We start from the raw sequence: 57,671 nt of genomic DNA, 5'->3' as shown, positions 1-57,671 counted from the left end.
TCGATGGCCCGAAGGCCCCGTGGAACGCCATATCCACTCTTGGCGATGTCATGCCAGCAGCCGCGCGGACCAGGCAAGGGCTCGTCGGGGAGGGGCATGCCGGTACGGCCGCCGCGCAGGCGCAAATGGTGGATCGCGCGCGGGCCGACGCTGACGCCCTGGCAGCAGTCGTGGTAACGAGCCCGCGATGACAGCCATGACCTCGACTTCGATCCCCGGCGTGCTGCTCGCCGGCGGTCGCGCGCAGCGGATGGGCGGCGGCGACAAGCCGTTGCGCATGGTCGACGGCCGCACCATCCTGGAGCGCGTGATCGCGCGGCTGGCGCCGCAGTGCAGCCGGCTGATCCTCAATGCCAACGGCGACCCCGCGCGCTTCGCGGGCAACGGCCTGGCCGTCGTGCCGGATGGCGTCGCCGGCTTCCCGGGCCCGCTCGCCGGCATTCTCGCCGGGCTCGACTGGGTTGCGGCGCATATGCCGGAGGCACGTTGGATGCTGAGCGCCGCCGGCGACTGCCCCTTCCTGCCGCGCGATCTGGTCGCGCGGCTGGCGACAGCGCGGGCGGCGGAGCAGGCCGAACTGGCGGTGGCGGCGTCCGGCGGACAGACCCATCCGGTGATCGGGCTGTGGCCGGTCGGGCTGCGCGAGGATCTCCGGCACGCCCTGGTCGCGGAGGACATCCGGAAGGTCACCCGCTTCACGGCGCGCTACAAGGTCGCGACCGTGAGCTGGCCGTCGGTTCCGCTGGATCCGTTCTTCAATGCCAATACCGCGCTCGACCTCGCCGAGGCGGAGCGGCTCGCGGCTCTCGATGATTGAGGACGCCTGATGGACGCGACAACCATCGTTCGCCGCGCCGTGCTTGCCGTTGCCGCGCTCAATCTCGGCTATTTCGGCATCGAGTTCGCCGTGGCGCTGGCGATCGGCTCGGTGTCGCTGTTTGCCGACAGCGTCGACTTTCTGGAGGATGCCTCGGTCAACATCCTGATTGCGCTGGCGCTGCGCTGGAGCGCGCCGCAGCGGGCGCTGCTCGGCAAGGCGCTGGCGCTGATCCTGCTGGCGCCCGCGGTCGCCGGACTGTGGACCGCCGGCGAGAAGTTCTTCACGCCGATCGCACCCGCACCGCTGCCGCTCACCGTGACCGGCCTCGGCGCGCTGATCGTCAATCTCGGCTGCGCGTTGATCCTGGCGCGGGTCAGGGACCACCAGGGCAGCCTCACCCGCGCCGCCTTCCTGTCCGCACGCAACGACGCCTTCGCCAACATCGCGATCATCGCGGTCGGTCTCGTGACCGCCTTTGTGTGGCCCTCGATCTGGCCGGACCTGATCGTGGGTGTCGGTATCGCGCTCATGAATGCGGACGCCGCGCGCGAGGTGTGGGAGGCTGCGCACGAGGAGCAAAAGACCGCCAAGGCCTGAACGGCCGAGCATCCCGCGCGCGTGCGCGACGACCTCACTCCTTGCGGCATTGCAGCGCACAGGACCGCTCCACCGCTCCGCCGTCCGGCATGATTGACGGCCGCCCTGGATTGATTGCAGATAGGCGGACCGGCCGGCAGAGCCGGAACAAACAACGGCGTCACGCCGGTACCGGTGGAGGACTGATTGCAACTCAGCTATTTGAAGCGGGCGGCGTGGGCCGCAGCCGCGCTGCTGGTCACGACCGCCGCGCAGGCCGAAATCTCCGACAACGTCGTCAAGATCGGCGTGCTCAGCGACATGAACGGCCCGGCCTCGACGCCGACCGGCCAGGGCTCCGTCACCGCGGCGCAGATGGCGGTCGATGATTTCGGCGGCAAGGTGCTGGACAAGCCGATCAGCGTCATCGTCGGCGATCATCAGCTCAAGCCCGACATCGGCGCCGCGATCGCGCGCCGCTGGTACGACACCGAGCAGGTCGATCTCATCGTCGACGTGCCGGTCTCCGCGGTGGGCCTCGCCGTGCAGACCATCGCCACCGAGAAGAAGAAGCTGTTCATCACCCAGTCGACCGGCGCCGCCGATTTCCACGGCAAGTTCTGCTCGCCCTACGCGATGCAGTGGGTGTTCGACACCCGCGCGCTCGCCACCGGCACGGCGAAGGAGGTCGTCAAGCGCGGCGGCGACAGCTGGTTCTTCATCACCGACGACTACGCCTTCGGCCATTCGCTGGAGCGCGACGCCTCGAGCGTCGTCACCGCCAATGGCGGCAAGGTCGTCGGCGCGGTGCGGCCGCCATTCGCGACGCCCGATCTGTCGTCCTTCATCCTGCAGGCGCAGGCCTCCAAGGCCAAGATCATCGGCATCGCCGCCGGCCCGCCCAACAACATGAACGAGATCAAGACCGCATCCGAGTTCGGCCTGCTCAAGGGCGGACAGCAGATGGCGGCGCTGCTCGCGCTGGTCACCGACATCCATTCGCTCGGCCTGCCGGCCGCGCAAGGGCTCCTGCTCACCACCTCGTTCTACTGGGACATGGACGACAAGACGCGCGAATGGTCGAAGCGCTATTTCGCCAAGATGAACCGGATGCCGACGATGTGGCAGGCCGGCGTCTATTCCGCCGTCATGCACTATCTCAACGCCATCAAGGCGGCGGGCAGCGACGATCCGCTCGCGGTCGCCGCGAAGATGCGTGAGACGCCGGTCGAGGACTTCTTCGCCCGCAACGGCAAGCTGCGCGCCGACAATCTGATGGTGCATGATCTCGTGCTGGCGCAGGTCAAATCGCCGGAGGAGAGCAAATATCCCTGGGACTACTACAAGATCCTCGCGACCATCAAAGGCGATGACGCGTTCGGCCCGCCCGATCCCGCGTGCCCGCTGATCAAGAAGTGACGGCGCACTGAACGATCGGCGGCCGGGGCGACCGGGCCGCCGCATGCGAGCTGAACGACAACAATCAATGGGGGAAGACGGGCATGAAGCTGGCGCGCGCGCTGCTGTTCGGGCTGATCGTCGCGGCGGGCCTCGCCGCCAAACCGGGACCGGCGCTCGCCGCCTATCCGGACCGTCCCATCCGCTGGCTGATCGGCTTCGCCCCCGGCGGGCCGGTCGACATCGTCGCCCGCATCATGGCGCAGTGGCTGTCCGACCACCTGGGCCAGCAGGTCGTGGTCGAGAACCGCACCGGCTCGGGCGGCAACATCGCGGCCGCGGCCGCGATCAACTCCCCGCCCGACGGCTACACGCTGCTGTTCGTCGCGCCCAACAACGCGATCAGCACCTCGCTCTACAAGAAGCTGCCTTATGACTTCATCCGCGACACCGTGCCGGTCGCCAGCATCATGCAGCTCACCAACATGCTGGTGGTGAGCAACGACGTGCCGGCCAAGACCGTCAAGGAGTTCATCGACTACTGCAAGGCCAACCCGGGCAAGATCGCCTTCGCCTCCTCGGGCAACGGCACCTCGGTGCACATGGCGGCCGAGCTGTTCAAGGCGATGACCAAATGCGACATGCTGCATGTGCCCTATCGCGGCTCGGCGCCGGCCTTTCCCGACATCATCTCCAACAAGGTGCAGTTGATCTTCGACAACCTCCCGACGGCGCTGGAACAGTCGCGCGGCGGCAGCGTCCGCGCGCTCGGCGTCACCTCGCCGCAGCGCTGGCCGACGGTGCCGGACGTGCCCGCGATCGCCGAGACCGTGCCCGGCTACGAATCGGTCGGCTTCTACGGCATCTCGGCGCCCAAGGGCACGCCGCCCGAGATCGTCGAGATCCTCAACAAGGCCGTCGGCGAGGCGCTGAAGGACCCCAAGCTGGTGGCGCGGCTCACCGAGACCGGCGGCATCCCGCGCGCGATGACACCGGCGGAGTTCGGCAAGCTGGTCGTCGACGAGACCGAGAAGTGGCGCAAGGTGGTGGAATTCGCCGGGGTTTCGGTGGACTAGCGTCGCGGCGGGCCTGAACGGACCGTGCGACGGAGCCGCGCCAAAACAATCGGGCAGCGGCATTGCCGGATTGCTGGCCAGGCTGTAAACGGAGCCCGAGCCGTCGTTGGGGTTCCGATGCCGCGCCGGACAGGCCCGCTCCTGCCCGCCGCCGGCAAGACCTCGGCGTCGCGGGGGCCTGTAGCTCAATGGTTAGAGCCGACCGCTCATAACGGTCTGGTTGCAGGTTCGAGTCCTGCCGGGCCCACCAGCAAAGTCAAAGACTTGCTGGCTTTCAGTTCGGCGCTTCTGCGTCTCCGCACCAGAAACCGCACCAGATACGTCCACTTTTCGTTCGTTTGGAAGCCGCACGGCTCAGCCTCTGCTGACTCACGCCAGCAGCGGGAAGGTTCGACGGTGTAGGAGAACACTTGGCCGCAGGGACGCTGCCCTGCCCCAGCGACAGCATCGCCGACCCAGCAGATGAGAGCCACGATCTGGCAAGCCACGCCGCTCAGGCGCATGGCCAGCATCACACAGCAAATGTCCACGCGATATCGGCGGATCGCGGCGCTATAAACCGCGAGGCGTTCATTCCGACTTCGGCCGGTGCAACGCAATCACCGATCCGGCCGCCGTCACCGCTTGCCTAGGTGCGGAATCGCGCTTCGCAATCTTCTCGACAGCGTCTGAGAGATAGTCCGGATGATGGTGACCATAGGTATTCAGCAGGACCTCGAGCGACATGCCGAGATAGCCCGCGGCCTGCCAGGGGTCCGCACCGCGCTGCATCAGCCACGTAGCCGCAGTGTGCCTGAGCGTATGGGGCGATATTCCAGGACCGAGCTCGGCAAACCTTACAGCGCTCTTGAAGGCGGTTTTGACCGACGCCACCGGCTTGCCATTGAACTCGACGAAATGCTTGGCCTCCGGATCGATCCGGTGCCAGCGCCGCAAGTGGGCGAGCAAGCGCGAAGGGATCGGAACCGTCGGCTGTCGCTTGTTCGTCTTCGCTACGCCCCGCTTCTGGCGATAGTACCGCCCCCGCTCCAGATCCACATAAGAGCGCCCTACCGCCGGCATGGGGGAGGCTGATGCGATGGCTCCTGCGCGCGTCCCGCTATAGATCCCAATCAGGATGAAGCGAGACAGATGTCTCAGCGGACGTTTCGCCGTTGGAGCCTTGACTTCGTCCCCAGAGCGGCGCGACGCCTTTTGCCTTTCGCGATAGCGCCAGCACGTCCAGATCAGCTTTGCAGCCTCACTGCGCGTGAGCCACCTGTCCCGAGGCTGCCCCTTCTCCGGCAATGAGACCTTGACGATCTCTCGATGAAATCCCTCCGATGCATGATAGCCAATGGCGGCGCGCAAATCCTCCAGATCGCGTCGCGCGCCACCCCGATTGCAGCGCTTCTTCCTGTAGGCTCGGCATTCCTCGCCGTTGACCTCACCAAGGGTTTTGGCGCCCCACCAATCGTTCAATCGCTCGATCCGCTTTTTGAACTTTCGGATCGCCGGCACGGTGTCTTCAACCTCGCCGTCCACCACGAAACGATCCCGAAGTTTTTGGAGCTGAGCATCGGTGTAAATCGAGAGGACGTCCGCGATCGGGATGTCGTCGATGTGCCTTACGCGCCGCTTCGGTGTATATTTGGACGCTATGTATTCCTTTAGCTTCTTCTCGGCTGCTGCAACCTCATCCGCAGCGCAGCCTGTGCTGACATCCCGACCGTTGTCTCTGATAATCCAGGTTGCTCGGTGGGTGATCCTCCCGCGCTCGTCCCGACGGGCGGCCTTGAGCTGGAGTCGAGCTCCCTTGCTTCGTCGCGGCATAGCTCTCGCATCCGTTGAATGTGAGCCAGCGTCGTAAATTCCTTGCCGGCAATTCTCTCGATGACCAGCCGATTACGGTCGCGTTCCCGTCGCAGACCTGCAACTGTCATTCCTCCCAGAGGAAACGCGATTTTCACAGCATCGGCAAGACGAAGCGGCGTGTCAGGCGCAATTTTTGGTTGCTGACAGTCTGGCATCAGGGTTCATCAGAGCTAGAACGCGGGTAGCATCAAACTAGCTGGAGCGGGACGCTGAAGGAATTGGCGAGCCCAGGCTAGCGCACAACGAAGTGTGTACGCGCGCAATCGGAAAGAGCAGGAAAGGCGAAAGACCTCCGCCTCAGACCTGTTTCACTGCAAACGGGAAAATAGAGGCCCTAACCTCCATCCATCGGAGTAGAAGGGCGCTCCCGCCTGTCGAAATGCTGCGGGATTGCGGCCTTCCGAGTTGCCGCAGCAGAGTACCCCGCGGCACGCTCATCACCTCAGCTATGCTTGCTCTCTTGAAACAATTCAGCCACGGTCGCATCCAGGGCGAGGGCAACTCGGCTCAACGTGTCGAGCCGAACATCGAGCTTTCCTGCCTCCAGCTCGCTGATCAGCGCCTGCCGGAGACCAGCTGCATTAGCCAGTTCCTCTTGGGTCAAGCCCTTATCAAGCCGAAAACGTCGCAAATTGCGCGCCAAAATCTGCCGCGCGGCATGAATGTCCCGCCGAACCATGAGGCAAGAGACACATTTGAAGCGCTTGCCATCTATACGTAATAACGTATATTACGATCGATATCCTCAGGCCGGAAGACTTCTGGGGTGAGTGGATGCAGCCCTTCAGGCGTGCAACGCCGCCCCCCAAGCTGAATGCGACGGAGAAGTGCGATGCCAGGAAGTCCTTCCGACCGGACCGTTGCGGTAACAGCAATCGAACACAACAACATTGTCATCACTGTCGCCAGCTTAATTCATGAAGCCCGGAGCTCGAAGCCTCCCGCAGCCTCCGCGACCTTCGTGACGATGATCTTGGGAGGACCACTTGCCGGCCAAAGGTGGGAGGATCCGTCTTGGAGCATGATGATCCGCAACCACGCAAGTGCGGTAGGTCGAGTTGCAGATATGGTCGCTGAACAAGCAGGCCGATGAGCGGATTCTCACTCGGGAATTCAATGGGCTGGAGCTTCACCGCCTTCCCCCACACTAACCGAACATACGAGGTCGTGTCCCCAGTGATGGTGTAGCTCGGTAGAGCAAAGCCGCCCGGACGCGCGCTCCCAGACAGCGCCGTAGCGGGCGGGCGGCTTTGCGGCGGTGACCGGCAGTTCTCCGGTAGGATCGGGTTGCGACACGCCAACGCAACCGAGGAACCACCGATGACCGACGACATGATGAACCTGCGCACGCTCGTGGAGAAGACCCCTGATGCCGATCTGTTGCGCGAGATAATCGGCTTTGCCGCCAGCGCCTGATGGAGCTGGAAGTTGAAGGCCAGACCGGCGCGGCCGACGGCGAGAAGAGCCCCGAGCGTCTGGCCCAGCGCAACGGTTACCGCGCCGGACCTGGAAGACCCGCGCGGGCACGGTCGAGTTGCGCATTCCCAAGCTGCGCAAGGGCTCCTACTTCCCGGGCTTCTTGGAGCCGCGCCGGATGGCCGAGAAGGCGCTCACCGCCGTGGTGCAGGAAGCCTATGTGCAGGGCGTCTCGACCCGTTCGGTCGACGATCTGATCCAGGCCATGGGCATGACCGGGATCTCCAAGAGCCAGGTGAGCCGGCTGTGCGCGGAGATCGACGACAAGGTGAAAGCGTTCCTCGCCCGTCCGATCGAGGGCGACTGGCCGTATCTGTGGATCGACGCCACCTACGTGAAGGTGCGCCAGAATGGCCGCATCGTCTCAGTCGCGGTGATTGTCCCGGTCGGCGTCAACAGCGGCGGCCGGCGCGAGGCTCTCGGCATGGACGTCGGCCCCTCCGAGGCAGAGACGTTCTGGACCGCGTTCCTGCGCAAGCTCGCCCGTCGCGGCCTGCGCGGCGTCAAGCTGGTCGTCTCCGACGCCCATGAGGGCATCAAGGCGACCGTCGCCAAGGTGCTCACGCCTCGTGCCAGCGGTACCGCGTGCACTTCATGCGCAATGCCCTGGCCCATGCCGGCAAGAGCGGACGCCGCGTCGTCTCCGCCTTCATCGCCACCGCACTTGCTCAGGACGACGCCGACGCTGCACGAGCGCAGTGGCGGAAGGTTGCCGACCAGCTTCGCCCCAAGCTGCCCAAACTTGCCGACTTCCTCGGCGAGGCCGAGACCGATGTGCTGGCCTACATGACCTTCCCGCCACCGCATCGGACCAAGCTACACTCCACCAATCCGATCGAGCGCCTCAACGGCGAGATCAAGCGACGCACTGAGGTGGTTGGCATCTTCCCCAACGAAGACGCCATCGTCCGCCTCGTCGGCACGATACTGCTCGAGCAGAACGATGAATGGGCCGTCCAGCGTGCCCGTTACATGACGCTGGAAACCATCGCCCTGTTGAGCGATGATCCGACCGTCAGCGTTCCGGCTATCGCCAGCTGACCGGCCCGGCTCTTGCCGGTGAACGCGGTGCCCCGCCGCCAATTACACCACGCCCGGGGACACGATCACATACGACATTTCATCCAGTCCTTCGCCTAACACGTCCGGGACCAAAGGCCACTCCGCGGCACAAGGTCAGCATCTCGGATAGCCTGCTCGCAGGCACTCCCTAGGAGAGCGGGACAACAGCACATTCAATGGTTACGGTTTATTTGGGCAAGGAACGCCTCATTTGTATTTCAAGGCGTTTCAGAAGCTCCCCAACTGGAACGAGGAGGAGCTCCGATTATCTGTATGGCTGTAGCGCCAATCGTGCACGTCTCTTGGCTCGCACCCCTTAGCTGCTAGCGGCAAGCCAAGCGTCAATCTCCGGGATACGCTTTTCTCGAACCGAGAGCCGGAATGCCATTCCCGTGTAGAACCTTTCCACCTGCGCCTTGTTTGCTTCAGGTACGTTGACGTCAATGAACTCCCGAAGTTGCTTCAAGATGCTCGCATCGAGGCCCAGCGCGCCGATCGATGGAACGAACGTCACCCGCTGCATCGCATCGAGCTTGGCGTTCAATTCCTTGAGGTGAGACAGAACAAAGGTCCAGGCGAGCGGAGCATTTTCCCCGGCGACACGCGAAATCATCGTCGGTCCGGTCGCTGTCGCCGGATCCTTTCCAAGCGCAATGTCAAGGCTGCGTGCAGCCAGGTCTGTGTTGCGTGCGCCTGCGAGAGCCATGAAATACTGGTCCTTGGCCACAGGATCGACTGTTGCCTTGGCAAGTTCGTAGAGCCGATCATAAACGCTTAGATCGGAACGTAATCCCACGACCCTCAGAACTGGCTGCCTGATCGAAGATGGCAAACTGCCGGGATCGTCCGGATGCGCCAGGGAGCCGGCAAACCGCGTCTGGGCCTCATCAATTACCGCCCGATCTCCCAATCGGCCGAGCGCTCCGATCAGTTGCTCCCGCAAGACAGCAACATTGTCAGCCTCCCCGGACCGCCGGTCCCAGCCTATCCGGGCAAAAGCAGGCTTGAGGATGCCAATCGCAAACTCGTCGAAGCGCTGTCTTCCGCCGAGGCCCCAATAGAGGCCGTCAATCGACAGGAGGGTCTCGATCACCTGGCTCCAGATCACGGTATGGGCATCAACCTTGATCTGGCGCGTCAGGTCGAGATAGGCTGCGATCGGCGACTCTCCGGCCTCTCCCAAACTCCAGACGTCATAAAGCAAGCCCAACTGGTCGCCAGGCGCCAGTTGATCAAATGCGCCGGCCAATTGCTGGAAGGACTCCCCGGAATATTTGCTCCGGTAGTACGCCCCCTGACCATAGTTTATCTTGATGGGCAAGGTGCCAGCCACGTCGGCCTGCATCGATTCCAGACTGGAAGTGATTATGCTGGTGGCCGGCTTGTCACCGCGCACCGATGCCACGATCACCGGAACATGCCAGACCAGGGGCTTGCGGGACTCGACATCCAGTCCGAAACGACTCTGTCTCACCGACAGCTTGACAGCATCTCCAACGTTCGCAGCGCCTTCCACGCTGATCAATGGCACCCCCGCCTGCAGCGTGAAATCATCGGCGATTGTCTTGATGTCCTTTGCCCCGGCGGCCGTTAGCTCGGCCCATAGGTCGTCGGTCACTGTATTCTTGTATGCGTACCGCTTCATGTAGGTGCGAACGCCCTGCCGGAAGACATCTTCTCCGACGTAATTTTCGAGCATGCGAATGACCGCCTGCCCCTTCTGATAGGTAATGTCGTCAAAGGCCTGGTCTGCCTGCTCCCCGCTCTCGATTTCTTGCACCACCGGATGGGTCGTCGCCCTCGAGTCCTGCTTCATTGCCCTTTGCCGCGCCGACTCCGATTGCAGCCACATCATCCACTGCGGATAGAACTTGTCCGTGGCCTTGTTCTCCATCCACGACGCAAATCCCTCATTGAGCCAAAGATTGTCCCACCATTGCATGGTCACCAGGTTCCCGAACCATTGGTGCGCCATCTCGTGCGCCACGACTACGAAAACGCGCTGCCGATCCGACTCGGTCGAGAGCATGGGATCGATCAGTAGGGATGTTTCGAAGTAAAGGATAGCTCCCCAATTCTCCATCGCAGAGAAACCGCCACCGCCGGGGGCGGCCAGCAGATCAAGCTTGGGCAATGGGTACGGGGTGCCGAAATAGTCGTTGTAATATTCGAGCAGCTTGACGGCGCTCTCCAGAGCGAACTGGCCCTTATGGGAGCTCCCCGCTCTCGACAACACGGACACGGCAACACCGCCGGCATTGGTTTCCAGACGGTCCAGCTCGCCGACGCATAGAAACAGTAGGTAGCAGGACATCACCGGGGTCCGCTGAAATCGCACCAAGCGGAACCCGGACTCTGACGCTTCTGTTCGCTCGATCGGCATGTTCGACAAGACCGTCTCGTTCGCGGAGGCCGCAACGCTGACGGTGAATGTTGCCTTGTGCGCGGGCTCATCCCAGCACGGCATGAAGCGACGCGCCGCCACGGCCTCGAACTGGGTCAGCAGCATGTGCCTTGGGCCTGCGGCGGTGTCGTATCTGGTAATGAAAAGCCCCTCGGCACTTTCATTGATCTTCCCGAGATAGTTGATAGCCAGGTCGTAAATTCCTGGCTCAACCAGTTCGTCGAAATGGAGGTTGACCCGCTGGCTTCCCGCATCCATCGCGGGCGTTCCTGTGCGGACGCCGTGGCTGCTTCTCAACTCGGTCGCCTCGAATTCGAGCTCGACACTATTGAGGGTGATGATCGACGTTGGCTCCAATACCTTGATCGTTATGGTCGATCGTCCCTTGAAAGCCAAGGCGCTCACGCGAGGCACGATTTCAACGTCATAATGAATTGGCACCACGTTCGACGGCAGCAGAATTCGCGTCATGAGTTCCTCCGTGGCAAGATCCTGAGAAATATTTCGCAAAAGCTGAACGAATTTCAGAGACCAATCCCGCGTCGCGCGGGAGAGGGATCTGAGCGCTCCTTGATGTGTCTTCGTGTCCAGAACGGGCTATCGGGCCATTGTCGCTCCAGCGCATAGAAATGTCGTCGCATGTTCAAATGATCTTCAGTGTTCGCCGCGATACGCGCGGCGTAATCGGCCGACCGATCCTGACCGTGGCGAAGCGATGCGTGGATCACCTCGGCAGCCCGGATGCCGTCCTCGAGCGCCTTGTAGATGCCCTCGGACCCGAGCGGATCGAAGATCGAAGCAGCGTCGCCCACACCGGTCCATCGTGCACCGCAGGGCCTCTGGCGCTGGGTTACCGGCGCTGCGCGCACGATCAGCGGCCCTAGGTCGAATGGCGTGTTGGCAAGACGCGGAGCGATATGACGGGTCCCGGCCAGCGCGTTGAGCCACTCCGTCGGGTGGTCGAGGCGCCTAGTCCGGGAAATCTCCGGATCGGTCGCAAAGGCAAGCGACAGGCGGTTTCCGGGCAGCCCCGCGGCGTACCACCATCCTGCTTCGGCAGTTTCAGTCATGGTCAGACGTGAAGGCCATGCTCCTGGAGCGAGCGCGGCCGTAGCGGTGATGAAGACCAACAGATCATGCTGGATCGATGAAGATCCGATGCAGCGGGCAAAGGCGGCGCGCGGACCGGTGGCATCAACGACGTGCCTGGCAACGATCGGAATTTCGGCGCAGTGGGTGCGCAAGTGCAGCCGGAAGCCGCTATCCAGGATCAACGCTTCGGCGCCGGCGAGCCGATGACCGGGGCGGATCGGGATGCCGCGTTGGGCTACAGCCTCGCGGAACGATGCATCGAAGCGCGGACGATGGATGTGCCATCCGCAACCGCTAATGTTGGTGAGGAAGTCATTATATCCTAGAAGCGGGCTGCCCCAGGAGGCACAACTGCCCAGACAGGGTTCGTGGCCTGCGGCCCGAAATCGATCCCACATGTCCAACGCCTTCAGCAGCTCCGAGACATCCGGCGGCAGGGACTCACCGACCCAATCGTTCCGGGCCGATGAAGCCGCTTCAACAACGGCGATATCGGTAATTCCGGCAGCATGGAGCGCCAAGGCGGTAGCGCAACCTGCCACGCCGGCGCCGAGGATCACGACATCGAAAGCATCAGGCTTCAATGGATTGTGCCCATTCCACGCACCACACCGCTGGGGTGCAGGTTTTGTTTGCGCACCGGCGTACTCATGCGCAGCGAAGTCACTAACATTGACGCTACCGGGCACTTATCCTGGATCCAGCGGAACAAGACGTTGCGGCGCGTGCCACCTCCTGATGCCGGCTGATCGAAGACTGGGCCCATCGGGCCGGCCGGAGCAGCCAGCCTGGTGAACAGCACGCTGAGCTCCGGATGACCTGGCACGACATAGCCATTGCGCGGCTCGGCAAGCGCCCGCAAGAAGTCGGTCGTCGGCTGCTCGAACCACCATGCGAGGCTGTGAGTGACACCGGTGGCATCGGCCAGAATCGTTCCCTCGTGACCGAGCGCCCCGCGCTGCGCGACGCGGAGGCTGTCTACCAGATCAGCCATTTCTCGCGCCGGCGAAGGCTCCGGTGGTGACGGCGGCGGTTGAGGATGACCGAGGCTGTCGGTGTATTCCTCCCAGAGGGCAATCTCGGCGTCGGTGAAGACGCGGTACATCGGACCTGTCTGGAAATCGAGCAACTGGCGCATCCGGCTGTTCCGCCAGTCTCCGGGCGTGAGATAGCCATGTTCGACCATGGCATCCAAAAAGCCAGGAGGATTCTCGAACCATTGGTCGAGCCGTGTCGGCCCCAGCATGTAACGCTGGTGGTTTCGGCTGCCAAACTTGGCCTTATCGCTGATCAGCGCGATCATCCTGTCGCGCAGGGTCGGTCGGTTGCGCAGATGTTTCTTGAAGTCTTCGAAGAAGGTGCCAACCGACCCGAAAGCGACGTAGCCATTCCAGATTCGTCGCCACGCCTGCTGCGCCGCGCCCTCTCCGCCGGCTTCGCGAATTTGGCCAAGATAGAGCCGAACCGCCTCGGCGGCTCGCTGTCCATGCCCGTTGACTGCATTATCAATCCCGATATGCATGACGTAGAAGTGCGGATTGATACCGAAGAACTCCATGATATCGCGCGTCGGCTTCAACTCCAGTACGCACCACTCAAGCTGCAACGTCATCCCGATGATCTCAGGGATGTACTCTTCGGTGAATTGGGAGATGGCCAACTCGAAGGCTGGCACCTGGAACGCGCTGTCCAAGAAGGTCGGATCGAAGGCGAACTCCTGACTATTGATCGGCGGCGGTGCGTAGCCCACGCTGCGGCAGAGATCGCGGTAGATATTGCAGTGATGCATCGAGACGTCGCCGTCTCCGAGCTCATCCATCCACACCGAAAACAGCAGGGCGCGCACCTCATCCTGCGGGCCGGCCCGGCCGATATAGCGAAGCCATGCGCCGTCAAGCAGGTTGAAGGGTGCAAGCTGCTTGATGCGCTCGACCGCGTCAGCACGTGATCGCACAGTATTGCCGGGATCTCCCGGATCGCTTTTGTCCGCATTCTCGGCGAGGTCGTTGTAGATCAGGTCGAGCCGGTCCGCGAATGCCTGGTCCGAATACTCGAAGAACCGAATGTCCTGCTCGGCCTTGTCGGGATCGTTGGAGAGACGCTCGGCCTGGTCGAGCCAGTAATCCACGAAGGCACGCGCGGGCCGCAGCACACCTGGATAACTCGAGATGTTGAGGAGCCTGTGGTACAGCATCCTTGGATCGAGTTCGCTCGCCGCGAGCCTGGGATCACTGACCTGCTCAAGGTAGGTCGCGTTATTTGGGAATGGAACAACGGGTGTGCGGCCCGTATCGCGCAGCTGACCGCGGGTTTCCAAAAACCAGTCCTGTGGCAGGGTGGCATTCGGCGGCATACGCACGGCCGGATCATCGATGCGCGTTGCCTGCAAGACCACGCCGACGCGGTGCCAATTGTCGAGTATGTCGACGCGCTCCTGATATCGTCCCCATCGTTCGGCTTCGGGTGAGTCGGTGCCATAGCCGCGCACCGACCAGCGTTGCGCTCCGATCACCGGCTTGAAGGCGGGCGGCTGGCCGGGATTCGTGGGCTGCGTGACCCAGTGAACGTCGGAGGCAAGATTGACGGCCACCGGGCGTTGGGCCGGCCAGGACCAGAACACCTTCCGGTTGCCCTTTGGATTGGGATAGGGCGGATGAGTTGCGCAGGAATTATAGTCAGTGTGCCACGGCACCGCCATGAACTTCCCAAGGTCGCCGGGCTCCAGGCCATCTTCCTCGCGATGTCGCGGGACATAGCCAATGGTGAGCAACGGCCGGTCGCGACGAAGCCCGCCGGAATAATCAAGCCTCTTGCCCTTGATGCGAAACGGCCCAGTACCGCCGGTTTGCCAGGGCTGAACATAGATCGTGGGCTCGCGCACCACGAATGTCACATCGATGCCAGGGCTGAACCGTCCCCCCAGGCAGTTCACCAGCACCGCTTTATCGAGGTATTCACCGGGCCCAAGCGGAGTTCCGGAGCCGGGCCGAAATGCATCACGGCCTTCATTCCAGCGCCGGAGGAAGAAGTACTGCGTCTTGCGCAATGAAAGGAACGGCTCATAACCGTCACCGAGCGCAAGCGGCATCATGGTTGTGTTGGTGTGCTGCGGGCTTTCGGGATCGTCCAGCTCGAATGGATTGCGGAAGATCGGAACGATGCCCGCAAGCTCGCTATGGTGCGGATCATCCGCGGCCGAAATATCGGCAAGCTTGGCATGGGCGGATGCCCCGTGCGGGCTCAGATTGACGACCCATCGCTGCTGTGAGGCGCTGCGGAAGATTGGCGCAATCTGATCGTCGAATGTCGGCTTGTATTGGTTGCTGTAGGCATTCAAGTTGCGGTCGAAGATATCCGGCGCAAGATCGAGCTTGCGCACCCAACTGTCGTAGATATCGTCCCAGGCTGAAACCGAGTTGAGGATCTGCGGCGCGAACGAAGGATCGGCCGTGGTTACCCAGGCGCCCGCCGCCTCCACCTGCGTGCCGTCGTCGAACACGATCGTCGCCGAGACTGGACCGTCGGACGTATCGTCAAACCACTGGTTGTTGTTGACATCGTCTGCAACCGCGATTTGTCCGTCGATCCTCCAGCCAACTGCCCGCCCATAGCCACCGAGAACAAGGAGGCGCCCCGAACCATCCGCCTTAAGTTCCCCAAGCGTATCGATCGGACCGGACAGCATCTCCATGTCGGCGAATGCGGGAAAGGCCACGGGATAATCCGGCAGAATGACGGGACGCTGCTGCGCCGGATCATAGGCGCATGGCGTTGTTACCCGGTCGAAGGCAACCGTCGTGTTGGTTCGACCGGAGATGGCTCGCGGCCCCGGATCGATCGTCAATCTGGCTACACGGGCGGGGTCGTCCAGGATCGCGATCCGTCGATCGACTGGGGGCTGCTCCGGCTCGTCAGCCGTTGTCAGGCGAACATTGCGGATTTGGGGAAGAGCGCCGTTGGAGTAGCTGTCGATCCCCTGGATCGGCCCCTCCTCTGTCAGAACGAACCAATTTGCCTTCTTGTTGGCGACATGCACGGTCCAGATGATATCGGTCACCGTCTTGCCGTCGACCCGGTCGCCGATCTTCACCTCGACCCCGCCGCCGCGCGGCCAGCTTTCAACCGCGAGATTTTCATAGGCGAAGATCCGGAATCGGGCGGCATGACGCTTGAGTGCGCCCTCCCTGTCGCGGAGATCGCTGCTGGTCACGAGATCATGCTCGGTGCCCGGCCGAATTGGCAATCCACCGATGACATCGGGCGCATGGGGATCCGGATGTCCCGCCATCGTTTCGGGGGCGATAACATATTCAGAGCTGTTGCCAACCCTTGCAACCCCAAGGGCCGGGTGGACGCGGAAGATAGTCATGCCAGTAACTCTCCCGAGGATCGATCCGGATCGCGGTGGATGACCGCCTGCTGACGAGCCCTGAGGCGGAATCCGCTTGCTACCAAGTCCTAATAGACGGCACGTGACACCAACAACCCATCAAAATCTGCGCGAACTGCTTCCGGAACGTGCGGTCCAATTGCTTTGCGGACAACGGCAGGAATATCTCTCCGGTCAAGCACAACATCGATCAGGATAGGTCCATCGACGATTTCGGCGGCGATTCGCAACGCTTCGTGCAATTCGCGCAGTGTCGCTGCCCGCACATAGCGAGCCCCGAATCCCTGCGCCAACGCGGCGTAATCCCATGAAGGCAGGATGTTGTAGTAATCCGGCTCAGACCCGGCATCCTGGTAGAACCGGGGATTGCCCATGAATTGCTGAATCCCCATGATCTCGTTGTTGAGAACGCAGATCACAGTGGGCAGCCCGTACTGGACCAGCGTCGAAAGCGCCTGTGGCCCTTCGCGGAAAGCGGTATCGCCGACGAAGACCACCGGACGTTCGCCGCCGGCGCAGGCCGCTCCGACCGATGCTCCCACGCTATAACCAATTGACATCCAGATTGATTGCGCGATGTAACCGCCGCGCGCGGATATCGGGAGACCGGCGGAGGCAAATAGGGCGAGCCCGGTGTCGGCGATCACGCGCTTGCCGCGAACGAACTCCGAGACGTTTGCGAACAACAGATCGATCGTGAGTGGTGCATCTTTGAGATCCCGGACAGGGACGACTTGCGGTTGCGGCGCAGCCGCGACCGGAGCCCAGGACGCCGGCCTAGCCTGCCCACGCAGCCGCTCCGTCAATCCGACCACAAAATCGCGGAGCCTCACGTCTACATAGAAATGATGTCCGATACGCACGCCGCCGTTCGATGCCAGGACCATGCATCCGTAGTCCTTGGCCACGATGTCGCCGATGAAATCCGTGATCGCGGTGCCTAGCGCAAGGACGAGGTCGGCCTTGCCGACCGTCTCCTGAAGATCGGTCGCTGCGAAGCGCCCATCATAAACTCCGAGAAAGCCAGTTGCCGTCTCTGGCAACAGACCTTTACCTGCCAAAGTCGTGACATATGGAAGTCCGCTGAGATCCAACAGTTCACCAAGTTCGCGATGCAAATCCCATCGGTCGAGCTCTTCGCCCGCCCACAGAATCGGGCGTTGCGCGCCAGCCAATCTTGCCGCCACTTCGTTTAAGCATTCCGACAATGAAGATTGATTGACGCGTGGGACCGGTGCCTGAAGTCGCCCCGCCGGGACGGGGCACGGTTCGTGCCACAAGTCCTGGCTGATCTCGAGGTAGACCGGCCGCTTGTGCGTCATGCAGGCGATCAAGGCCTCATCGATCTTGACCGGCGCATCTTCAGCCCGCGCGATCACGATGGCTGCGACCGTCACCCGTGAATAGACCTCCAAATCTGTCTTGAATGGTCCCGTCGAGTGCAGAAACATGATGCCATATTCGAGCTGCCGTTCCTGCTGCTTGGACGAGGGTCCTCCATTGATGACGAGCACTGGACAGCGCTCCACGAACGCACCCGCGATCCCGTTGAGCGCGCTCAGGGCGCCCACACCATAGGTGCCGCAAATCGCACCGAAGCCTCGAATCCGGGCATAGGCGTCGGCGGCGTAGGCCGCCTCCATTTCGTACGTCGTGAAGACCGCCCTTAGCCGGCGGCTGTTAGGGAGCTCCGCCAGCAGCCCGCTGCAATAGCTGCCCGCAACATTGAAAAGATGTTCAACGCCCAACTCCTCAAGCCGTGACACCAGATAGGATGCCACGGAACCGTTCTGGCTTTCCTTAGGCATCATCATTGCCCCCTTAGGCATATCCCTTGGCCCACAACCGTTGCGAAAAGGCGTTGCTTTAGGCTATGCCACTCCTAGGTTGTGGAGGAATTCGCTATATTTTGCCAATGCCTGATAAAAAACTCACAGACGATTTGGACTGGGAAGACGTCCGCTATTTTCTTGCGTTGGGGCGTCACTGCTCGCTGTCCGCGACCGCGCGAGCGCTTCGTGTCACCCATGCGACGGTATCGCGACGGGTCACCCGCCTCGAAGCGCTGCTCGGACGCCCTTTGTTCGAGCGCCGCGCCGGGGGCTACTCCCTCACCCTGGACGGCAAGGCCGTGTTTGATGAGGCAACCGCCATGGACAACGCCGCGTCGTCCGTGCTGCGACGGCTCGATGAAAGCACCGGACTGAGCGGGTTGGTGCGCCTTACGGCAGGGCGCAGCCTTGCCGAGGGCTTCCTTGTCGAGCGCCTAGATGGGTTGCGTCGGCGTCACCCCGCAATCGACATCGAAATCATCGGCGACGTTCGGCTATTGAGCCTCGCCCGAGGAGAGGCTGACCTCGCCTTGCGCTTCGGCAAGCCAAAGAACAGTGAACTCGCCGCCAGGCGAGTGGGCACTATCGCCTTTGGCTTATATATCGCTTCGAGCTTGCGCTATGGATCGGACGTGGCGACGCGGCTTCCTCTCATCGGGTTCGACAAGGCAGGCGACTCGATCGCCGAAGCTGAGTGGTTGGCACGGCATTTTGCCGGACGGCGCTTCTCTTTCCGCGGCAACAGCCAAGCCGCCCAAGCCGCCGCAGCGCGGGCGGGCTTTGGCATCGCGCTTCTGCCCCGATATCTCGCTGCCAACGATCCGCGCCTTGCCGAGATTGCCTGCGACAAGCCGCTGTTGGAACGCGAGCTTTGGCTCCTCTTTCGCTCTGACCTCCGGAGGGTCGCCCGTGTCCGCGCGGTAGCGGACTATCTTATCGAGCTGTTCCGACGCGAAGGCCCGCGCTTCCTCGGATCTTCCGAGTTTCTGGACGGCCGAGCCGCAGACCTTGCGGACATCGGACCATCAAGAGCGCGGGAGAACGCTGATCCCGATCTGCGACAATAAGGCTCCGCTTAGCCGCGCTCTGGGATCCATGGCTCTCGGACCCTTCCGGCGCCTCTAGCTAGCTTTAATGGAGTTTGGCGACTGACCAGGCCAGCCGCAGCCGCTTCGGTCTCCTAGGCCCGCTCTGCGGCCTGCGGCGTATGGTCGGTCGGTCTGGGTCAAGACGCCGGATCGGAGGAACGTTTTCGGTCCAAGGCTCGACAGCTTCGCCCGCTTTGCCATGTCTGGAGCTCGGCGACACGGCACGGATCAGAGGGCGCTCGAACCCGGCAGCAGCGATCACCTTTTGCCGCGACCGCCACCCACCACATGCCGATATCGGTTCCGGAGCTCAAGGATCGCCAACCGATCGAGTTCACCCCGTCTGTAGCGTTGACGCAGCTCAGCACGCGCTTGGTCCGGAAGCGCGGCTATCAATTTCCCCCCTTCAGCGACATCGTCAAAGAGCTCGACGATTGCCGGATTCAGGCGAGCCTCATCATCCCGGAGCTGGGCCATCCGATCCAGAATGCCTTCGTCGAAAGCTTCAACGGCAGGATGCGCGACGAGCTGCTGAACGATACGCTGTTCTTCGGCATCGCCGAGGCAGGGAGCAAGATTGCTGCATGGGTCGCCGACTACAATGGCGAGCGGCCTCACTCCTCGCTGAAATACCAGACCCCGGCGGCCTACGCTGCCACATTCACCGCAACGGGCGATCGGCTGCGCAACCCCGACCAGCTCCGCCGCTCGCCCGTTGCTCTACCTGCGCCAATCGGCGCAAAATCCACTCGGATTCCAAATGCTGCTGGATGAAACTTCGATGGCAGGTCAATCAGAGACGTGCAACAGAAGGCAAAGGCGACGCAAAGGCGTATCCTCTGCATCGCACCAATGGGGACGGCGTCCGCCTTTCCTAGAGGCAGAGATACCAGGTTCGACGGGGTCGATCGTCGTTTCCGGACCAAAAGCGAACGCATTCAAGCAGCGGCGCCATTGAGGCGAAAAGAAAAATATGTACAATCGCGGATAGATTTTCGGCAGCTCGTTTTTGGGACTGCGGAGTAGATCTGACAATCCCGACCAGAAAGGCGGCTCCCGAGTACGCCCTGCATAATCGTGAGGTATACCGGCCTAAGTGTCAATTTGTATGCAGCCTCTGCTCTCTATTCCAGACTCTCAGAAGTATCGACGGGGAATTCCGGTAGAGAGCGTAAAGCTCGCCAGTTTCAACCGTATGGCTCCATGAAATAATCCTTCGACATCCTGGCTGCATTCTCAGCGAGCGCCGCACCTCCAGTTATCAAGCAATTCCTCACCCAGATGAAAAAATGAACACCTCACCCTCTTTTGTTCCTACCTCAAGAAGCATCCTTCTTTCCGACCATCTTAGAAAACTTGGAATTCAACGACTCTTCTGGAACAGCTCGAAATCGACGGATGCCGCGGCACTATCGACCCTGAACCAGGAATTGACGGCATTCTCACTGATCGGCGACTTCGATGCATGCCCATTTCTCGGCAGAGCCACCTCTCTCGAACGGCTTATTCATCGACGGGTCAACTACGACGTCTTCTCTTTTGAGAAATTGAACGAGGACGAACAACGCAAGTACTGCGCCACCATCGTTGACTTCGTAGACGGCACCGTATGCGGAATCGTACCGTTTTCTTCTTCCCGCGTACTATACAATATATTTTGTGTTCGGCCCCATTGTAGATATTTGGCAAACAACCCCTCTATCGAAACCTTTCTGAATTACAAGCCGTACGTGGAACGACTTCTGAGCGATCAAGGAATTCGAACGATTCCGTACTCGTCCTTTCTGCTCGGGCTTGGCGACAAATACGATATTCCACTCTCAATCGCTGAGGGCCGCGTAATGACTCGCATTCCAACCGGCACTGGCGGCACCGGCCACCGCCTTGGGCTACTCTCCGACCTAAACAGCACAACGCTTCCTGTCGGAGACATAATGTCAGTTGCGCCGTATTTGTTGGGAGCTCTATCATTTAACGTAAGCGCTTGCAGGTTCAGAAGCGGCGCGGTCCGGTATCACCCTCCCAGCCTTCAGATCATAGGTGACTCCGCGTGCTCAGCAAATCCATTTTCCTACTGCGGAAATGAGTTTGGACGGCTTGATGATTATTTGACGACTCACCATTATCAGATACTCGAAGACATTATCCTACGCACATCAGAAATACTTCGAACTGTTGGCTACATTGGCGTCTTCGGTCTCGATTTCATTTTGCACGACAACAATATACTAATCTCAGAATTGAACCCTCGCTTTCAAGCCTCCGCCTTGTTAGCGTCACACCTTTTGAATCGAGCCGGCCTTTCCACTGTTCATGAGGATCATATTTCTGCCCAGGTAGGACTAGAACCAACTCATGCGGCGATACCAATAAGCGAGCTAGCTCGCATTGGCGGCTCCATTTCCCAAATATTTGTCTACCAGTCAGGACAATCTGATTTTGGGTTGTCAGCCATCGAGCGCGAGACAACTATCAGTTTTGACCTGACTTATGATGGGAACGCGATCGAGGACGATGCCCTTCTTTATCGCGCCATCTTGCCAGAAAAAGTGACCAGCTGCGGAAAAGCTCTTCTGCCTGAAGTCCGCGCTGCAATATCCGCAAAATCGAAGGAAGTCGTCCATGGATGATAGTGAAGGCACGACTCGACAGTGGATTGATCGGTTTGCGCTACTCTGGGCGCTGCTCATCGCTGTGCTCTCTATCACTACATATGCGGTCGGGTACTTTTCCACTTACGGATTTCTCAAAGATGCCGGCACGGTAATCGCCGGCGGAGCCGTCGCGGCTTTGCTCTTCAACGCCCTCGCTCAGCGCTCAAACGCTCTTCTTATACATCAAGTTATTCGTCGCGCTCTCGATCAGGTCGTCTCACCGATTCAGGCCCACGTCAGACGCGACGCCTTGTCGGACTACAAATGGTATGTGCGACTTGAGCGCCCCTCTTCCTGTGACACTGGTTCCGACTACTACGTACAGATCATACGCTTAAGCTACACATGGCCGGATATTCCTAGACAGATCAAGGTAGTTGGCTGCGTCTCGAACGCAGGTAAAGCACTTGCCCCATGGTCACAAGATCCCGAAAAAGGCATTGTCTGGAAAATTGAGACACCGGGCTCCCCATTGAACATCGACGATCCTACGGTATTTGCAGTGGGCAGCTTGTACTTAAACGGTCGATCGTTATCGCCATTCTCAAATACTCGAGTTGAAGTTAAGGGGGGAGACGCGCGCGAGCTAATCTATGCAGTGCCCGCAGAATTTGAAGGAACGAGCGCTCGTTTCGAGGTGGAGATTCGCGCAAGAATGTTTGAACAGCCTTCGGGCCGAATGTACACTTCTAGCCAATTCTATCGACCTGCCATGAACGGGGAGATGATCTATGTCATCTCGGACGAAATTCCTGTTCAGGAAATTAGCCCTATTGTTTCGGAAGTGACCGAGGTTCTTCCAATCCAATTGGTAGCTGACGAGATTTGGGCCACGTCATCTCGCAGGAATCAAGCGCGCATCACATTTACGGGGCTAATCGATCGCGGTAGCGCAGTTAGGTTTGAATGGTACAAGGGGCACGTTGGAAACCCATGAAGCACATCACATCTCCTCTTCTCTCCGCAATACCTGGGGTGGTTCACGGCTTTTTCACGAGACAAGGTGGGGTGAGCAAGCACGAGTTCGCCACCCTGAATGGCGGCCTTGCTTCAGGTGATGACGCGATACTAGTACAAGAAAATCGGCGCATTGCCCTAAATGCTCTAGGCATCGGCAGCTATCGTTTTGTGAATTGCTTTCAGATCCATTCTGCGAAAGTCTGGACCGTTGAAGAAGCTGTAAGCGGACCCGATCCCCGCGCAGACGCGATGGTCACAAATAGACCTAGCCTCGCCTTAACAATCTTTGCTGCCGATTGCGTGCCGGTTCTAATTGCCTCCAAGTCCGGACGTTCCGTAGCAGCCGCTCATATCGGATGGCGAGGATGCTTAAGTGGCATAGTTGCAAATGTTCTTGGCGCACTTCGTCAACTTTCAGGCAAACAAGATCTAGTTGCGGCGATAGGACCCTCGATCAGGCAAATGTCGTACCAAGTTAGCCAAGACGTTTTCGACGCCTTTCGCCAAGCTGACCCACTCAATGAGCGGTTTTTCCTGCCGGACCCCAATGCACCTCTGAAATGGCTGTTTGATTTATCGGGGGTCATTGAGGGCCAGCTTTGCCGGGAGGCTGTAGAAGTCTGGGTGGACTCACATGATACCTGTTCTGAGCCCGACCTCTTCTTCAGCGCCCGCCGATCAGCCAAGGATAAATCCACGGTCTACGGTCGCATGATGTCCATCATTGCATTGCACGATTGCGAGAGTCTAGCGCAAGCTGGATCACCAACTGGCAGCAAGGCGTCACCGTAGGAGATTTGCCGCAATTGGTACCCAAGGGGTTCTAAGCATCAGCGCCAGAAAACCCGGCGATGACGCCTGCTGCCCGTTCCACGACTGAATACGCCGCCCGATGGACCGGAGGCCGGCGGCGCTACGTGCGCTCGACCACACTACATTCCGATATCACGTCCCTCATCGTACGCTTCCACTTCCCGGCGCATGATGTCGTCTAGTGTTCCCCTTCTCTCAATCACGCGCGCTCGTCCCAAATTGTCAATCAGGACCGAGGCGGGCAAATTCATGGAATTGTACTCACTCTTCATAGCGTGACTGTAAGCTCCGACATTTTCCATAACCATCAAATCTCCAACTCGCACCTCCGGGAATTCGCGAGGCAGCAATCGACCATCTTTGCCGACGGTAAACACATCTCCAGATTCACATAGATACCCTGCGACGACATACTGCAACTGCGTTGACTTTGGCGTACTCGAACAAGAAACGAATCTAATTTCGTGATGACTGCCGTACATAGCAGGCCGTATGTTATGATTGAGACCCGTGTTTACTATTATGTATCTATACCCTGAGCATTCATCATCGGCAGGCGTCGTTTTTATTGATTGAACCTCTGCCAGCAATAGTCCGCACTCTGCCACGAGGAATCTGCCTGGCTCAATAAAAAGTGTGACATTGCGTCCAATGTCGTCGGCAAGTCGACGCATGCTACGCGAGACCTCACGACCCCATTGGATGATATCCATCGGCTTCTCGCTAGGCCTATACGAAACAGGAAGACCACCGCCTAAATTGACAAACTCAAGGTCAGTAGAGAAATCGCGCGCTATAGCCAGAGTCGTCTCATTTATTTCATTCCATTTCTTCCACTCTTCGGTTTTCGCTCCCGAGCCGATGTGCGAATGGATGCCGATGATTTTCAATCCGTAGTATTTTGCAACTGACCGTGCTTCATCGATCTGATCAAGATAGATTCCGTGCTTGCTCCCGGGCCCGCCGGTATTTGTCTTGTTGCTTTCCCCGTGACCTCTTCCTGGGTTAACTCTTATAGAGCATTGATGCCCTCTCTTATTTGTTCCAAGAAGATGCAGTTGATCAATGGATGTGCAGTTGATCAAAATCCCTCTGTCACACAAAAATTTGTATACGGCGGCAGTTGCTCCTTCACCCGTATAGTAGATTTCCTCCGGATTGAACCCTGCCCGAAGAGCGCGATGAACCTCATTGACGGACGAAGCATCTATCCAAAATCCCTCATCCAACATAATGCGAAGAACAGCTTGAAGGGTCAGCGCCTTACAAGCATATCGGATCTTGCAGCTTTCGTATGTTATGGCGTCTTTAAGCTGCTTGCACCTAGACCGAATAATACTCTCTTGGAAGACGTAGAGCGGAGTACGGTATGTCTGCGCCAGCTCAATCAATCTTTCATCGGACAATTTCATCATTATAGCACCTATCCAAACTGATCTAAAAACAGGTCTTTAGCTGAGAGGTGCGCATCGGTAATGTCAAGTGGGGAGTTTTGAAAGGACGTTTAACGCCATTGATCCTGGCGCTTCGGGCGGACCATCCTCCCCTCCGACACCCAGGTGTGGCTATCGGCCGGGCACCGGATATGCGCAGGAGCTACCATGGGCCGGCGCTAAAGGTCCCGTAGAGCCTAAGCGTCAACCCGTGGCAGCCTTCTGTTCGTACTCCGGGACCGCAGTGGTGGCCGTCACAAGGTACTGTGGCAGAACGGCGAGGGCGTAAGTCTCTTCGTCGTGGGCTGGAGAGCGGTCGCTTCATCATGCCATCCATCGGCGGCGGATGGGGCTGTGACGATCACCCGAACGCCGCTGGGACTGGCAGCATCCGCAGCGGACTTGGCGGTCGACAGCTGTTGGTTGAGCGCTAGGAGGTGGCGACGCGATAGGCGCCAGCCGGAGCTGCGTCTCCATCGCCGGTGATCGTGACAGCCGGTTTGCTTCCCGATAATATCGAGACGCTCCGCAGGCCCGGAGGCGCTAACCGAGCCGACTGCATCCCGCTGGCGGCACAGGCCGAGGTGCACAATCTCGAAGCTGAGCTCCGCGCTCGCAGGCTGCTGATCGAGCAAATCATCCTTACAACCAGCCAAACTCAAGCACGAACGTTTGGGTCCTCGTTAGAACGTGCATCGGGGCTGGACCACCTTGAGCTCGAATTTGCCGATCTCGAGGGGCATGCGGCCGAGCATGACGGGGCCGCCAAGATGGCAGCCGAGCGGGCCGAGTCTGAGAAGACCGACGTTCCCCCGTTCGAGCGTTGGCGGCCGCCGGGGAGGCCGCAGCCCGAGCATTTGGCGCGCGAGCGCATCGTGCATCCGCCTCTGCCTTGCCCGTGCTGCAGCGGCGACAATCTGCGCAAGCTCGGCGAAGGCCTAACCGCCACGCCGACTCGGAGGAAGGCGGCCGCCGTGCCGCCACCGTCTACACACTGATCTGGACCGCCAAGCTCAGCCGCGTTGACCCGCATGCTCGGATCGCCAGCGTACTACCTATACTCGGCATACTCGCCGATCATCAAGCCAGTACGGTCGCCGGTCTACCCAGGAACTGGCAGCCGCCCAGACATCGCCACCGCCTTATTGAGCCCGTCTGCCCATCCTGAATACTCGCTCAGACTGTTTTCCTGACCGTACGCGTCTTAGGGACGTCCGCCGCAGCGCATTCTTCGACGCCTCCTCAATTGGCCAGACCAATCTCTACTACTGCGCAAACAGTCGCGAGTAATACGCGAGCCGTCCGTTGCAGGGCGTACTCGATAAGCTCGAAGACAAGTTACAGATCCAAGCATTCCGCTGTGGTCCTCCGTCATCCGCCGAATCGGACGCTCTTGGATCAGGTACCTGGCCTCTGGTTGCAACCAGAAAACGGAGGTCGATGCGACCGCTCATCGGACGGGAGTTGGCGGCTGCCAAACGGTCCGGGGAATCGGCCACGATATTCTTGCCTACGCGCAGTGCGCTGGGCATCGGCGCAGGCTTTGGGGCCTGATGACCGTACTCTGAGATATCTGCCCACGCACACTCCGCTTCGCAGTTCCAGCGCTGGGCCCGGTGCTGATCCGAGTTTTGCGCTGGAGCTCGCTACGCTACGATTGGTGCCGCAACGACGTTTGCCTTCGTTGGCAAAAGGCCCAGTGGCGGCACGCCCAACGACCGACCGGCACGGCTGAACGCAAGCCACGTCAGTGGTTTGTAGTTCAACCGGCGAGCCGCTTTTATCTTGCCGCTTTAATCGGCCGGGTGTTCTGCCTCTCTGCCACGATCTTCTTCGTCGCTTTCGCCATTGGTGCTCTCCATCTTCATCGTCAAAAGCACGCCTGCAGCGCGCTCTGATCTGCAGCTCGTTGACAGCGAGGAGTCCCAGTGCGCCGTGCAGCTTTCCGCGCTCAGCGGCGGCATGGCGCGGCTGCACGATGGCAGCAGCATAGCCGTCGCGGCGCAATTTTCCATCGGTCTGACGGAGCCGCGTCACAGGCAATTTTGCGCGATCGCGCCGTCCCTTCGGACACCGCCTCGCAGGCAAGATAGCGTGCGTTCCGTCGTCTTGGATCTGCACTGGTCCTCATCCGCTGACAGCGGAACTCCATCACTTCGCGCGTCGTCCGCGACGCCTGTTCGTTGCTGCCGGGCTGTTGCTATTGTTCATGCCAGCGCTCCCAGCAGCCTGCGGTCCTTGCGCTTGGCATGCGCGGCCGCGTCGGCGGCGCTGACGGCCTGATCGCCGCAATACGCCGTGCCGTCGCACCACATCGCGTGCATGATCACCGCGAGTTTGCGCGCCACCGCGACCACCGCCTTGCGGTGTCCAGACCGCTTGGCAACCGCCAGTCCCCAGGTCTTCACCTTGTCGCGACGCTTGAAGCGCGTCAGCAGCGCGCTCGCTGCCTCGTAGAGCGTGCGCCGCACATCGGCGTCGCCCGCCTTGCTGATCGGCCCCTGCACATCGATCGAGGTGCCCGACTGCCAGCGCCGCGACGTCAGGCCCAAATACGCCGCGACATCGCGTGACCGCCGAAAGCGCGACGGATCGTCGATCGCCGTCATGAAGCTCAGCGCGGCGATCGGCCCGACGCCTGGAATCTGCATGAAGCGCCGGCACAGCTCGTGTCCGGCGACCAGCTTGACGACCAGGCCGTGCAGCCGACAGTACTCCTTCCACAGCGCCGCACGGGCGTTGAGCATGGCATCGATCGGCTCGCTGATCAGCGCGTCGCCGGCCACCGCGTCGCGCACGGCCTGCGCAAAGGCGCCGCGGCCGACGCGGTTGAGCCGGATCCCGAACGCCTTCAAGGAGTGCCGGATCGCGTTCTCGAGATCGAGGAATTTGCGCTTGAGATTGCGTCGATGCGTCAGCAGCAGGCGCAGCCGGTAGCACGGCGCGGTCTTGATGTGCGCGCGCCGGAACCAGCCGGTGCGCATGATGTGCGCGATCCCGAGCGCGTCCGCACGGTCGGTCTTGTTGCGCTGCGCATGCAGCGCGGCGCGCACGTGCTGGGTCTCCAGACAGATCGCCGGCAGGCCGAGACGGAGCAATTCGGGATGCAGCCACGGCGACAGCGCGCCAGCCTCGTGGCCGAGCCGCCGCAGCCGGCCGACATACGGCGACAGTGCGCCCTTGATCGCGTCCGGGTCGGTCATCACCGCGACCTCCAGTAGCACGCCACCCTTGTCGTCGACTACGCAAATCGCGGTCTGATTCATACCGACATCCAGTCCGCAGAAGAACTTCATGACGCGCCTCCTGTGTTGGTGAGAGCGCTCATTCTGCATGGCCGCCGCTGCCGCGTCAGCAGCAGGACAGTCAGGCCGATTATGGACGGCACGGAAACGTCGTCCCGTAAGCGTCCGGTCTCTGCACGCCTTCCCCCTCGTGTGTCGTCGTTCCATTTCGAGTTCTCTGCTGCTGTGGAGAATCTCCGGTGGGGTCCAAACATTTCGAGAACAAGGCGCGGCGCGAATGGTGGTTGCTGCACATCGAGCCGTGGCGTCGAAGCGGTCTCGGGATCCGCAAATACTGCCAACAACAACGTCTGACCGAGAACACTCTGCGGCGTTAGCTGAAGCGGCTGGCCGGCAACGAGACTGCGCTTAAGCTCGAGAAATGTCAGACGGAATTGCGCCGCGAGCGCGTTCGGGACGAGCGAGAAAAGGCGCTCCGAAAGCAGAAGCAGCGCAGGTCAGCGTCACCTCGGATGTGCGCAATCGGGCGTCTCAGGCGTTCTGGGCAATGCATGACGAGCCGCTGAACTGGAGCGGAATGGAGCTCCGCGCCTATGCCGCTCTGATACAGCTGTCGCCGCATTCGCTGCGCAAATGGCGCGACCGACTGGCCTCCGGGGAGGTCACGATCGACTGGCGCGCCCATCTTCACCCCTCCGCCCGTCCGGCCGTTAGCACTAGTGCCAGGAACTCACAGCCCGAACGCCGCTGACAGCCGCCGAAGTTGGCGATCCGGCGCCGCCGTCAGCACCGGTTCGGCGCTTCTTCAGCGACGAGGAAAAGCTCGCGATCGCCAAGGAAACCGAGCTACCAGGCGCCAAAGTCTCTGCCGTCGCGCGCAAGCACGGCATCGTCACCGGGCTTCTGTTCCGCTGGCGCGCGCAGTTCGGCATCGCGCAAAGGAAGCGCTCCAAGCTCGCCCGTGTCGTGTTGCCCGACGACATGCCCACCGCGCGCGCCCTGCGCGATCTCGTGCGTCCACCGGAGGGCATGGTGGCCGTCGACCTCGTCGATGGACGGCGTATCTTAGCTCCCGCCAGCAGCGATCCGGACGCCGTGCGAGCGCAGATCGAGAGCAAGGAGGCCGCACAACGATGTTCGTTCCTGCAGGCGTGGAAGTGCACCTGGTGCTCGGCTACACCGACATCCGCAAAGGCATGGACGGGCTCGCAATACTGGTCCAGGACACGCTGAAGAAGGATCCGTTCTCCGGTCATCTGTTTGCCTTCCGCGGCAAGAAGGCATCGATCCTGAAGGTCCTGTTCTGGGACGGAAACGGCCTTTGTCTGTTCACCAAACGCATCGACCAGGGCGGCTTGGTGTGGCCGGTGATGGCGGGCTATGACGGCTCGATCGCACTCACACCAGCCCAACTCGCGATGCTGATCGAAGGCATCGACCGGCGTGCGCCAGAGCGTGTCTGGAAGCCTGCGACTGCAGGATGATCTGCAAAAGCCAGTGCTGAACTGAGTTGCGATTCTTCTACGAATCAGCGTGTTCGAGTACCCATCGGACATGCAGCTCGATATCGCCAATCTCCCCTCCGTTACTGACCTTCTGCAGCGCTTGGTGCGCGACATTGCCGCTGCGGTCGACCATCGCGACACCGAGATCGAGCGGCTCAAGTCCATCATCAAACAGCTGCAGCGAATGCAGTTCGGACGCAGCTCCGAGCCTATCGATCCCGATCAGCTTGCACTCGGCCTTGAGGACCTCGACAGCGACATTGGACGCGTCGAGGAAGCGCAACCAAAGCTCGCCCCGGAAACCAAAGCGCCATCGAGCCCGTTCCGGCATCGCCGGACGCGCCAGAACAATTTTTGCGTGTATTGAGTCCGCTTGGTGCTAGGGTAGGAGGATATCCGATTTCAGGTCGTTTAACACGAACGCCAGGCTGGGCATGCAGTGACACTCGACGGCTTTCTCACTTTTCTCACGCTCATCATTGCCGCCTATGCGATCTTATCAAGTGTGGATCGCCTTCGCCTGCGTTTGCGCATGGTGGCGCCGCTGGTAATTTCCGCTATCGGATTTTGTCTTGTTGTCTATTTCGAATTCTTTTCGCTTCTGGCGTTGCCGTGCCCCGAAGCAATCGGCAGAGCTTGCCGCTATCTGACAATCTCAAGCGAAAGCCGGATCAATGCCGGGCAGGCAGCCTTCGTAGTCGTCATCTGCTGGCTTGCTCTCGCCTGGCTGGCTCTTTCGAGAATAAGGCTTTCGGCACGTGCTCTGCCGGCCCTCTCCAATTTGGCATCCGAGCTCGCTTACGAAGGTCGGTATGCGGAACTTACCAAGCTCTTGGAACCTCATATTGAGCTGCTGGATCGAGCCGCTACCCGCAAGCTCGCACTCCCAGCCCTTCGTGAGCGCGTGCTCGAACTCGATCCAGAAAATCTTCCGATGCATAAGCACGTTGAAAGGCTGGCGGCTGGCATCCCGGAATTCTCCAAACGGCCGATTTGGTATCGTGCGACGGCACTAACGGCAGCGCGGCTCGCCAAGCTAATGCCGGCTGGTCGCCGCGCAGAAGATGCAGCCAACGAGGTCTTCCGCCTCCTGCTGCAAACACATGAACTGATCTCTTTCATCGCCTTGTCCCGACCTAACTTCGGCATCCGGCTTCTTTCATGCTCGGTACATGGCGTCCAGGAATTCTGCGACGAATATTTGCGGGTGATGATCTCGAATAGCCGAAGCATTCTGTATGCCGAAATCAAGCAGAACCAGAATATCTCATCCAAGGAAGGCTACTGGTTTCCGGAGCAAAATCGCCTTCTCCATTTTCTGTTCGGTGATGCCAAAACCGCCGAACGTCTAGGCGTATGGAAGCCCATAGGTGACTATCTAATCTCTGCCCTTCGTCCTGGGAACGATCCGGCTTACGTGCAATTCTTGAATGACGCAGCCGACGGTTTCGAAGACGAGAAATGGGCCGATAGAACCTTCGTTACCATCCGGTTTTTCGACCTCATGGTCACGGCCGCGCAGTATCAAGGCATTCGGTGGCACATGTGGCTTTACTACTTTCCGCATTTCATCGAGGAGCTTCTCAGGATCTATGATGCGTCGGGAGAGAATATCGATCTCACCGATGAGTGGCCGACGCGAGCAGCGTACCTCATTTACCAACTCTTCAGCGCGCTGACCAGATGGATTGAGAACATAAAAGATGTTCCGAGAGACTCGCCGCATCTGGCGCTGAATGACAATCTGGCCCATCAGAATGGCAATATCCCGAAATCCGCAATTCTTGCGCTGGCATCCTGCTTGGAATCCCTGCTCACAGCGGAATCTGTTGACGATCGTTTCAAGAAGCGCATCCACGGCATGGTCATGCATACATTACGTGAACTGAGCCAGGGGACGATCGGAGAGCAGCATCGCGCGGGCCGTTGCCGGGTGATCCTAATCAAGGCGATCATTCAAGGCGGTGGCGATTTGCATACGCCCCCGGAGGGATATAGCGAAACACTGAAACGTCTGTGGCGTGAAACGGATCATGTCGTCAGGGATGACATTAGCGGCTATGCGAGGAGGCTCTTTCCTGCCGCCTCTGAGCCGAGGGACTCGGCAAATTGACGATAGCTGCAACCGGATTCGGAGGTATCGCACCCACAGATGAAGCTGGCACCTGACTTCCTTCATGCTCTCGAAGCCACGGCGGATCGGTCAGCCGATCCGGTACGAATGATTTGGCCGATGCAGGGCAACCCGGTAGCATGGGTGTCGTTTTACACCCTTGCCGAATGGCACGACTTTGTCGAGCGGCTCAGCCTCACGCGTCCCGTGCCAGAAATTGTTGCGGCGAAATTTGAGCGTGCCCAAAAATTGCATTTGTTGGCCTGGCTTGATTTCGACCTGATCAAGGCTGGCGAGCTCGTCGCCTTAACTGCCCTTGAACTGGCGCTTACCGACAAGTACGGGCACAAGGTGCGGGACAAAAAGGGAAGAATTTATTTCCACCGGCTGCTGGCATACTTGCCGAAGCATGACGGGCTGACCGACGAAAAGATACCGATGGTCAAAAGATGCGGTGGCTCCGCAACAGGTATGCTCAACGGCAAGACTCGTCCGGGGCTCGCTGAAATTCGGAATCAACTGGCCCATGGCTATCCTTTTGACGGTTTCCCCTACGCCGGACTACTCGAATTGGTGCGTGACCTGATCGAGTACGCGTATAGAAATTGGGCGTGACGAGAGAATTTCGGCTTGTGTCAGGGATGGAAGCCCGAGTGCAGAGACGCCTGCGGCTCCGTTCTCGATAGCTTACCCGTGCAACGTGCGGAGACGCCCCAGGTCCAGATAATTGGGCGCTTTTGACAGCAAACCGCGAACGCGCAAGAAAAATTTCCCTGAACATTGCGGGGGCCTCGATGTCTGTCCTAGATGAACTAAAGCCGACCCGGAAGCGTCTGGTGATGGACTTGCTCAACGAGGCTGGGTTCGAGATCGGTCCGTGGAAGAACTACAAGGGCAACCGTCCCGCCGCGAATCCCAAATATTGCTACAACTGGTCGTTTGAACAACCTGGCGAAGCGGTTGCGGTCTGCCTTTGGCATCGAAGCCTGAAGCAGGGCAAGGGCGGCGTCTCGTTCCGTCGAAAGCCACGAGGGTTTGCTGCGCTCCGCAAAGGGCCCGGCGCAAACGTATGGAATAGACGCGACGCCGATTTCGGCAAGAACCTTGAGCTTGCCTACCGCCAGCAACTTCCCATCCGGGTGATCGTCGTCGACGGCGAACAACGCAATCCGGCCGATCTCAAGCCAAAGGCATCGATTGTAAAGGCCCGACTGCTCGACCCGGTCGGGTGGGCCGTGACCGAGTACGATTATGCAACGGGAGAATGCCTGCTTGAGCGGGGAAAGACACCGGTCCTGCCGGCAGTCGATTCATCCGATCTTGAACTGGCCTGGTTCGAAGGCGAAAAATCGAAGCGGGCGTTCATCTACCACCGACGCCGCGAGGCAAAGGCGCGGCGGGAGAAGATTCAGGAAGCGTTGCGCGCCAATGGAGGAAAGCTCATCTGCGAAGTGCAGAACTGCGGCTTCGACTTTGCCGAGCGTTACGGCACATTGGGGGAAGGCTACGCGCAGGTGCATCACCTGCTTCCCCTCAGCAAGTCGCCGAAGAATGGGCGGGAAACCAAGCTGAAGGATCTGGCAATCGTATGTGCGAATTGCCACGTCATGATCCATGCGGGTGGGAAGTGCCGTGCGCTTGACGGGTTAATAGCGGCTTCGAAAGGCAGGGAGTAGGCATGCTTATTTTAGGCTCGTTGTGTGCGCAATACCCCCGTGTCTCCGGTGTGCAATGCGGTGGACGACCGCGCCGAACAACAGTCGAGGTCGCAATTGTCGAAACCTAAACCCGGAAAAAGAGCGCCGCGCGCCGCTTCCGTGCCGTCGGCAGTGGAACCGCTGATTGAGAAGATCGTCGAGGAATGCGTTCGGGTACAGCATTTTATTTTTTCCGAAAGAATGGCTGAGCATAAGCTTGGCGGTCCCTTTCCTCCGGCGATCCCTGTCGCGTCCGGCCAGATCGATATGAGTGATGAAGCGTTCTAGGCGAACGGCGAGCTTGGTAACCGGTATCAACGGGAATCGTCAGCGCTTTAGGCAAAGGTGTCCAAAGACACCTACGCCAAGGCGGCCCTTCATGCCGTCGGTGACAGCATCTCGGGCATACGCAATCGTGAGGACGCGAACGACGACAATTGGGTCACGCTCATCACAGACCTGTTCAAGGAGAAACTCGACGCGAGAGTATCCGGCATCTTGCGAGATCGGATCGAGATCGTGCCGTGCCACATCTTTGATGACGATCAGGTTGTGTCAACTTTCCGTATCGGGCCGGTGACATCTCATCCCTGTCCCCGCGTGGCTCAAATCACTGGATCCAAAGTTTGTGAGGACGGACCTGATCGAGGACGTGTGGGCAAATCGACTCTCAGTGGACAAGCTTCGAGAGATGGCGTTCACCGCTGGTTCGGACGCTCCCACGCAAGGGCCCTACTTATCGTTGCGACGATCGGGTCTCATTGCCGAGCAAGCCTACGACTTCATACTGTTCATGGCGAACACGCGGCTTCGCCCGGATGAAGCGTTCAATCTTCAGCACCGCGACGTGACGATTGTCACCGACGACGCCAACGGCAGTCAGATTCTGGAAATCGAAGTGCGCGGCAAGCGCGGCGTCGGCCACTGCAAGAGCATGCCCGGCGCTGTGCGCGTTTATCAGCGCTTACTGAAGTGCCCGAAACCCATTCAAGGCGAGACACGCCGGCAACGGCAACAGCGGCGCAAGGAAGGGGGAGAGTCACCGCCGCCGCTAACGGTCGAATACCCCAAACCGACTGACCTGCTTTTTCCTGGCAATCATATCAAGCTGCTTAACAATCTCTTAGATCGTATCGGCCTCAAGCTCGACCGTGATGGAAAACCAAGGACAGCCTACAGCCTTCGTCACACCTACATCTGTATGCGATTGATGGAGGGGGCAGATATTTATCAAATCGCCAAGAACTGCCGCACCAGCGTTGAAATGATCGAAAAGAACTACGCAATCCATCTCAAGAACACGTTGGATGCGTCCGTGATCAACGTCCTAAAACCGAAAGCCAAAATCAAAAAGAAGGAACTCGCGACCACCAGTCGCGCCGATTCTCATGATGACCTTTGAAATCCCGAACCGCTTGCCGGTGAGGTAGGCGCGCCCCTTGCGGCCAGCGCCTCCTGGGGCTTGGCCCTTCTTCTTCGGCCTTAGGCCATTACCTATCCCGAAAGTAAATTTTCGCCCGCCGGGCACAAACACAACCAGTCATTGAAAAACCTCCCCGTTGCCTTCAGAATGTCAGTCGAAGGGTGCGCCAGACCTAAAATCCGTTGGGGGTAAACCCGTGCCGGTTCAGTTCTGGCCGCCCGCACCATAACGTCTCGAATTACTTCTGCGTTCAAACACGGCTATCTATGCACATTGCCCGCCTAAAAATCTCCGGCTTCCGGGGCGTTCGTTCGGCGGACATCGCGCTGGGCCGCCACGCCGTACTGGTCGGGCCAAACAACAGCGGCAAGACCACCATCATCGAGGCGCTGGCATTGTTGTTCGGGCGCGACCGTCTGGTGCGCCGGCTTACAGAGCATGATTTTCACGGCAGTTCGCCGGATGAGGCCGTGCGTATCCTGTGTATCGCGACCGTGACGGGATTCACGCTCAACGACCCGCATCACCATTCCTCTTGGTTCAGCCCTGAACGCGGCGTTGAGAAATGGTTCGATCCCAACGCCAAGACCCTGAGCGCTGCGCCGGACGCTCAGCATACCGGCCTGGCCGTGCAGATCGGCTTCGCCGCGCGGTTCGATCTGGACGAACTGGAAGCCGAAACGATCCGCTTCTTCGTGGACGACGAGGCCACACTGGGCGATCCGTTCGCGGAAGACGCGCACCTGCGCACCATCCACGCCAAGGTGCTTCAAGAGTTGGGCTTCTTTCTGGTCCCGGCGTCGCGCACATGGGACCGCTGGATTTCCTTTTCGTCGGAGTTGTTCCGCCGCGTGGTGGCGACACGCGGGGACATGCCCGCGCAGGCCGTGCGCGCCGAGCGTCAGCGCCTCTGGACTCCGCCCGAAGGCACCCGTCTTGAAGACCAGCCGGGGCTGTCTGAGATCGTCGGCGCGGCCAATGACGAGTTGCGCGCGCTCATGGCAAGTGCGCCCAAACTCCAGTTGCGCCTGACTTCGACCGATAGCGATTCCGTTCTAGAAAGCGTGGTGCCGCACTTCGTTCAAGGTACGGGGCCAACCCTTCCCTCGCAGCGGCAGGGCACGGGCCTTGTCTCGCTGCAAAGCCTTTTGTTGCTCATGCAGTTCGGCAAGGCGCGTGCGGAAACGGGCCAGTCCTTCGTACTGGCCGTCGAGGAACCCGAACTGCACATCCAGCCTTCGCAGCAGAAGCGGCTGGTCAACCGCCTCAATGCGCTGTGCAACCAGACCATCGTGACCACGCATTCGCCTATCGTCGCCGCGATGTTTCCCGCGCCCGATACGCTGTTTATCGAAACGCGCGGGGGAGTCCTGAACGCCAAGCCACTCATGGACCCCATGCCCGCGCAGCCGACCAACCACCAGCAGCACTTGCTCTTTGCATGGCGGCAGAAGCTCGTGGCCGCGCTCATGCACGAATGCGTCCTGATCCCGGAAGGCGTTTCAGACGTGGCATGGCTTGAGGCGCTGCAAACCGCACTTGAACTGCATCAGGGTTGGCAGAACGCTGAAAACGGGGCACCGCTTTTCTCTACCTTCGTTGGCGTCGTGCCGACCATCGACGCCAAGATTGCCGACACATTCGCGCTAGTCAGTGCCGTTCACGCACGGCCCTGCATCCTCGTGGACGGGGACAATGATGGGCGCGGCTACTTCGATCTGGTGAAGACCAGCAATCCGCCGCCGCGCTCTGTCGTGTTCTGGCCGCAAGGCTGGGCGATGGAGCATGTGGTTTCTTGGATTGCAGGCGCGGACGAAGCCGCGATGCTTGCCGCGTTGGGAACCGCCCTCGGTCAGGCATTTGCCAACGTGCAGGCGCTCGCCGCACATTTGCTCACGCAGAAATCCTACGCGCCGACCCATGAGAGCGCCGCCATCACGCTTATGGCCAGTGCGGCTTGCCGGACCCGAGCCGCGCAGTTGCTCAATGCGATGTGCGCCGTACTGCGCGATCCTGCGAACGCCAACACGCCGCTTTTCACGCGCGTCGCGGCGGACTCGACCGCCGATATGCACGTCTTCCATTTTATGCCGCCGCCATGACATTCGATTTTTTCGAGGGCGCGGCCGGCACGGGAAAGACCCACAATCTCGTGGGCCGCGCGGGCGAGATCGTTCAAGATGGGATTTTGGGCGAAGGGCACAAGCTCTTGGCGCTTACCTTCATGAACGGTGCGCGCCGCCGTCTGGATGCTCGCCTTGGCGAGAACCCGGCGTTCCGCAGGCGTTTCGATTGCCAGACCTTCGATGTGTTCGCCAGGACTGTGGCCGCACGGCGCAGGAGCCTGATTACCCCCGCGATGCAGGCGCAGGCCGACGCATTGAGCGAATTTGACGGGCCGTGCGCTCTGGCGGCGGGTCTTCTGGAAAACGAAGCTGTTCAAAAATGGGTGGCCCGAAGTTTTCCGTTGATCTTGGTGGATGAAGCGCAAGACCTCGACGAACACCGGATGCGCGTCCTTCAGGGGCTTTCGCCGTCCTGCCGGATCGTCGCGGCGGCGGATGCCTTTCAGTGTCTTCACAACGGTCGCGACACCGCTCCCCTGATGGGCTGGCTTGAAGGCGCGGGCCAGACGCACCGTCTCACGCAGGTTCGGCGCACAACTCAACAGGGGCTCCTCGCCGCCGCGTTGGCCGTGCGCCAAGGGAAGGATGTAAAATCCGTTCTCACCGCCAGAACCGCGCAGAACAGGACGGCATGGAACGGCCCGGGTTTCCGGCTTCAAGATGCGGTCGCAACGCAGAGGAATACGGGACTCCTTGCGTGGACGATTGCCAACGACATCTCGCAGCGCCAAGGCCCGGTCGTTATTCTCACGCCCGACGCAGGCAATGCGATTATCCGCGCCGCGCTTGCCACCGTGCAGACGAGACAGTGGACGCGCGACAACGGTGCGACGTTCGGGCCGTACCCGCTTACGTGGGACCGCCACGACAACGAAGAAGCCGATGCCTTGCTGGCCGATATCGCATTGCCGGAAACGGCGTCCTGCACCGACCTTCGCACGCTCCTAACGCCTTTGGCCGGACACGCGCCTATCGCGCATGTTCTTAGCCGCATCGACCGCTTGCGCCGGGTGCACGGGCAAGCGGCTTTCACCGCCGGGCAAGTTAAAGAGTTCTTGCGGGAGTCCGTGCGCAACCGTTCGCGTCTGGGCTTCCGGCGGCAACGCGGCCACCTAGCCATGACGATACAGCGCGCCAAGAACCGCGAGTTTCCGAATGTCATCGTTCTTTGGCCGCATACCGCGACAGGTAGTGTGGAGCATCTACGCAGGTTGCTCTACAACGGCATCACACGCGCGCAGAGCCATTGCACCGTCATCGTGCTGGGGCAAAACCGATTGAACGCGCCACCTTTTGCACCTCCTGCTGTCGTGCAAGACCGGTCTGTCTAGCAGAATAGGACAGTTTGTCAGAACACAGCTCGCATTGCGGAAGTGGCGGAATAAATAATGATCTCAATCCGATGCCCATCTGTGCTCCACACGGCCCGAGAACTACCGAGCGGATTGTGCCCATTATGGATAGAGCCAGATGATCGGTTCGCGCAAATCATCAAAGCACCCAAAGAGCTGATCATAACCGCCCAGCTAAGGCAGGAGATTAAGATATACCTAGTTCCGGGCACCGAGGGCGATCACCAGTTGCTCGGGCTGATCACGTGCTTCTTCGATGACCACGACGAGCCGCTCTGCATTACGTCCCCCCTGTTTGAAGGCGACGCAATGCTTGAAGATGTGAGCCGACTTCTCTGCCAGAAGGAGTTTGACGTCCATATGTTTGATGGAAACGACCGGGAACTCTTCGCTGCTCGGGCATGTGTTCAAGACGCTGAACGACTTCGAACTACATTTGAGCGTAACCCCATTTCAGATGGCTCTCGAACGCCCGTTCTGCGCGGCCCGGGTAGCGCTCGGGATCTATGTGCAGGACGATCCGGGCGACTTCACGCCAGTCGGCACCTTCGTTGTCCGCGTCGAGCAGGCGCAGATAGGTCACGAGGTGTTCTTCGTCGTAAGGCGTGAGTTCCGGAATCGTAGGTGCGGTGTCTGCAAAGTCCGGATCAAGCGGCGGCTTTGGCATGATGCGTCTATTTGCTCTTCGACGGCGGCTTCGGTTTCACTGCGATATTGATATGGCGGTATGTGATGTCGTCGCGCACGATATCATCCGGTATTTCCAACTGCTCTTCGGACACAACGACAGCATATCGGTAATGGGTCAACTCATTCCCGGCGAGAACCCCTTTTCCATATCGATGTGCCTGGTCACGCGCCTCTTCGAACTTTCCCTCGGCCTGCTTCTTCGACGTCACCTTCTTCCATTCTGTCAGAACGAGACCGTTGGCGAAACCTTGCTCGCGCTCAAATCTCGCGGATGCTTCCTGATAGACGAGATCGGTTCGCTCCCCTTCGGCGGTCACCTTAAAGGCCCAAATGCCATGCGAAAGCAGGTGGACAGCACCAAGCTTTTCGCACGCGGTCTCGCCAGCCGAAAACGCTTCTTGCCATTTTTCACGAAAGGCCTCATCGACGACGATCGATCTCTGCAAATGCGCGAAGGCCAGTTCCGATCGCGAGCGTATCGCCTGCTCGATATCGGCCAGAAGATAGGATAGCTCGGTTTCGAACGCGCCAAGCGCGACCAATCCTGCCCATACTAACTCCTCGCGGGTGTCGGGCGTGCCGTCGGCTTTCCGAAACAGCGGGGACGCTTGTTTCACGAATTCATCGATCCGATCAACCGCAACCGTTGGCAGCGATTGACGAAAACGATCCCGGAAGCCAGACACTTCGGCTATAATGCGTTCGCCCTGTTCGCGAATGCGTTGTGTTCTGCCAAACGAATCACTCGACCGGACGGCAAGAAATCGCGAATGCAATTCGGCAGCCTGCATCAGGCCACGAATGCGGCTTGCAACGATTGTCCATTGATAGCCGTAATTCATGATGTCCAGTCACTCAGGCAGCGAGTGCGGAGACGCTAGGCAGAACCATATATTCCGTCAAGCAATGCCGGGTCTCGGCGATTGGGTAAAGCTTGTTTCCGATCCCTCTGAAGCGCAAAAACTGCCGCAGTAGGTTCTTGGCACGGTTATGCACTTTTCGTTCGATCCCGATTTGATCGCCGAGGCCCGTCAACTCATTCTTCACGGGCGGTGCGGCCAAACTTGTTAGACTTTCGAAGTGATTCAGCTGCCGATCGCTATTCTAAAATCCCGTTGGCCGCGGCTTCTAGACGGTCGGTGGCGCGTTACTGAGGTTAGCCTACCGAGTCCTCGGCTTTGGTGTGTAGTAGAGTGAATCCAGAAACGCCGCGCGCCCGTCCCAAATTGCCCTGGCCCGCGCGACCGCCGGACGTGGCGACATCCACCATTCAGAAATGAGAATCCGTTCGATGACGGAGTCCCAATAACGCTGATAGTCGTGATGGCCGAGTTTGATGCCGAACGCCTTGCACAGGCCGTCGCGGTTCTCCGAATCAAGGCATACGAAGTAGTCCGGGCGCTTCATCGCCAACAGCCTGGTCGCCGTTGCCAGACCGTGACGCCGATTTCCCGGATATGCGCCCAAATACGCATCAATAAATTGGAGATAGTCATCTCGGCGCACTTCGCCTCGCATTGGAATTGCGTCAAGCGCATGCGACAGATCCGGGCTATTCGCGTTTACGAGGTTCTTGAAAACGCCCGCGCCGAACATAGAGCCGAACCAGCCCCAAGGTATAGCTCCGTCCGGCGCAAACCCGGCAATTCCCTGACGTTCGGCCTTGGACATGTGGGACAGCGAGCCCTTTGTCTCGAACAACCGGCGCGCCTCCTCAAGGACGGCAATCCGCTTATCGATGCCATGGTGCTCGTCTGCGAGCACGCGCTGATAGTAGGCGTGCCATGGCGTCTTTAGCAGCGGAGTGCGGAGCGGCGGCCTCCCGCCGCTCTTGTCGCCGAAGTCGCCCGCCATGCCTTTGCGGCGTTGGTGGAAAAGCTTCCACAGCGAGCGATACTGTTCGAGTTCATCGGGTTCGAAAGACTCGGCCGACTTCCAATAGCGAGCCAGCGCCTTGTCCAGACCCTTCTTTGTGGCCCCGGATGGATCGTCGCTCGCATCGAAAAGAAGGCAAGCCTCCACGTTCGTGCTGAAAGCGGCAGCGGTAAAGTTGGCACTTCCAATGATACACGACCAGTCCGCCGCCGAAGTCTCGAAAAGATAGAACTTGGGATGAAACAGCTCCGAACTATCTTTGAAGAATTTCACCCTATCATCGCTTAGAAAATGCTCAATGAACGATGGGTGCGTCTGATAGAAATGTATGCCGACGATCCCCTGCTGTATTTTTCGCTTGTGCTTGAGCAGTCGGTCATGTCCCGGAAAATTATGAGATGCCCATGCGACCGCGAACGACAATTTCTTGTGCCGGTCGATTAGCCGCTCAAAGGTCGTTTCTAGGGATGCGGACGTGGTGAGAAGGCGCATTGCTCAATTTGCGAGGGAATGGAGGGCGGGTCAACTATTTGCGGGCGCGTCCGGCTCTGCCGGACCGGGCTCGCGTGAACGGAGCGGCAACGGCGTCTCGGCCCTGCAGGCTTTGATCCCTCGCAAGGGATATCGAGCCCCACGCCGGGGCACCCGGTCCCGCGTGCCGCCTGCGGCGTCGCTATGCTCACGCTCCTGCGGGCGGCGTGCCGGTCTAATGGAGGAAGCGGGTGCTGACGCTCATCAAAGAACTGTGCTTCACCTGACATGCTCGCTTTGACAACGGGCGAACGTGGCGCAAGAGTGCAATCAGCGCGAGCCGGGTTTGTTGATCCGTGTGCTACCAACCAAGCGGCCGGTGTCAACTGAGAGTCGACGCTCCCCGAAGGGCAGTCGTTCACCGCCGGCGAGGATAAGCTTGGCGCCATCGGCCGGATTGCACAGGAGCGCCAGGAGATCGAGTGCAATTGGTAGCAGGATGCTTGCCGTCCTCGACGACTGAACTGGATCGGAATTGGTAACGTTGACCGGCCCGACCCACCAAGCCGCACCAGTTTCGCACCAGAAACGAGGCGACTGAGACGTAACGAACGCAATCAAAATCGAACGAAAACACAGCAAAATCAACGAAACCGCCCGATATCCTCCCGCTCATAACGGTCTGGTTGCAGGTTCGAGTCCTGCCGGGCCCACCAATGAGCTCAACGGCTTAGCGGGTATGCTGACCGACATTCCGAGAAAGCCTGAGGCCTCCCACGGATCGCGCGCCGCTGTATGAGCACGTCGCCGCCATGTGGCGCAGCGGGTGCGGCGAGATCTTCCCCTCCTTCAGCGACAGCCCTGACGGCCGCCCGGCCGTCGCCAGCCCGGTCTTCACGGATTTGACCGGCTGGCTGTTCCATTCCACAAAGTGAGAACGCACGACGCCGCGATGCCAGCACCGCATGTGCGCCAAGAATCGTCCGAGTATCGGCACCGGACCTGCTGTGATCGTGCGGCAGCGGCTGCATGTATGACGTGGCGAGCGGTCTTGAAGCGGTTCTCGGAGCCAGTCGTCGGACGCCACGATGCATTCCTTCGATGGGAGACTGATCAGCAATGCAGCGGATTCTTTGAGACACCAAGATGCCGCAGGCGCAAGCAGGAATTGCCTCAAGCCACCGAACGGCCGTTCCGGCGCAGGCCGAGCAAGAAACGGATATGATCACGGACGCCAACGGACGTCCGCCATCTCGGCGCAATCCCGTGCTCTGAGAGCTTTGCCTCTGCGAAGGCTCTGCAATCGAGCATTGCGACCTAGCGCCTGATCGATCGGCGTACCAGTGACTCCTCCTTGATCAGGATCAAGCGTTCGAAACGGCGTCACTTCTATCTTGATCCGATGAAAGCCGTCCTTCTGAGGAGCGATTGATGCCTCACAAGCAGGTGCTGTTTCATTCCGCGGCCCGCGAGAAGATCCTGCGCGGAGCCTCGCTGCTTGCGGACGCAGTGCGGGTGACGCTCGGCCCGAAATCAAAATCAGTACTGATCCAGAAGAGCTGGGGCACCCCGATCGTATGCAACGATGGCGTCACGATCGCCAAGGAATTCGACCTCAAGGATCCGGAGGAGAATCTCGGAGCGCAGGTGCTGCGTCAGGCCGCGGAGAAGACCGGCGATCTCGTTGGCGACGGAACAAGCACCTCCACGATCCTGGCACATGCGATTCTTGCCGACGGCGTCAGGAACGTCGTCGCCGGCGCCAGTGCCATCGATCTGAAACGGGGCCTCGACCGCGCTGCCCGCGCGACGATAGCGGCCCTCCATGCAATGGCGCGCCCCGTCAGGACAAAGGCGGAAAGAGCTCAGGTCGCCACCATCTCGGCTCATAATGATCCGTCCATTGGCGCGCTGGTCGCCGATGCGCTCGAGAAAGTCGGAAGCGATGGAGTGATCTCGGTGGAGGAATCCAAGACCATCGAAACGTCGCTCGACGTGGTCGAAGGGATGAAATTCGACCGCGGCTTCCTGTCGCCCTACTTCGTGACCGATGCCGATCGCATGGAAGCGGTTCTCGAAGAGCCGCTCATCCTGTTGTGCGACCACAAGATCAGCGCTCTGCGCGACATTATCCCGCTGCTCGAACAGATCGCAAAATCGGCACAACCGCTCCTGATCATCGCCGAAGACATCGAAGGCGAGGCGTTGGCCACGCTCATCGTTAATCAACTTCGCGGCGTGCTGAAAGGCTGCGCCGTCAAGGCGCCCGGCTTTGGTGAGCGACGCAAGGCCATGTTGCAGGATATTGCAATCCTCACCGGCGCCCAGGTCGTCTCCGACGATCTTGGTTCGAAGCTTGAAAACGCTACTTTGCAGCAGTTGGGGCATGTCGCCCGTGTGGTTGCCGACAAGGAAAACACCACGCTGATCGGCAGCAAAGGCGAACGCAGCCAGATCGATGCGCGGATGCAACAACTTCGCCGCGAGATCGAGAAAACGACCAGCGAGTACGACAAGGAGAAGCTTGAGGAGCGGCTCGCCAAGCTGTCAGGCGGGGTTGCCGTTATCCGTGTGGGAGCGCCGACTGAAGCCGAGATGAAGTCACGAAAAGAGGCGCTCGACGACGCCATCAGTTCGACAAAGGCGGCCGTTGCAGAAGGTATCGTGCCAGGCGGCGGGCTTGCCTTGCTTCGATGCGTCGAAGCCGTCGGCAGGGAGGAAGCACTCTGCGAAGGCGACGAAAAGACCGGTGTACAGATCTTGAAGCGCGCGCTCGAGGCCCCCGCTCGCCAGATCGCGGAGAACTCCGCAACGGATGGCGGCGTGGTCGTGGCGCGCATGCTGAGTGGCGTCGGCAATTTCGGGTTTGACGCCGCGCGCAAGCAATATGTCGATCTCGTCGAGGCCGGCATTGTCGATCCCGCGAAGGTCGTTCGGACAGCCCTCGAGAACGCGGTGTCGGTTGCCGGCATCCTCCTGCTCACCGAGGCGACGATGACCGAAATCGCGGAGCCAAAGCGCGAACGGCTAGCGGAATCGGAAATGCCGGCGTGACGCTGAACCATGAAGACGGGGCTGTGCCCCCCCCCGAGCGGAGCAACAACTTTGCGGGACCGGTGAGTGACGGCCGGTCATTGACTGTTGATTCAAGTCAACATGCCGCTTCATCCGACTGAGAGTATGGATTTGGTCCCGGAGGGAGGTCGTCATGATCAAGATCAACGACATTCTCGTCTACATTCCGACCGAGCGGCCACCGCAGCCTGTCGTTTCTGCCGCAGTCTCGTTGGCTGCCCGGTTCGACGCCCATCTCGATGCGATTGCAGTCGGATACATCCCGCCCGGTAGCGCGTATGTGGTCGATGGAGGCGCGGGCGCAGCGGTCGTCTCTTCAGAGATCTTCGAAATGGAGCGGCAACGCGCCGCCCAACGCAGCGCGGCCGCACTCGCCATTTTCGAGACGGAAGCCCGGAATGCAAACATCTCTCATGCAAGCCGCTCGGTCGAGGACCTGCCCGGTGAAGCCGCGTCCGCGCTCGGCGCTGCGGCCAGGCTCTATGAGCTGACGGTGGTCCTGCAGACGGACGCAACACAGGACAGTCACGACAATAGGACTGCGACCGAGATCCTGCTCCAGGCGGGCGGACCCGTCCTGTTCGTGCCGCATATTTTCCGCGGCACTTTCAAGGCCAACCGTATCGGCATCTGCTGGGATGGAAGCCGCCTTGCCGCCCGTGCTTTCAAGGACGCAACACCGTTTCTCTCTCAGGCAGAAGCGCTGGTCACGATTTCGATCAATGAGGCGCAGGTTGCTCCCACCGAGGCTTCAGCGCGAAAATTGACCGAACACATGGCTCGTGCCGGACTTACGACAACGCTGCTTGAGCTGACGGCGGAGCATTCCGAGATTCAGCCGTCCATCCTGTCCCTGGCCGCCGACGAAAGTCTCGACATGCTGGTGATGGGGGCATATGGGCATTCCCGCCTGCAGGAAGGCATTTTCGGCGGCGTCACCCGTGAAATGCTGAAGACGATGACGATCCCGACCCTGCTGTCGCATTGAATCGAGGCCGGCATCCGTGCTCACCGGATCATGAGAATGGGCGTGATTGCGGTGACGCCGTCGATCCGGGATGCCGCTATTCTGATGTGCCAATCTAGGAGAACGCATCATGGGCGTAACAGGTGTTACCGCGCTGGATCACACCATTCAGGAGACGAATCTCTGGCTCAAGGCGATCGAGGAGCAGCTGGAGCTCGGTAGCCGTCAACAGGCCTACAACGCGCTCCGGGCCGTTCTGCATGCGTTGCGCGATCGCGTACCTCCGGAGGTGGCGACCAAGCTTGGCGCCCAGCTGCCGATCCTCCTGCGCGGGATTTACTACGAGAACTGGCACGCGGCGGGAACGCCGACCAAGGAGCGACATGCCAGCGACTTTGCTGATCACGTCGCAATGGAGCTGCCCCAGCAATTTCCCATCGAGCCACTGAGCGTCATTCGCGGGGTGTTCGAGATCGCGTGGGAGAAGCTCGATCCCGGTGAATTTGAGAAACTGATGCACCATCTGCCGGCGCAGATCCGCGAATTGAAATCATAATCCGGGCATCTGGCCACGTCCGCCGAGCGCCCACCGACGGGAAGCCTTCATACCGGTCCAGTTGCGTGCCGCCAGACCAGTGGCGATGCCGTCAGACCGTCGAATGGACCCACGCAGCCCGACCACGTGAACTTCGATGTGCAGGGATCAGCACTTTCCTGGGCAACGAGCATTCATTTCCTGACTGCAAGAACGTAGAGGTAGCTCATGATCGCGTAAACGTCCTCGTCGGAAAATTCAATTTGCGGCATATCCCTGTGCCTCGACACCATGCCTTCCGACAGCTCCGCCTGCAACTCGCGCCGATTGAACCGGGCGTAGATATCGCGCATCGGCGGAGCATTCTCGAGCGGGCTTTCGCCAACCGATCTGATCGCATGACAGCGCCCGCATTTTTCCTGCAGGATGGCCCTGCCTCGTTGCGCTGCCTTGCTGAGGTTCGCGGCGTCCACGTTTGTCGGCCAACACGAGAGCAGCCCGACCAGGAGGCCCAGAGCCCGAACCTTGAAACGCCCTGACATGCGTCCGACTCTCCGCAAGTGATCGGCACCGGCCCGGCTTGACCGATCCGCATACCGTCGCCCGTTGCACGTCATCCAGCACGCGACAGCCAATCACGTGTCCTTCGTCCGCATGAGACGCAGCAACATGACAGCCCTGCACGTTGCTCGAGTGCAAGCGAATTCAATAGCAGACCCGCACGTAGTGCACGTGCCGCCTGTGCCGGACCGCCCGGACATGGCAGTCGCCGTATCCGTACGGTCCCCAAAACGGACCTGGCCCCCAATACGGTGCCGGTGGGTCGTAATAGACTGGCCCCGGATAGCCGTAATAGGGATACGGCCCCCAATAGCCGCCGCTGAGGGCCGCGCCGAACAGTGCGCCGGCAGCCAGGCCGCCGACGATTCCTGCGGCAACGCGCCCGTTGCGAGCGTCGGCCCCCGTGGGTGCAAGCAGCGCGAGGGTCAGGACAGCCGCGGTCGCAACCGTGCCAATCTTCTTCTCGAAGCTCATTTCATTCCTCCTGCGCTGTTACCTAACAGAACGCAACATCGCGTGCGCAACGTTGCGAAGGATCAAACAATGCGGCTAGCGCTTCAGCATCTTCTTCGCCCGCGACAAGGGTTGGGTGTTGATGACGTCCGCTGCTTCGAGCCAGCCTCGGCGCGCCTGATCGACGCCGAAACGCATGTTGGCGAATCCAGCCGTCGAATGTGCGTCCGTCGAGATTGCCAGCTTGACGCCCGCGGACTTGGCGGCATGAGCATGGATATCGTTGAGATCGAGCCGGTCCGGGTCGGCGTTGAGTTCGAGATGACAGCCGCGCTCGCGCGCCGCCGCAATGACGGCTTCCATGTCGATCTCGTAAGGCTCGCGGTCCCCGATCAACCGTCCGGTCGGATGACCGATAATCGAGACATGGCGATTGTCCATCGCCCGGATGATGCGCTCGGTCTGCATCTTGCGCGAGAGCTCGAACTTGTAGTGAACGGAAGCAACGACCAGATCGAGCCGCGACAGGATCTTGTCAGGCAGATCAAGCCGTCCATCCGCCAGAATATCGACTTCAGCACCTTTCAGCACCGTAAAGCCATCCAGCCGGTCGTTCAAACGATCGATCTCGTCGATCTGACGCGACAGACGTCCGGCATCGAGACCATGGGCGACAGTGACGTGTTGGCTATGGTCGGTCAGAGCCATATAGGCATAGCCCCTTGCCTTGGCGGCAGCCGCCATCTCGGCGATCGCGGCGGTGCCGTCGGTCCATTTGGAATGGACGTGCAGGTCGCCTCGAATATCGGACAGCGTAATCAGTTTCGGGAGCTTCTTTGCCTTTGCGAGCGCGATCTCGCCGCGATCCTCGCGCATCTCGGGCGGAATCAGGGGCAGCCGGAGCTTGCCGTAGATCTCCTCCTCGGTTGCTCCGGCGATGCGCCGTTTACCGGCGAAAAGGCCGTATTCGTTCAGCTTCCAGCCGTGGTCGTTAGCGAGTCCGCGCAAGGAGATGTTGTGCGCCTTGGATCCGGTGAAATACATCAGCGCGGCGCCGTAGCTTGCCTCAGGAACAACGCGCAGGTCGACGTGCAGCCCGGAGCGCAGCACCACCGCCGTCCGCGTATCGCCATGAGCAAGCACATCAGCGACATTGTCATATCGAGAGAGTCTCTCGCCGGCGGCGTGGCCGTCACGCGCCACCATCAGGATATCAAGATCGCCGACGGTGTCGCGCCTGCGGCGGTAGCTTCCGGCGACGATCACCCGTCCGTTGCTCGCGTTCGGCCTCAGATGGCTGAGGAGTGCTTCCGCTTCGGCTTCGGCCTCGGATAATCTGAAGCGCCTCTCGGCGCGAGGCTTGGCCAGCGCCGCGGCGAGCTTTTCCTCGCTCTTGGCACCGAAGCCTCGAAGCTCTCTCAGCCGACCCGACTTCACCGCGCGCCTGAGGTCCTCAAGTGACCGCACGCCCAGCTTGTCGTAGAGCAGTTTGACGCGCTTCGGACCCAGGCCCGGGAGCGCCGCGATCTCACCGAGATCGCCGGGCAGTTCACGCTTGAGTTTGTCCAGCACATCGAAATGATGGGTCGCGACGATCGTTTCGATCTTTCCTGCCAGATCCTTGCCGATACCTGGCAGCTCGGAAAGATCCTCGCCCGCCTTCAAGAGGTTGGTGATGCTCTTGGGAAGGCGCTCGATCACCCGCGCAGCATTGCGATAGGCCCGCGAACGAAACGGATTGCCGCCCTTGATCTCGAGAAGTTCGGCGGTCTGGTCGAACATCTCTGCAATTTCGGCATTCTGTACCGGCATCGATGCACCTCCGTCGCTCGACAGGCTAGAGACGGATCGAGCTGTTTCCCTTGATGCAGATCAGAATTCAGGGACGCGAGCCTATCCGGTCGGCGACAGCTGCCAGCTGTTCAAGACGGCTTGAAATCTGCACCGGATAGTGCGCAGCCGACTTGGCGGTTCTCAGCTCCGGCGGCAGTTGATCCAGTTGCCGGCGCGCGTGAGCCCGGATGTCGTGAAGTGAAGGTCGAGAGGCGACAGGGCGTCCGCCGAGCATCACAACTTGGATCAGCGTTTCCCCCTCCTGTTGGTCCTCTTCGGTCGAAAGAATGTCGGCGAGCATACGGCCATCGCTGTCATACCGGCGCCAAACCTGCTTGCGGCCGGGCCAGGTGGCCTTTCCCGGCGAGCGCTTGCGGCGCGGCAAGCCCGCATACTCCTGCAGCTTATAGGCACAGTCGAGTGCTGGCGCATCGGACGACGTGACGAGGCCCGTGCCGATGCCGATACCGTCGATCGGCGCCGCGTCCCGAGCGAAGGCAATCAGGGTGCCCTCCTCTATTCCGCCACTGACAAAGATGCCGGTGTCGTGGAGTCCGCCGGCATCCAGAATGCAGCGCACGTTCCTGGCGAGCGCAGACAGATCCCCGCTGTCAATCCGCACGGCGCTGACGGCAATTCCAAGCTCCTTCAATCGGGGCGCCAGCATGACGACCTTCCTCGCGGCCGCCTCGGTGTCATAAGTGTCGATCAGCAGGACGAGATTCTTCGGCCGGGCGCGCGCAAACGCTTCGAATGCTGCAGCTTCGTCATCAAAGGATTGAACGAACGAATGCGCCATGGTTCCATAGGTCGGAATGCCGAATGACTTCTCGGCCAGGAGGGTTGCCGTGCCGGAAAATCCCGCGACATAGCTCGCGCGGGCAGCCAGCAGCCCTGCCTCGGCACCATGGGCGCGACGCAAGCCGAAGTCGATCAGGAGCTTGTCTGGCGCGAGTAAGACCATGCGCGCGGCCTTGGAGGCAATCAGTGTCTGAAAATGCAGGGTGTTGATCAGGCGCGTCTCGACAAGCTGCGCCTCCGGCAAAGGAGCTGTAACCCTAAGGATCGGTTCATTGCCGAAGAACACGGTGCCTTCCGGCATCGCGTGGACCTCGCCGGTGAAGCGGAAATTGGCGAGATAGTCGATCAACGACTTGCTGAACCTGTCAGTTCGCTCAAGCCAGCCGAGTTCGTCTTGCGAGAACCGCATGTTTTGCAGGAAGTCGAGCGCCTGCTCCAGTCCGGCCGCCATCAGGAAGCTGCGCTGCGGCGGCAGCTTGCGTACAAAGAACTCAAACACGGCTGTATCAGTCTGGCCCGATTCAAGATACGCCTCGATCATGGTCATCTGATACAGATCGGTTAGCAGCGCGCTCGGTGACGGGTCCATCGATGTTCCTCGGCGCTCACATGACGTCGGTCATCCTGTCGATTTATGCGCATTTCCTGTTTGACGCCGGTCAAGAGGCGGAAGCAAGTTGCGTCTATCCTTTCTGGTGGAAACGCCGCGGCGTCCCGAGCAAGGCGCGGCAGTTTACGTCCGAGGCACCAGCCATGCCCTATCGCACAAACATCGATCTTCCCCCTCCTGTTCGCGCTCACCTCCCATCGCACGCGCAGGACATTTATCGCGAAGCGTTCAACCACGCCTTTGCCTCCCATGCGGAAGACGAACGGCAGGAGGAGATTGCTCACCGCATAGCCTGGGCGGCGGTGAAGCGATCCTACGTGAAGGTCGGCGACCGCTGGGAACCGCTGCCCCACGATCATTAGACCGCCGGCTCGTCAGGAAGCGGGCATGGATCTGTTTGATGGAAACTGTCTCAAAGTGGCAATCACCTCGTCGTCGCCGACCTGATGAAAGTCGCGATAGAAATAGCCGATCGCGCCAAACTCCTGAGGCTCATGCAGACAGACGACCGCATCGACTTCCGCATGCAATTTCCTGATGGTGTCCAGCGGCGCGACCGGGACCGCAAGCACGAGCTCTTTCGGTTCCTGCTTCCGAACAGCCTTGATGGCAGCAAGGGTGGTTGCGCCTGTCGCAACGCCGTCATCGACGATGATCGCGACCTGCCCCTTGACTTCGGCACGAGCCCGATCGCCCAGATAGCGCTCGCGACGCCGTTCGATCTCAGCACGTTCCTTTTTGCAGACGACCTCAAACTCTTCTGAAGTGACGCCGGACAGCTCGATCACGTCCTGGTTACGAATGGTGGTCATGCCCTCCCCATCCGCGATGGCACCCATTGCGAGCTCCGGCTGCCCCGGCAGCCCGATCTTGCGGACCAGCAGCAGATCGAGTGGCGCATCGAGGGCTGCTGCGACTTCCGCCGCAACCGGCACGCCGCCCCGTGGCAGCGCAAGAACGACCGGGCGCCGCCCCTTGTATTTGAGCAGCGCCTCGGCGAGTTGCCGGCCGGCATCGGTTCGGTTCTGGAACAGCATGGCAGACCTCACGCGGAAGAGGCGCAGGATATGAGCCGGACAGCCACTGCTATTGATCCGTATCAAGCTGCCGACAGCCGCGATTGGCGATAGGCATCATATGCCCGGATGGCAGAATGAACCCTGGGACGATGACGCTGAGAATAGCAGCGCGACCGCTCTTGCTCGCAAGGTGGCGTTTCTCAGCCGGCCGGACAGCTATGTCCCGACGCCCGACGCCGTGATCACGCGGGAGACCCACATGTCCTGGGTCTTCATGGTTGACGAGCGCGTCTACAAGCTCAAGAAGCCGGTTCATTTTCCATATCTCGATTTCTCCAGCCTTGAGCGCCGCGCAGACGCCTGCCGCGCTGAGGTTTCGCTGAACCGAAGGCTGGCGCCCGATGTCTATCACGGCGTTGTGCCGCTGACGGCTGCGCCGGGTGGCTACGCCATCGGAGGCTGCGGACACATCGTTGATTGGCTCGTCGTCATGCGCCGGCTCGACGAAGGCCAGACGCTCGAAGCCGGGCTTCGCGATCGCAAGGTCTCCCAGGCCCAGATCGATGGCCTGGCCAGTCGTTTGAGCCGCTTCTATTCGCATGCGCGCCGGATCATGATCAATCCGGAGAGCTACATGGTGACCCTGCAAAAGGCAGTTCTCGCGGATCGGCGAGGTTTGCTCGAGCCGGCCTTCGACCTGCCCCGCGGCACCATCGAGCGCATTGCCGACCTGCAATGCCGTTTCCTGCGGCAGCGAACCGAGCTGCTGGCGCAGCGGGTGCATCACCGGCACGTCCTTGACGGCCATGGCGATCTGCGGCCGGAACATATCTGGTTGAGCCCTCCCTTCCCCATCATCGATTGCCTGGAGTTCAATGCCCGCTTGCGGACATCCGATGCTCTGGACGAAATTGCCTTTCTGCACTTGGAATGCGCCCGATTGGGAGGACTGTGGGTCGCTGAGAGGCTTCGGCGGCATCTGGCCGTCCAGCTCAATGATGACCCGGCCAGCGGACTGTTCTTGTTCTATCGGATTGGCCGGGCCATGCTCCGCGCCAGGCTATCCATCGCTCATCTCGCCGACGCCCATCCACGGACGCCGGAAAAATGGCCGCGGCTGACGCGCACCTATCTCAAACTTGCCAAGGCGGACGCAGCGCAGCTCGAGCGGCAGCTCACGGCGAGAGCCAGAATTTGAATTGCAGGGATCAATCCTGATACGGAAGCAGCTCCGTCAGCGGCTCGTTGTGGTGCAGCCGACGAATGGTCTCTCCGAGAAGGGGCGCCGCCGAGACGATCTCGAGCTTGTCGCGAACCGCTCCCGCCGGAAGCCTGAACGGCGGCACGCTGTCGGTCGCAATGATGCGGTCGATCGCAGGATCGGCCAGCGTCGTTGCCGCGCCCGGCATGAACAGGCCGTGCGCGACGCAAGCTATTACCTCTTCGGCTCCATGGGCACGGGCCGCCTTCGCCGCCCGCACCAGGGTTCCACCGCTGCTGATGAGATCGTCCACGATCACGCACAGCGAGTTCGCCACCTCCCCCGCGAACAAATCGCCCGAGACGACACCGGAACTGCGATGCTTCTCCACGAACGCCTTGCCGATCGGACGGCCGAGCGCCTTCCCAAGAACCTCGCGAAGCAGGTCCGCTCGCTTGCCGCCTCCGAGATCCGGCGAAACCACGGCAATCGGCCGATCAGCTGCGATCGCCCTGATCCTGCCGATCAAGAGCGGCGCCGTGCTCAACGCGACCGATGGGCAACGGAACGCGTTCTCGAACGCGGCCTCGTTGTGAACTTCGAGGGTCACCACCGCGTCAACACCGATCGCCTCGAACATGGTCGCAAGATAACGGATCGTGACCGGGTCATTGGCCTTGGTGCGACGATCTTTTCGCGCATAGCACAGATACGGTGTGACCGCCGTCACCCGCGCGGCACCGGCATCCTTCAATGCCCCGACGAGGAACAGCAGCCGGCACAGCTTGTCGTTCGGACTCTCGTCAGGACCGCCATGGAGGCTATGCAGAACGTAGACGTCGCAGCCGGCGACAACCTCCAGCGGCCGCACCTTGTGTTCGCCGTCCTCGAAGCTGCGTTCTTCGACAGCGGCGAGACGGCATCCAAGCGCATGAGCAACTTTTTCGCCAAGCACCTCCGTGCCATGAAGACAGAACAAGCGCAGGCGATCACCAATCATCGGTTACCTCCAACGTCAAACCTGCCCGTCGTCCGCGTCCCCACTCAGCCGCCGAGCTAAGCCCGCAGCCCATGTTTCCCGAGCATTCTGACCGTGCTCGCCTGCGGTCCCTTCTCTCCGATCTCCTCAACGTAGCTGACGCGGGCGCCGGGCACGATGCTTGATCCACCCTCAACGACGCTATTGCAGTTGAAATAGACTTCGTGGCCGTCCGCGGCTTCCAGAAAGCCGAACTGGCCGCTTGGATCGATACGCGCAACGGTTCCGATGGGTTGAGGCTCATGCGTCTTGACGTCGCCCCGCATCAGTCGCGCCCGGTCCTGCAGTTGTCGACGCGCGCGTTTGAATGCGTTGTCCACGGCGAAGGTCAAGTCGTCGTACCGTTCATCCAGCTTCGGGGTACGTCCAACGTGGACCTCCCGACCGTCAGGCAGCGCCAGCCGAACGCTCACCAGATATTGACCGCCGGTTTGGTGATGACCGCCCGGACCTTTGACCATGATGCGAGCCGCAGTGATCCGGCCAAAGCGACTCTCCAGTTCCGCGACATGTTGCTCGACGGCAGCCCGGATTTCGGCGGACACGCGGATCCCTTCAAATTCAATTTGAACTGGTGTTTGCATTTCCGGCTCCTCTCCCGTGTCAAACTTATTGGACCACGGGCGCGAGGAGCAGCTTTGAGCAAGATCAACCTGCCTTAAGCAAGAATGTTGCGGCCACAGAACCGCTCAAGCGTGACCACCTGTATTGGCAGGGCCGTGTCACCGTCCAAGCTTCCGCCAACGATCGCACTTCTTCCGGATCCGCCAGTGTTTCGCGCAGCACACCGCGGCCAGATGCAATGACGCGCGCCTGGCCGAGGTGATGGCTGCCGATCATGCGGTCCGACGATTGGCTTCGCCGGAGTCCCTCACGCGGACTTGTTCAAGCCGCAGACGCTGTCGGCTCCGCAAAGCCAACCCTCGGGCTCCTCGTCGACCGAGATCGCATCGGCTGCCCCGGCTTCCGGTCGCTTGAAGCCGAGCATCTCGAGAAGCTGGCCGACCGTCAGCTTCTCGTATTTCAGGTTCGCTCCCTTCTGGTTCAGAACCTTGATGTGCTGGGTCGTCATCAGCTTGAAGACGTCCAGCTTGTCTTCGGGCATCTTGATGTCAGACATGACTTGATCCTCTCTCCACCTTGCTACGCACATACGACCAGTTTACGAATCTCGTCGCCAACCTTGGCCACCGAAACGGCATATCGCTTGTCGAAATTGTCGCAGTATTTATCGTTCATGCTTCCAATCTGCTGGTGAGCATGCTGGGCGCACCCGCCGCTACAGATGAGCGCAAAACGGCATGACTGGCATTTTGCCATGCCTTCAAGTTGGCGCCCCTTCCACTGATCGTCTCTGCCATTGAGCACCACCGGCCGCTCTCGATAGCTGCCGACCAGCGAGCGAGCTGCGCCAATGTCTTCCCAACATTTGTAGAGGCCGCCGTCGGGTGCGAAGATGTACATTCCCGCATTGGCCGCACAATAAGAACCGGAGAACCGGAATTCTTCCCGCTTCCGGATCGCGCTCACGATCCGGCCCGCGACGCCCGCATTGAAGCAATCCAGCGACACATTCGTTTTCGGCGCCTGCGCCAGCACGATATCCAATAGCTCGCGATCGGACCGCAGTGTCTTCCGACCATTGGCCTTGTCGTAGATGATGTTTGCATTGAGATCGAAATTCGGATTCTGCAGGAAGCCGCGCGAACCGAACAATTCGTGCAACGGTCTGAGCTCGTGGAAATTGGCGCGGCTGAAATTGAAACGCACAACGACGCGAACGCCGGGCCGCTCCCTCAGGACCAGATCGATATTGTCCACGATCCTGTCAAAGGTCCCTCCGCCATTGGTCAGGAATCGTTGCTTGTCATGGATCGCCCGCGTGCCATCGACCGAGATGTTGAGTGAATGGATTGCGTCGACCCCGATGACGTCCATGAACCGATCGACGTCATAGCCGTTGGTAACCGCCGAGAAGCGGAAGCCTCGCGAGCTGCCGAGCTCGACGGCGCGTTCGATGACCGGAAGATTGGAAACCCACAACGGCTCTCCGCCGAACAAGGTGATGTTCCTGGACCATTGTTTGGTCTCCGACTGCTCGATCAGATCATCGATGCCGGCAAACACCGCATCGACATCGTCTCGCGACATGCTCACCTTGTCGCCGTGGCCCATGAAACAAGCGCCCGAGTCGGCACCAGGTCGATCGCTGGTCGCACGATCGATCTGCGAAAGCGGGTTTGGTCGGCGATCGATGTCGTTCTGCAGCTCCCGCTCAAAACAGTAACTGCAGCGGAAATTGCAGTCAAAGGTTGGCGCGATAACGAAATGTAGTTGCCGGCGACGTGCCTGCAGGGATCTGGAGATCTCCACCACCGCCTCTCGCTCCTCCAAGGGGGTAAGGCTCGTGATGAAGCCGCGCAGCCATAAGGCATCAAACTCGTCCTGATATCTCTGACGTATCAGGTCGAGCGAGCCTCTCTCGGTCAACGACTCGAACAGATCCTGCGAAACGAGGACCATGCCCCCGGTGTAGCCATGCAGGCCGAATACCGCGCCGTCCACAGGCGTCCAGATGCAGTACTTGCTCACGCGCAAATCCGGACACGGCATCATGTGCCTCCCATTCGGCTGAAGCTGATCGCATTGGCGTAGTTGTGATTCTTGAGGTTCTCCCAGCGAATGCTGCCCTCGCCCACGGGATATGGATCATTGATCAGAAAATAGTGCTCAGTTCCCGTCACATTTCCGGTGAGAGACGATACGAAGGAATATTGCTTCCAGCCGCGGCAGACACGCGCATGGCCCGGGAGACCGCTCTTGAACGGAATGAATTTCTGCAACGCGTCGAGGGCGTGATCGAAACTCGGAGCTTGATCAAAGGTCGGCGCCAATCGCCCTCCCGCAAAAAACTGATACGCCGAGACTTGGGCTTTGTTGGTGGCGCCCTTGGGGCCAGGCTTCATCTGTTCGGCAATTTGCTCGGGTGTCGCCGTGAATCCGAAATACGCCAGGATCATCTGCGCGGATGCGACCGCGCAATAGACAGGCGTAATCTGCGCAAAGAGAGGAACCGGCAGGATCGAGGATGCGATCGCCGGCGGCGTCGCAGCAAAGTAGGCCTGCAGCGTCTTATAGTCGGAATCGTCAAACTTGATGTCCGGCAGATCACCGCTTTCCGGCAGAATCCCAGACACGATGCTGCGAATCATTTCTCGCTCGCTCTGGCCACGTAGCGGCTCTGGCTCCGACACGTCGAGAAAACCGAGCTTCTGAGAGTCCAAGATCGAGTGGGGAATGAGCCCGTCGATGCTATCCAGCAAATCGACCGGCGGCGGACTCGGAGCGAGATCGGTCTGCGTGAGAACCGATCGATCATAGTAGTCGACGATGAACGATGCGGGGTGACCATCCTTGACGTAGGAAACGCGAACGCCGATCTTTGCGTACGAATATGCGACGAAGGAATGGCTGACGAGGGTTGCGTCCGGCGCGATCTTGTTCATCGCTTCCGTCGCGATCTTGAGTGCGTTCGTGTCGGACAGCTGCCGCGACGGCGGCTCGAATGCCCAGGCTGCGGATTGCAGCCTCGTGTCCGCCGTGCACCTGATGACGCCGACGAGTAGAGCCTGTTGATAGAAGCTGAAATCATAGAATGCCGGCGTGCCGGTCAGATCAAAAATAATGATCGGGTTTGGATCGAGGTCCGAGCCGAAAAACCGCGCCATTTGTCGATCGGCGATATCCGGAGCGCTTTTCGAAGCGGCGTGGAACATCGCAACCGAGCGTGCCTGCTCAACTGGAATGGTCGCCATCTCGCCTCCCCCGCCGTCCAACCGCTCGGGTATTTGAAATCACAAGTAGAATGTATGATTTGATTCAAATCAAAATAGAGTCGTCATTTCCTTGCGCTCTCGATGGCCGTTTCAGATTCGCCTCATGGCGGACGCGACCGGATGGGTCGACAATCCATCATGCCACGCAGATCCTCCGGCGAGACACGATCTCACGCTCCCGTGGCGCGCAACGCCCAGGTGATGCATTCGTCATGTCGCCCTGAAACGAGAGGGCGCGGGGAAGGCCGGACCTCGGCTGAGGCCCGTGGCCCGCCTGCTCAAAAGAATGCAGGCGGCAGGTACCACAGGTACAGCC

At 60.2% G+C, this 57,671-nt stretch carries 48 protein-coding genes, 1 tRNA gene and 2 pseudogenes; 29 read left to right on the top strand and 22 right to left on the bottom strand.

Annotation, left to right across the window (positions count from 1 at the left end; translation table 11 throughout):
* Nucleotides 1-187: 187 nt before the first annotated feature.
* The 5 genes from mobA (at nucleotide 188) to QW845_RS31490 (ending at nucleotide 4,120) form a co-directional block, all read left to right on the top strand.
* Nucleotides 188-817 carry a molybdenum cofactor guanylyltransferase MobA gene (gene mobA / locus QW845_RS31510; RefSeq protein WP_315805411.1) on the top strand — a complete coding sequence of 210 codons (630 nt, stop codon included), beginning with the start codon at nucleotides 188-190 and terminating at the stop codon, nucleotides 815-817.
* 9 nt (nucleotides 818-826) lie between these two features.
* A complete protein-coding gene (locus QW845_RS31505; protein WP_315805410.1) occupies nucleotides 827-1,417 on the top strand; it encodes a cation transporter in 591 nt (196 codons plus the stop codon).
* Between the two features lie 186 nt (nucleotides 1,418-1,603).
* Nucleotides 1,604-2,815: an ABC transporter substrate-binding protein gene (locus QW845_RS31500; protein WP_315805409.1), complete on the top strand. Its 1,212-nt coding sequence runs from the start codon at nucleotides 1,604-1,606 to the stop codon at nucleotides 2,813-2,815.
* 83 nt (nucleotides 2,816-2,898) lie between these two features.
* Nucleotides 2,899-3,870: a tripartite tricarboxylate transporter substrate binding protein gene (locus QW845_RS31495; RefSeq protein ID WP_315805408.1), complete on the top strand. Its 972-nt coding sequence runs from the start codon at nucleotides 2,899-2,901 to the stop codon at nucleotides 3,868-3,870.
* Nucleotides 3,871-4,044: 174 nt separating this feature from the next.
* Nucleotides 4,045-4,120: transfer RNA gene (locus QW845_RS31490), tRNA-Ile, on the top strand.
* 320 nt (nucleotides 4,121-4,440) lie between these two features.
* Here QW845_RS31490 and QW845_RS31485 read toward each other — a convergent pair.
* Both QW845_RS31485 and QW845_RS31480 read right to left on the bottom strand, forming a co-directional pair.
* The gene (locus tag QW845_RS31485; protein WP_315805407.1) at nucleotides 4,441-5,682 is read right to left on the bottom strand and encodes a site-specific integrase; all 1,242 of its coding nucleotides are present in this window, start codon (nucleotides 5,680-5,682) and stop codon (nucleotides 4,441-4,443) included.
* A gap of 484 nt (nucleotides 5,683-6,166) precedes the next feature.
* The gene (locus tag QW845_RS31480; protein ID WP_315805406.1) at nucleotides 6,167-6,403 is read right to left on the bottom strand and encodes a helix-turn-helix transcriptional regulator; all 237 of its coding nucleotides are present in this window, start codon (nucleotides 6,401-6,403) and stop codon (nucleotides 6,167-6,169) included.
* Nucleotides 6,404-7,044: 641 nt separating this feature from the next.
* Here QW845_RS31480 and QW845_RS31475 point away from each other — a divergent pair.
* Nucleotides 7,045-8,241, top strand: a pseudogene (locus QW845_RS31475) (IS256 family transposase).
* Between the two features lie 337 nt (nucleotides 8,242-8,578).
* Here QW845_RS31475 and QW845_RS31470 read toward each other — a convergent pair.
* The 4 genes from QW845_RS31470 to QW845_RS31455 all read right to left on the bottom strand — a co-directional run bounded on the left by QW845_RS31470 (nucleotide 8,579) and on the right by QW845_RS31455 (nucleotide 17,929).
* Nucleotides 8,579-11,137: a M1 family metallopeptidase gene (locus QW845_RS31470; RefSeq protein ID WP_315805405.1), complete on the bottom strand. Its 2,559-nt coding sequence runs from the start codon at nucleotides 11,135-11,137 to the stop codon at nucleotides 8,579-8,581.
* A 53-nt stretch (nucleotides 11,138-11,190) separates the two neighbouring features.
* Nucleotides 11,191-12,342, bottom strand: a complete 1,152-nt coding sequence (locus tag QW845_RS31465) for an NAD(P)/FAD-dependent oxidoreductase (protein ID WP_315805404.1) — start codon at nucleotides 12,340-12,342, stop codon at nucleotides 11,191-11,193.
* Entirely contained in the window at nucleotides 12,339-16,127 is a 3,789-nt protein-coding gene (locus QW845_RS31460; RefSeq protein WP_315805403.1) for a LodA/GoxA family CTQ-dependent oxidase, read from the bottom strand. The genes QW845_RS31465 and QW845_RS31460 overlap by 4 nt, the downstream gene beginning before the upstream one ends.
* 89 nt (nucleotides 16,128-16,216) lie before the next feature.
* On the bottom strand, nucleotides 16,217-17,929 hold the full coding sequence (locus QW845_RS31455) for a thiamine pyrophosphate-binding protein (RefSeq protein ID WP_315805402.1): 1,713 nt from the start codon (nucleotides 17,927-17,929) through the stop codon (nucleotides 16,217-16,219).
* Nucleotides 17,930-18,063: 134 nt separating this feature from the next.
* Here QW845_RS31455 and QW845_RS31450 point away from each other — a divergent pair, with 134 nt between their 5' ends.
* The 5 genes and pseudogenes from QW845_RS31450 to pgeF all read left to right on the top strand — a co-directional run bounded on the left by QW845_RS31450 (nucleotide 18,064) and on the right by pgeF (nucleotide 23,474).
* Nucleotides 18,064-19,047 carry a LysR family transcriptional regulator gene (locus QW845_RS31450; RefSeq protein WP_315805401.1) on the top strand — a complete coding sequence of 328 codons (984 nt, stop codon included), beginning with the start codon at nucleotides 18,064-18,066 and terminating at the stop codon, nucleotides 19,045-19,047.
* Between the two features lie 492 nt (nucleotides 19,048-19,539).
* Nucleotides 19,540-19,842 (top strand): annotated as a pseudogene (locus QW845_RS31445) (integrase core domain-containing protein); the annotation flags it as partial.
* 515 nt (nucleotides 19,843-20,357) lie between these two features.
* Nucleotides 20,358-21,698, top strand: coding sequence for an ATP-grasp domain-containing protein (locus QW845_RS31440; RefSeq protein ID WP_315805400.1), 1,341 nt, complete (start codon nucleotides 20,358-20,360; stop codon nucleotides 21,696-21,698).
* Nucleotides 21,691-22,659 carry a hypothetical protein gene (locus QW845_RS31435; protein WP_315805399.1) on the top strand — a complete coding sequence of 323 codons (969 nt, stop codon included), beginning with the start codon at nucleotides 21,691-21,693 and terminating at the stop codon, nucleotides 22,657-22,659. Before QW845_RS31440 ends, QW845_RS31435 begins: the two co-directional genes overlap by 8 nt.
* Complete coding sequence (pgeF, locus tag QW845_RS31430) at nucleotides 22,656-23,474, top strand: peptidoglycan editing factor PgeF (RefSeq protein ID WP_315805398.1); 819 nt, start codon at nucleotides 22,656-22,658, stop codon at nucleotides 23,472-23,474. Before QW845_RS31435 ends, pgeF begins: the two co-directional genes overlap by 4 nt.
* 140 nt (nucleotides 23,475-23,614) lie before the next feature.
* Here the strand turns inward: pgeF and lysA are convergent, their stop codons facing one another.
* A complete protein-coding gene (gene lysA, locus QW845_RS31425; RefSeq protein ID WP_315805397.1) occupies nucleotides 23,615-24,910 on the bottom strand; it encodes a diaminopimelate decarboxylase in 1,296 nt (431 codons plus the stop codon).
* Nucleotides 24,911-25,410: 500 nt separating this feature from the next.
* On the opposite strand from lysA, the gene QW845_RS31420 reads away from it, so the two are divergent.
* Complete coding sequence (locus tag QW845_RS31420) at nucleotides 25,411-25,926, top strand: hypothetical protein (RefSeq protein ID WP_315805396.1); 516 nt, start codon at nucleotides 25,411-25,413, stop codon at nucleotides 25,924-25,926.
* Nucleotides 25,927-27,135: 1,209 nt separating this feature from the next.
* Here QW845_RS31420 and QW845_RS31415 read toward each other — a convergent pair.
* Nucleotides 27,136-28,224, bottom strand: a complete 1,089-nt coding sequence (locus QW845_RS31415) for an IS110 family transposase (protein WP_315805395.1) — start codon at nucleotides 28,222-28,224, stop codon at nucleotides 27,136-27,138.
* A gap of 188 nt (nucleotides 28,225-28,412) precedes the next feature.
* On the opposite strand from QW845_RS31415, the gene tnpA (QW845_RS34230) reads away from it, so the two are divergent.
* The 12 genes from tnpA (QW845_RS34230) (at nucleotide 28,413) to QW845_RS31360 (ending at nucleotide 38,368) form a co-directional block, all read left to right on the top strand.
* Nucleotides 28,413-28,550 carry an IS66 family insertion sequence element accessory protein TnpA gene (gene tnpA / locus QW845_RS34230; RefSeq protein WP_409997989.1) on the top strand — a complete coding sequence of 46 codons (138 nt, stop codon included), beginning with the start codon at nucleotides 28,413-28,415 and terminating at the stop codon, nucleotides 28,548-28,550.
* Between the two features lie 170 nt (nucleotides 28,551-28,720).
* Nucleotides 28,721-28,924: a hypothetical protein gene (locus tag QW845_RS31410; protein ID WP_315805394.1), complete on the top strand. Its 204-nt coding sequence runs from the start codon at nucleotides 28,721-28,723 to the stop codon at nucleotides 28,922-28,924.
* Nucleotides 28,921-29,406 carry an IS66-like element accessory protein TnpA gene (gene tnpA / locus QW845_RS31405; RefSeq protein ID WP_315805441.1) on the top strand — a complete coding sequence of 162 codons (486 nt, stop codon included), beginning with the start codon at nucleotides 28,921-28,923 and terminating at the stop codon, nucleotides 29,404-29,406. The genes QW845_RS31410 and tnpA (QW845_RS31405) overlap by 4 nt, the downstream gene beginning before the upstream one ends.
* The gene (tnpB, locus tag QW845_RS31400; protein WP_315805393.1) at nucleotides 29,307-29,657 is read left to right on the top strand and encodes an IS66 family insertion sequence element accessory protein TnpB; all 351 of its coding nucleotides are present in this window, start codon (nucleotides 29,307-29,309) and stop codon (nucleotides 29,655-29,657) included. The genes tnpA (QW845_RS31405) and tnpB overlap by 100 nt, the downstream gene beginning before the upstream one ends.
* A 70-nt stretch (nucleotides 29,658-29,727) precedes the next feature.
* The gene (locus QW845_RS31395; RefSeq protein ID WP_315805392.1) at nucleotides 29,728-30,045 is read left to right on the top strand and encodes a transposase; all 318 of its coding nucleotides are present in this window, start codon (nucleotides 29,728-29,730) and stop codon (nucleotides 30,043-30,045) included.
* Nucleotides 30,046-30,117: 72 nt separating this feature from the next.
* Nucleotides 30,118-31,791 carry a hypothetical protein gene (locus tag QW845_RS31390; protein WP_315805391.1) on the top strand — a complete coding sequence of 558 codons (1,674 nt, stop codon included), beginning with the start codon at nucleotides 30,118-30,120 and terminating at the stop codon, nucleotides 31,789-31,791.
* 39 nt (nucleotides 31,792-31,830) lie between these two features.
* Nucleotides 31,831-32,406 (top strand): hypothetical protein, encoded by a 576-nt coding sequence (locus QW845_RS31385; RefSeq protein ID WP_315805390.1) that lies wholly within the window; start codon nucleotides 31,831-31,833, stop codon nucleotides 32,404-32,406.
* Nucleotides 32,407-32,630: 224 nt separating this feature from the next.
* On the top strand, nucleotides 32,631-33,467 hold the full coding sequence (locus QW845_RS31380; protein ID WP_315805389.1) for an HNH endonuclease: 837 nt from the start codon (nucleotides 32,631-32,633) through the stop codon (nucleotides 33,465-33,467).
* Between the two features lie 60 nt (nucleotides 33,468-33,527).
* Nucleotides 33,528-33,776 carry a hypothetical protein gene (locus QW845_RS31375; protein WP_315805388.1) on the top strand — a complete coding sequence of 83 codons (249 nt, stop codon included), beginning with the start codon at nucleotides 33,528-33,530 and terminating at the stop codon, nucleotides 33,774-33,776.
* A 403-nt stretch (nucleotides 33,777-34,179) separates the two neighbouring features.
* Nucleotides 34,180-34,890: a hypothetical protein gene (locus tag QW845_RS31370; RefSeq protein WP_315805387.1), complete on the top strand. Its 711-nt coding sequence runs from the start codon at nucleotides 34,180-34,182 to the stop codon at nucleotides 34,888-34,890.
* 287 nt (nucleotides 34,891-35,177) lie between these two features.
* On the top strand, nucleotides 35,178-37,013 hold the full coding sequence (locus QW845_RS31365) for an ATP-dependent nuclease (protein WP_315805386.1): 1,836 nt from the start codon (nucleotides 35,178-35,180) through the stop codon (nucleotides 37,011-37,013).
* The gene (locus QW845_RS31360) at nucleotides 37,010-38,368 is read left to right on the top strand and encodes an ATP-dependent helicase (RefSeq protein WP_315805385.1); all 1,359 of its coding nucleotides are present in this window, start codon (nucleotides 37,010-37,012) and stop codon (nucleotides 38,366-38,368) included. The genes QW845_RS31365 and QW845_RS31360 overlap by 4 nt, the downstream gene beginning before the upstream one ends.
* Before the next feature lie 219 nt (nucleotides 38,369-38,587).
* On the opposite strand, the gene QW845_RS31355 is transcribed toward QW845_RS31360, so the two are convergent.
* From QW845_RS31355 to QW845_RS31340, 4 genes are all read right to left on the bottom strand, one after another.
* Nucleotides 38,588-38,749 (bottom strand): hypothetical protein, encoded by a 162-nt coding sequence (locus QW845_RS31355; RefSeq protein WP_315805384.1) that lies wholly within the window; start codon nucleotides 38,747-38,749, stop codon nucleotides 38,588-38,590.
* Between the two features lie 70 nt (nucleotides 38,750-38,819).
* Complete coding sequence (locus tag QW845_RS31350; protein WP_315805383.1) at nucleotides 38,820-39,056, bottom strand: DNA -binding domain-containing protein; 237 nt, start codon at nucleotides 39,054-39,056, stop codon at nucleotides 38,820-38,822.
* A 7-nt stretch (nucleotides 39,057-39,063) separates the two neighbouring features.
* On the bottom strand, nucleotides 39,064-39,921 hold the full coding sequence (locus tag QW845_RS31345; RefSeq protein WP_315805382.1) for a hypothetical protein: 858 nt from the start codon (nucleotides 39,919-39,921) through the stop codon (nucleotides 39,064-39,066).
* A gap of 319 nt (nucleotides 39,922-40,240) precedes the next feature.
* Nucleotides 40,241-41,446, bottom strand: coding sequence for a phospholipase D family protein (locus QW845_RS31340; protein ID WP_315805381.1), 1,206 nt, complete (start codon nucleotides 41,444-41,446; stop codon nucleotides 40,241-40,243).
* 1,410 nt (nucleotides 41,447-42,856) lie between these two features.
* Here QW845_RS31340 and groL point away from each other — a divergent pair.
* The 3 genes from groL (at nucleotide 42,857) to QW845_RS31325 (ending at nucleotide 46,023) form a co-directional block, all read left to right on the top strand.
* On the top strand, nucleotides 42,857-44,479 hold the full coding sequence (gene groL / locus QW845_RS31335; RefSeq protein WP_315805380.1) for a chaperonin GroEL: 1,623 nt from the start codon (nucleotides 42,857-42,859) through the stop codon (nucleotides 44,477-44,479).
* Nucleotides 44,480-44,633: 154 nt separating this feature from the next.
* Complete coding sequence (locus QW845_RS31330) at nucleotides 44,634-45,488, top strand: universal stress protein (protein WP_315805379.1); 855 nt, start codon at nucleotides 44,634-44,636, stop codon at nucleotides 45,486-45,488.
* A 109-nt stretch (nucleotides 45,489-45,597) separates the two neighbouring features.
* Complete coding sequence (locus QW845_RS31325; protein WP_315805378.1) at nucleotides 45,598-46,023, top strand: DUF2267 domain-containing protein; 426 nt, start codon at nucleotides 45,598-45,600, stop codon at nucleotides 46,021-46,023.
* A gap of 173 nt (nucleotides 46,024-46,196) precedes the next feature.
* Here the strand turns inward: QW845_RS31325 and QW845_RS31320 are convergent, their stop codons facing one another.
* From QW845_RS31320 to QW845_RS31305, 4 genes are all read right to left on the bottom strand, one after another.
* Complete coding sequence (locus tag QW845_RS31320; RefSeq protein WP_315805377.1) at nucleotides 46,197-46,544, bottom strand: cytochrome c; 348 nt, start codon at nucleotides 46,542-46,544, stop codon at nucleotides 46,197-46,199.
* A 163-nt stretch (nucleotides 46,545-46,707) separates the two neighbouring features.
* The gene (locus QW845_RS31315) at nucleotides 46,708-47,037 is read right to left on the bottom strand and encodes a hypothetical protein (protein ID WP_315805376.1); all 330 of its coding nucleotides are present in this window, start codon (nucleotides 47,035-47,037) and stop codon (nucleotides 46,708-46,710) included.
* Nucleotides 47,038-47,112: 75 nt separating this feature from the next.
* The gene (gene polX, locus QW845_RS31310; protein ID WP_315805375.1) at nucleotides 47,113-48,828 is read right to left on the bottom strand and encodes a DNA polymerase/3'-5' exonuclease PolX; all 1,716 of its coding nucleotides are present in this window, start codon (nucleotides 48,826-48,828) and stop codon (nucleotides 47,113-47,115) included.
* A 67-nt stretch (nucleotides 48,829-48,895) separates the two neighbouring features.
* Complete coding sequence (locus tag QW845_RS31305) at nucleotides 48,896-50,239, bottom strand: nicotinate phosphoribosyltransferase (protein ID WP_315805374.1); 1,344 nt, start codon at nucleotides 50,237-50,239, stop codon at nucleotides 48,896-48,898.
* Between the two features lie 20 nt (nucleotides 50,240-50,259).
* On the opposite strand from QW845_RS31305, the gene QW845_RS34225 reads away from it, so the two are divergent.
* Nucleotides 50,260-50,622, top strand: coding sequence for a ChaB family protein (locus QW845_RS34225; RefSeq protein WP_409997988.1), 363 nt, complete (start codon nucleotides 50,260-50,262; stop codon nucleotides 50,620-50,622).
* 12 nt (nucleotides 50,623-50,634) lie between these two features.
* Here QW845_RS34225 and QW845_RS31295 read toward each other — a convergent pair whose 3' ends face one another.
* On the bottom strand, nucleotides 50,635-51,297 hold the full coding sequence (locus QW845_RS31295; protein WP_315805373.1) for a phosphoribosyltransferase: 663 nt from the start codon (nucleotides 51,295-51,297) through the stop codon (nucleotides 50,635-50,637).
* A 52-nt stretch (nucleotides 51,298-51,349) separates the two neighbouring features.
* On the opposite strand from QW845_RS31295, the gene QW845_RS31290 reads away from it, so the two are divergent.
* The gene (locus QW845_RS31290) at nucleotides 51,350-52,477 is read left to right on the top strand and encodes a hypothetical protein (RefSeq protein WP_315805372.1); all 1,128 of its coding nucleotides are present in this window, start codon (nucleotides 51,350-51,352) and stop codon (nucleotides 52,475-52,477) included.
* Nucleotides 52,478-52,487: 10 nt separating this feature from the next.
* Here QW845_RS31290 and QW845_RS31285 read toward each other — a convergent pair whose 3' ends face one another.
* The 5 genes from QW845_RS31285 to QW845_RS31265 form a co-directional block, all read right to left on the bottom strand.
* Nucleotides 52,488-53,480 carry a ribose-phosphate diphosphokinase gene (locus QW845_RS31285; protein WP_315805371.1) on the bottom strand — a complete coding sequence of 331 codons (993 nt, stop codon included), beginning with the start codon at nucleotides 53,478-53,480 and terminating at the stop codon, nucleotides 52,488-52,490.
* Nucleotides 53,481-53,536: 56 nt separating this feature from the next.
* Entirely contained in the window at nucleotides 53,537-54,103 is a 567-nt protein-coding gene (locus tag QW845_RS31280) for an HPF/RaiA family ribosome-associated protein (RefSeq protein ID WP_315805370.1), read from the bottom strand.
* 287 nt (nucleotides 54,104-54,390) lie between these two features.
* A complete protein-coding gene (locus tag QW845_RS31275; protein WP_315805369.1) occupies nucleotides 54,391-54,639 on the bottom strand; it encodes a hypothetical protein in 249 nt (82 codons plus the stop codon).
* A gap of 23 nt (nucleotides 54,640-54,662) precedes the next feature.
* The gene (locus QW845_RS31270; protein ID WP_315805368.1) at nucleotides 54,663-56,111 is read right to left on the bottom strand and encodes a radical SAM/SPASM domain-containing protein; all 1,449 of its coding nucleotides are present in this window, start codon (nucleotides 56,109-56,111) and stop codon (nucleotides 54,663-54,665) included.
* A 20-nt stretch (nucleotides 56,112-56,131) separates the two neighbouring features.
* Complete coding sequence (locus QW845_RS31265; protein WP_315805367.1) at nucleotides 56,132-57,334, bottom strand: C39 family peptidase; 1,203 nt, start codon at nucleotides 57,332-57,334, stop codon at nucleotides 56,132-56,134.
* Nucleotides 57,335-57,671: the final 337 nt, after the last annotated feature.

The sequence above is a fragment of the Bradyrhizobium sp. SZCCHNS3002 genome (assembly GCF_032377435.1).
Lineage (GTDB): Bacteria > Pseudomonadota > Alphaproteobacteria > Rhizobiales > Xanthobacteraceae > Bradyrhizobium.
This window is presented reverse-complemented; position numbering and strand designations above follow the sequence as displayed.

Excerpts from the sequence above, each read along its gene's own strand:
- mobA (WP_315805411.1), top strand. The coding sequence starts at position 188 with ATGACAGCCATGACCTCGACTTCGATCCCCGGCGTGCTGCTCGCCGGC.
- QW845_RS31505 (WP_315805410.1), top strand. The coding sequence starts at position 827 with ATGGACGCGACAACCATCGTTCGCCGCGCCGTGCTTGCCGTTGCCGCG.
- QW845_RS31495 (WP_315805408.1), top strand. The coding sequence starts at position 2,899 with ATGAAGCTGGCGCGCGCGCTGCTGTTCGGGCTGATCGTCGCGGCGGGC.
- QW845_RS31485 (WP_315805407.1), bottom strand. The coding sequence starts at position 5,682 with ATGCCGCGACGAAGCAAGGGAGCTCGACTCCAGCTCAAGGCCGCCCGT.
- QW845_RS31480 (WP_315805406.1), bottom strand. The coding sequence starts at position 6,403 with ATGGTTCGGCGGGACATTCATGCCGCGCGGCAGATTTTGGCGCGCAAT.
- QW845_RS31470 (WP_315805405.1), bottom strand. The coding sequence starts at position 11,137 with ATGACGCGAATTCTGCTGCCGTCGAACGTGGTGCCAATTCATTATGAC.
- QW845_RS31460 (WP_315805403.1), bottom strand. The coding sequence starts at position 16,127 with ATGACTATCTTCCGCGTCCACCCGGCCCTTGGGGTTGCAAGGGTTGGC.
- QW845_RS31450 (WP_315805401.1), top strand. The coding sequence starts at position 18,064 with ATGCCTGATAAAAAACTCACAGACGATTTGGACTGGGAAGACGTCCGC.
- QW845_RS31440 (WP_315805400.1), top strand. The coding sequence starts at position 20,358 with ATGAACACCTCACCCTCTTTTGTTCCTACCTCAAGAAGCATCCTTCTT.
- QW845_RS31435 (WP_315805399.1), top strand. The coding sequence starts at position 21,691 with ATGGATGATAGTGAAGGCACGACTCGACAGTGGATTGATCGGTTTGCG.
- pgeF (WP_315805398.1), top strand. The coding sequence starts at position 22,656 with ATGAAGCACATCACATCTCCTCTTCTCTCCGCAATACCTGGGGTGGTT.
- lysA (WP_315805397.1), bottom strand. The coding sequence starts at position 24,910 with ATGATGAAATTGTCCGATGAAAGATTGATTGAGCTGGCGCAGACATAC.
- QW845_RS31415 (WP_315805395.1), bottom strand. The coding sequence starts at position 28,224 with ATGAAGTTCTTCTGCGGACTGGATGTCGGTATGAATCAGACCGCGATT.
- QW845_RS31410 (WP_315805394.1), top strand. The coding sequence starts at position 28,721 with ATGCATGACGAGCCGCTGAACTGGAGCGGAATGGAGCTCCGCGCCTAT.
- tnpB (WP_315805393.1), top strand. The coding sequence starts at position 29,307 with ATGTTCGTTCCTGCAGGCGTGGAAGTGCACCTGGTGCTCGGCTACACC.
- QW845_RS31395 (WP_315805392.1), top strand. The coding sequence starts at position 29,728 with ATGCAGCTCGATATCGCCAATCTCCCCTCCGTTACTGACCTTCTGCAG.
- QW845_RS31385 (WP_315805390.1), top strand. The coding sequence starts at position 31,831 with ATGAAGCTGGCACCTGACTTCCTTCATGCTCTCGAAGCCACGGCGGAT.
- QW845_RS31380 (WP_315805389.1), top strand. The coding sequence starts at position 32,631 with ATGGACTTGCTCAACGAGGCTGGGTTCGAGATCGGTCCGTGGAAGAAC.
- QW845_RS31370 (WP_315805387.1), top strand. The coding sequence starts at position 34,180 with ATGGCGTTCACCGCTGGTTCGGACGCTCCCACGCAAGGGCCCTACTTA.
- QW845_RS31365 (WP_315805386.1), top strand. The coding sequence starts at position 35,178 with ATGCACATTGCCCGCCTAAAAATCTCCGGCTTCCGGGGCGTTCGTTCG.
- QW845_RS31360 (WP_315805385.1), top strand. The coding sequence starts at position 37,010 with ATGACATTCGATTTTTTCGAGGGCGCGGCCGGCACGGGAAAGACCCAC.
- QW845_RS31355 (WP_315805384.1), bottom strand. The coding sequence starts at position 38,749 with ATGGACGTCAAACTCCTTCTGGCAGAGAAGTCGGCTCACATCTTCAAG.
- QW845_RS31350 (WP_315805383.1), bottom strand. The coding sequence starts at position 39,056 with ATGCCAAAGCCGCCGCTTGATCCGGACTTTGCAGACACCGCACCTACG.
- QW845_RS31345 (WP_315805382.1), bottom strand. The coding sequence starts at position 39,921 with ATGAATTACGGCTATCAATGGACAATCGTTGCAAGCCGCATTCGTGGC.
- QW845_RS31340 (WP_315805381.1), bottom strand. The coding sequence starts at position 41,446 with ATGCGCCTTCTCACCACGTCCGCATCCCTAGAAACGACCTTTGAGCGG.
- groL (WP_315805380.1), top strand. The coding sequence starts at position 42,857 with ATGCCTCACAAGCAGGTGCTGTTTCATTCCGCGGCCCGCGAGAAGATC.
- QW845_RS31330 (WP_315805379.1), top strand. The coding sequence starts at position 44,634 with ATGATCAAGATCAACGACATTCTCGTCTACATTCCGACCGAGCGGCCA.
- QW845_RS31325 (WP_315805378.1), top strand. The coding sequence starts at position 45,598 with ATGGGCGTAACAGGTGTTACCGCGCTGGATCACACCATTCAGGAGACG.
- QW845_RS31320 (WP_315805377.1), bottom strand. The coding sequence starts at position 46,544 with ATGTCAGGGCGTTTCAAGGTTCGGGCTCTGGGCCTCCTGGTCGGGCTG.
- QW845_RS31315 (WP_315805376.1), bottom strand. The coding sequence starts at position 47,037 with ATGAGCTTCGAGAAGAAGATTGGCACGGTTGCGACCGCGGCTGTCCTG.
- polX (WP_315805375.1), bottom strand. The coding sequence starts at position 48,828 with ATGCCGGTACAGAATGCCGAAATTGCAGAGATGTTCGACCAGACCGCC.
- QW845_RS31305 (WP_315805374.1), bottom strand. The coding sequence starts at position 50,239 with ATGGACCCGTCACCGAGCGCGCTGCTAACCGATCTGTATCAGATGACC.
- QW845_RS34225 (WP_409997988.1), top strand. The coding sequence starts at position 50,260 with ATGACGTCGGTCATCCTGTCGATTTATGCGCATTTCCTGTTTGACGCC.
- QW845_RS31295 (WP_315805373.1), bottom strand. The coding sequence starts at position 51,297 with ATGCTGTTCCAGAACCGAACCGATGCCGGCCGGCAACTCGCCGAGGCG.
- QW845_RS31285 (WP_315805371.1), bottom strand. The coding sequence starts at position 53,480 with ATGATTGGTGATCGCCTGCGCTTGTTCTGTCTTCATGGCACGGAGGTG.
- QW845_RS31280 (WP_315805370.1), bottom strand. The coding sequence starts at position 54,103 with ATGCAAACACCAGTTCAAATTGAATTTGAAGGGATCCGCGTGTCCGCC.
- QW845_RS31275 (WP_315805369.1), bottom strand. The coding sequence starts at position 54,639 with ATGTCTGACATCAAGATGCCCGAAGACAAGCTGGACGTCTTCAAGCTG.
- QW845_RS31265 (WP_315805367.1), bottom strand. The coding sequence starts at position 57,334 with ATGGCGACCATTCCAGTTGAGCAGGCACGCTCGGTTGCGATGTTCCAC.